Source organism: Emticicia soli (assembly GCF_037860775.1).
Classification (GTDB): Bacteria; Bacteroidota; Bacteroidia; order Cytophagales; family Spirosomataceae; genus Emticicia; species Emticicia soli.
Map to the genome: position 1 here is coordinate 461372 of NZ_JBBEWC010000001.1, position 57671 is coordinate 519042.

45 protein-coding genes (2 of these 45 running past the window's edge) are annotated in these 57671 nt (G+C 38.7%); 25 read left to right on the forward strand and 20 right to left on the reverse strand.

The window, feature by feature from the left end; all coding sequences use genetic code 11:
• On the reverse strand, window positions 1-561 hold the 5' portion of the coding sequence (locus tag WAE64_RS01945; RefSeq protein WP_340233901.1) for a Glu/Leu/Phe/Val family dehydrogenase. It extends 717 nt beyond the left edge of the window; only the first 561 of its 1278 coding nucleotides appear in the window; its start codon is at window positions 559-561; its stop codon lies beyond the left edge, outside the window.
• Between the two features lie 309 nt (window positions 562-870).
• Between WAE64_RS01945 and WAE64_RS01950 the strand changes: the two genes are divergently transcribed.
• Together WAE64_RS01950 and WAE64_RS01955 are read left to right on the forward strand one after the other, a co-directional pair.
• Window positions 871-1260 carry a TraR/DksA family transcriptional regulator gene (locus tag WAE64_RS01950; RefSeq protein WP_340233904.1) on the forward strand — a complete coding sequence of 130 codons (390 nt, stop codon included), beginning with the start codon at window positions 871-873 and terminating at the stop codon, window positions 1258-1260.
• A 182-nt stretch (window positions 1261-1442) separates the two neighbouring features.
• Window positions 1443-3977: a M14 family zinc carboxypeptidase gene (locus WAE64_RS01955; protein ID WP_340233906.1), complete on the forward strand. Its 2535-nt coding sequence runs from the start codon at window positions 1443-1445 to the stop codon at window positions 3975-3977.
• Window positions 3978-4035: 58 nt separating this feature from the next.
• Here WAE64_RS01955 and WAE64_RS01960 read toward each other — a convergent pair whose 3' ends face one another.
• Window positions 4036-5079: a S66 peptidase family protein gene (locus tag WAE64_RS01960; protein WP_340233908.1), complete on the reverse strand. Its 1044-nt coding sequence runs from the start codon at window positions 5077-5079 to the stop codon at window positions 4036-4038.
• A 110-nt stretch (window positions 5080-5189) separates the two neighbouring features.
• Window positions 5190-6344 (reverse strand): 2-isopropylmalate synthase, encoded by a 1155-nt coding sequence (locus tag WAE64_RS01965; protein ID WP_340233910.1) that lies wholly within the window; start codon window positions 6342-6344, stop codon window positions 5190-5192.
• A 531-nt stretch (window positions 6345-6875) separates the two neighbouring features.
• Here WAE64_RS01965 and pyk point away from each other — a divergent pair.
• Window positions 6876-8327 (forward strand): pyruvate kinase, encoded by a 1452-nt coding sequence (gene pyk / locus WAE64_RS01970; RefSeq protein WP_340233914.1) that lies wholly within the window; start codon window positions 6876-6878, stop codon window positions 8325-8327.
• A 68-nt stretch (window positions 8328-8395) separates the two neighbouring features.
• Here pyk and dinB read toward each other — a convergent pair whose 3' ends face one another.
• Window positions 8396-9463: a DNA polymerase IV gene (gene dinB, locus WAE64_RS01975; RefSeq protein WP_340233917.1), complete on the reverse strand. Its 1068-nt coding sequence runs from the start codon at window positions 9461-9463 to the stop codon at window positions 8396-8398.
• Between the two features lie 167 nt (window positions 9464-9630).
• Here dinB and WAE64_RS01980 point away from each other — a divergent pair, with 167 nt between their 5' ends.
• Window positions 9631-10311, forward strand: a complete 681-nt coding sequence (locus WAE64_RS01980; protein ID WP_340233919.1) for a hypothetical protein — start codon at window positions 9631-9633, stop codon at window positions 10309-10311.
• Window positions 10312-10523: 212 nt separating this feature from the next.
• Window positions 10524-11258, forward strand: coding sequence for a glycosyltransferase family 2 protein (locus WAE64_RS01985; protein WP_340233922.1), 735 nt, complete (start codon window positions 10524-10526; stop codon window positions 11256-11258).
• Between the two features lie 53 nt (window positions 11259-11311).
• Here the strand turns inward: WAE64_RS01985 and WAE64_RS01990 are convergent, their stop codons facing one another.
• Complete coding sequence (locus WAE64_RS01990; protein ID WP_340233924.1) at window positions 11312-12925, reverse strand: amidohydrolase family protein; 1614 nt, start codon at window positions 12923-12925, stop codon at window positions 11312-11314.
• 197 nt (window positions 12926-13122) lie between these two features.
• On the opposite strand from WAE64_RS01990, the gene WAE64_RS01995 reads away from it, so the two are divergent.
• From WAE64_RS01995 to WAE64_RS02015, 5 genes are all read left to right on the forward strand, one after another.
• Complete coding sequence (locus WAE64_RS01995) at window positions 13123-13917, forward strand: sulfite exporter TauE/SafE family protein (protein WP_340233926.1); 795 nt, start codon at window positions 13123-13125, stop codon at window positions 13915-13917.
• Window positions 13918-13923: 6 nt separating this feature from the next.
• Window positions 13924-14301, forward strand: a complete 378-nt coding sequence (locus WAE64_RS02000; protein ID WP_340233928.1) for a DUF983 domain-containing protein — start codon at window positions 13924-13926, stop codon at window positions 14299-14301.
• A 191-nt stretch (window positions 14302-14492) separates the two neighbouring features.
• Window positions 14493-16856, forward strand: coding sequence for a TonB-dependent receptor (locus tag WAE64_RS02005; RefSeq protein WP_340233931.1), 2364 nt, complete (start codon window positions 14493-14495; stop codon window positions 16854-16856).
• A 92-nt stretch (window positions 16857-16948) separates the two neighbouring features.
• Window positions 16949-18067: a hypothetical protein gene (locus tag WAE64_RS02010; protein WP_340233933.1), complete on the forward strand. Its 1119-nt coding sequence runs from the start codon at window positions 16949-16951 to the stop codon at window positions 18065-18067.
• A gap of 44 nt (window positions 18068-18111) precedes the next feature.
• Window positions 18112-19311, forward strand: a complete 1200-nt coding sequence (locus tag WAE64_RS02015) for a PepSY-associated TM helix domain-containing protein (protein WP_340233935.1) — start codon at window positions 18112-18114, stop codon at window positions 19309-19311.
• A gap of 30 nt (window positions 19312-19341) precedes the next feature.
• Here WAE64_RS02015 and WAE64_RS02020 read toward each other — a convergent pair whose 3' ends face one another.
• Entirely contained in the window at window positions 19342-20487 is a 1146-nt protein-coding gene (locus WAE64_RS02020) for a nitrilase-related carbon-nitrogen hydrolase (RefSeq protein WP_340233938.1), read from the reverse strand.
• Window positions 20488-20645: 158 nt separating this feature from the next.
• Between WAE64_RS02020 and purQ the strand changes: the two genes are divergently transcribed.
• From purQ to WAE64_RS02055, 7 genes are all read left to right on the forward strand, one after another.
• Entirely contained in the window at window positions 20646-21332 is a 687-nt protein-coding gene (gene purQ / locus WAE64_RS02025; RefSeq protein ID WP_340233940.1) for a phosphoribosylformylglycinamidine synthase subunit PurQ, read from the forward strand.
• Window positions 21333-21334: 2 nt separating this feature from the next.
• Complete coding sequence (udk, locus tag WAE64_RS02030) at window positions 21335-21946, forward strand: uridine kinase (protein ID WP_340233944.1); 612 nt, start codon at window positions 21335-21337, stop codon at window positions 21944-21946.
• Window positions 21947-22071: 125 nt separating this feature from the next.
• Window positions 22072-22884, forward strand: a complete 813-nt coding sequence (locus WAE64_RS02035; protein WP_340233947.1) for a hypothetical protein — start codon at window positions 22072-22074, stop codon at window positions 22882-22884.
• Between the two features lie 149 nt (window positions 22885-23033).
• Window positions 23034-24341 (forward strand): DASH family cryptochrome, encoded by a 1308-nt coding sequence (locus tag WAE64_RS02040; RefSeq protein WP_340233949.1) that lies wholly within the window; start codon window positions 23034-23036, stop codon window positions 24339-24341.
• Between the two features lie 100 nt (window positions 24342-24441).
• Window positions 24442-25023: a LemA family protein gene (locus WAE64_RS02045; RefSeq protein ID WP_340233951.1), complete on the forward strand. Its 582-nt coding sequence runs from the start codon at window positions 24442-24444 to the stop codon at window positions 25021-25023.
• An 86-nt stretch (window positions 25024-25109) separates the two neighbouring features.
• Window positions 25110-25544, forward strand: a complete 435-nt coding sequence (locus WAE64_RS02050) for a TPM domain-containing protein (RefSeq protein WP_340233954.1) — start codon at window positions 25110-25112, stop codon at window positions 25542-25544.
• Window positions 25545-25549: 5 nt separating this feature from the next.
• Complete coding sequence (locus WAE64_RS02055; protein ID WP_340233956.1) at window positions 25550-26302, forward strand: TPM domain-containing protein; 753 nt, start codon at window positions 25550-25552, stop codon at window positions 26300-26302.
• On the opposite strand, the gene WAE64_RS02060 is transcribed toward WAE64_RS02055, so the two are convergent.
• From WAE64_RS02060 to pth, 3 genes are all read right to left on the reverse strand, one after another.
• Window positions 26299-26838 (reverse strand): hypothetical protein, encoded by a 540-nt coding sequence (locus WAE64_RS02060; protein ID WP_340233958.1) that lies wholly within the window; start codon window positions 26836-26838, stop codon window positions 26299-26301. The two genes, WAE64_RS02055 and WAE64_RS02060, sit on opposite strands and share 4 nt — an antisense overlap.
• 191 nt (window positions 26839-27029) lie before the next feature.
• Window positions 27030-27491 (reverse strand): hypothetical protein, encoded by a 462-nt coding sequence (locus tag WAE64_RS02065; RefSeq protein ID WP_340233960.1) that lies wholly within the window; start codon window positions 27489-27491, stop codon window positions 27030-27032.
• A gap of 241 nt (window positions 27492-27732) precedes the next feature.
• Window positions 27733-28293: an aminoacyl-tRNA hydrolase gene (gene pth, locus WAE64_RS02070; protein ID WP_340233962.1), complete on the reverse strand. Its 561-nt coding sequence runs from the start codon at window positions 28291-28293 to the stop codon at window positions 27733-27735.
• A gap of 135 nt (window positions 28294-28428) precedes the next feature.
• Between pth and pyrR the strand changes: the two genes are divergently transcribed.
• Complete coding sequence (gene pyrR, locus WAE64_RS02075) at window positions 28429-28962, forward strand: bifunctional pyr operon transcriptional regulator/uracil phosphoribosyltransferase PyrR (RefSeq protein ID WP_340233964.1); 534 nt, start codon at window positions 28429-28431, stop codon at window positions 28960-28962.
• Here the strand turns inward: pyrR and WAE64_RS02080 are convergent.
• The 3 genes from WAE64_RS02080 to WAE64_RS02090 are packed head-to-tail and all read right to left on the reverse strand — an operon-like array spanning window position 28959 to window position 32213.
• Complete coding sequence (locus tag WAE64_RS02080; RefSeq protein ID WP_340233966.1) at window positions 28959-30035, reverse strand: aminotransferase class I/II-fold pyridoxal phosphate-dependent enzyme; 1077 nt, start codon at window positions 30033-30035, stop codon at window positions 28959-28961. The genes pyrR and WAE64_RS02080 overlap by 4 nt on opposite strands.
• Before the next feature lie 11 nt (window positions 30036-30046).
• A complete protein-coding gene (locus WAE64_RS02085) occupies window positions 30047-31345 on the reverse strand; it encodes a flavin-containing monooxygenase (RefSeq protein ID WP_340233968.1) in 1299 nt (432 codons plus the stop codon).
• A gap of 22 nt (window positions 31346-31367) precedes the next feature.
• Window positions 31368-32213, reverse strand: coding sequence for an SGNH/GDSL hydrolase family protein (locus WAE64_RS02090; protein ID WP_340233970.1), 846 nt, complete (start codon window positions 32211-32213; stop codon window positions 31368-31370).
• Window positions 32214-32366: 153 nt separating this feature from the next.
• Here WAE64_RS02090 and WAE64_RS02095 point away from each other — a divergent pair, with 153 nt between their 5' ends.
• Both WAE64_RS02095 and WAE64_RS02100 read left to right on the forward strand, forming a co-directional pair.
• Window positions 32367-34280 (forward strand): sensor histidine kinase, encoded by a 1914-nt coding sequence (locus WAE64_RS02095; RefSeq protein ID WP_340233972.1) that lies wholly within the window; start codon window positions 32367-32369, stop codon window positions 34278-34280.
• Window positions 34281-34326: 46 nt separating this feature from the next.
• Window positions 34327-35007: a response regulator transcription factor gene (locus WAE64_RS02100; protein ID WP_340233974.1), complete on the forward strand. Its 681-nt coding sequence runs from the start codon at window positions 34327-34329 to the stop codon at window positions 35005-35007.
• A 109-nt stretch (window positions 35008-35116) separates the two neighbouring features.
• Here WAE64_RS02100 and WAE64_RS02105 read toward each other — a convergent pair whose 3' ends face one another.
• From WAE64_RS02105 to WAE64_RS02135, 7 genes are all read right to left on the reverse strand, one after another.
• A complete protein-coding gene (locus tag WAE64_RS02105; protein ID WP_340233976.1) occupies window positions 35117-36766 on the reverse strand; it encodes a dipeptidase in 1650 nt (549 codons plus the stop codon).
• Window positions 36767-36897: 131 nt separating this feature from the next.
• Complete coding sequence (locus WAE64_RS02110) at window positions 36898-38235, reverse strand: phophatidylserine decarboxylase associated domain-containing protein (RefSeq protein ID WP_340233978.1); 1338 nt, start codon at window positions 38233-38235, stop codon at window positions 36898-36900.
• A gap of 305 nt (window positions 38236-38540) precedes the next feature.
• Window positions 38541-40016, reverse strand: a complete 1476-nt coding sequence (rpoN, locus tag WAE64_RS02115) for an RNA polymerase factor sigma-54 (RefSeq protein WP_340233980.1) — start codon at window positions 40014-40016, stop codon at window positions 38541-38543.
• A gap of 307 nt (window positions 40017-40323) precedes the next feature.
• Window positions 40324-43713, reverse strand: a complete 3390-nt coding sequence (locus tag WAE64_RS02120) for an efflux RND transporter permease subunit (RefSeq protein ID WP_340234321.1) — start codon at window positions 43711-43713, stop codon at window positions 40324-40326.
• Between the two features lie 174 nt (window positions 43714-43887).
• Window positions 43888-45060 (reverse strand): efflux RND transporter periplasmic adaptor subunit, encoded by a 1173-nt coding sequence (locus tag WAE64_RS02125; protein WP_340233982.1) that lies wholly within the window; start codon window positions 45058-45060, stop codon window positions 43888-43890.
• A gap of 54 nt (window positions 45061-45114) precedes the next feature.
• Window positions 45115-46443: a TolC family protein gene (locus WAE64_RS02130; RefSeq protein ID WP_340233984.1), complete on the reverse strand. Its 1329-nt coding sequence runs from the start codon at window positions 46441-46443 to the stop codon at window positions 45115-45117.
• A gap of 22 nt (window positions 46444-46465) precedes the next feature.
• Entirely contained in the window at window positions 46466-47086 is a 621-nt protein-coding gene (locus tag WAE64_RS02135; protein ID WP_340233986.1) for a TetR/AcrR family transcriptional regulator, read from the reverse strand.
• A 429-nt stretch (window positions 47087-47515) separates the two neighbouring features.
• On the opposite strand from WAE64_RS02135, the gene WAE64_RS02140 reads away from it, so the two are divergent.
• The 5 genes from WAE64_RS02140 (at window position 47516) to WAE64_RS02160 (ending at window position 57221) form a co-directional block, all read left to right on the forward strand.
• Window positions 47516-48577, forward strand: a complete 1062-nt coding sequence (locus WAE64_RS02140) for a quinone-dependent dihydroorotate dehydrogenase (RefSeq protein WP_340233988.1) — start codon at window positions 47516-47518, stop codon at window positions 48575-48577.
• A gap of 284 nt (window positions 48578-48861) precedes the next feature.
• Window positions 48862-49392, forward strand: coding sequence for a YceI family protein (locus WAE64_RS02145; protein WP_340233990.1), 531 nt, complete (start codon window positions 48862-48864; stop codon window positions 49390-49392).
• A 455-nt stretch (window positions 49393-49847) separates the two neighbouring features.
• Window positions 49848-52253: a TonB-dependent receptor gene (locus WAE64_RS02150; protein ID WP_340233994.1), complete on the forward strand. Its 2406-nt coding sequence runs from the start codon at window positions 49848-49850 to the stop codon at window positions 52251-52253.
• Window positions 52254-52367: 114 nt separating this feature from the next.
• A complete protein-coding gene (locus tag WAE64_RS02155; RefSeq protein WP_340233996.1) occupies window positions 52368-55772 on the forward strand; it encodes a DUF7133 domain-containing protein in 3405 nt (1134 codons plus the stop codon).
• Between the two features lie 102 nt (window positions 55773-55874).
• Window positions 55875-57221, forward strand: coding sequence for a T9SS type B sorting domain-containing protein (locus WAE64_RS02160; RefSeq protein WP_340233998.1), 1347 nt, complete (start codon window positions 55875-55877; stop codon window positions 57219-57221).
• Between the two features lie 29 nt (window positions 57222-57250).
• Here the strand turns inward: WAE64_RS02160 and WAE64_RS02165 are convergent, their stop codons facing one another.
• On the reverse strand, window positions 57251-57671 hold the 3' portion of the coding sequence (locus WAE64_RS02165) for an energy transducer TonB (protein ID WP_340234000.1). Its footprint extends 911 nt past the window's final position; the window shows 421 of its 1332 coding nt (coding positions 912-1332); its start codon lies beyond the right edge, outside the window; it ends in the stop codon at window positions 57251-57253.

Here is a 57671-nt window from a genome sequence, read left to right on the forward strand (position 1 = left end):
CACCAGCGGTTTTCCGGTTACAACGGCGTTTACTGTCATGCCTTTGGCTTTCGAGTATTCGTCCATCAACCAAGCCATCTCACGAGGGCCCGTACCCATATCTGGTGCCGGAATATCTTTATCCGGCCCAAAAATATCAAGCATTGCTATCGTGTAAGCACGCATTAAACGCTCCATTTCTCCTGCCGACATCTCACGTGGGTTGCAGGTTATTCCGCCTTTAGCTCCACCATAAGGTATATCTACTACCGCACATTTCCAGGTCATCCAGGCAGCTAGTGCACGCACTTCGTCAATATTTACGCCTGGGTCAAAACGAATCCCTCCTTTACTTGGCCCTAAAATAGTTGAGTGAATCACTCTGTAACCTTCAAAGACTTTCACTTGCCCGTTGTCCATGGTAACAGGTAAACCAACAGTTACTTGACGCGCAGGCACTTTCAGGATATAATACATTTCTTCGCTTATTCCTAAAATCTTAACTGCGGCATCAAATCTAGACATCATTGACTCCAAGGGATTTTCAGTATCCTTAATCGGAGCCGGTTCTATGTAATTCATAATAGAAAATTCTATTGTTGATGATTATTTTTGGTGCAAACTTAGAAAAAAGAAAGTATTTCTTAAAATTGTGAAATTTTACAATTATTTAACTTTCTATTAATTTTAGTAACTTATACCTAATACTGAACTGACAATCTCTCACTTAGCCAAATAATTTACTGTTTTTGAGTAATTGCCTTTGAATAAATTTTTTTGCCATATTCCCAATATTTTAGTTAAGCGGTTGTATAAACCCTCTAAAAACACTATCTTTGCGGTGTTTTTTTGAATATGTACCCAATTTTAACAATTTACTGCATTACGATTATGGCCGTAGTTGAAGAAAAAACCCGATATTCGGAGGAAGAGTTAAGGGAGTTTGAGGTAATCATTACCAACAAATTGGAAGCAACCAGAAATGAGCTGAACTTTATTAAGGAAACGCTAAGTCGTAAAAATGACAATGGGACTGATTACACATCAAGCAGCACAAAGTTATTGGAAGATGGTGCAGATGTAATTGAAAAAGAACAATTGAGTCAATCGGCTGGACGTTTACAAAAGTTTGCCCAGCAACTGGAAGCTGCGTTAATACGCATAAAGAATGGTACTTATGGTGTTTGCAAAGATACAGGCAAACTAATACCTAAAGAGCGCTTAAGAGCCGTACCACACACGCAGCAAACGATTGAGGCGAAGCTAAGAGCATCAAATTGATTTTTTGAACATAGTATTCATATAAAAGTCCTTAAAAATTGGTAAACGGTGCCAAAAAACCATTTTAACCTGTTTTTTAAGGTTTGTAGACTCTTTGTCTATACAAAAAGCCTCTCTGTCGGAGGCTTTTTGTATTTTTAGGCAAAAACTTGTTTTATTGCTTAACAAACTACACCCAATCAATGCGAAACCTACTACTCTTATTCTTCATCACCTTACAATTTTATACTTTCGGTCAAGTTGCCGATAGCTACTATTTACCTCAGAATGTGAGCTATGACCCGAAAATACCTACACCCAAGCAGTTTTTGGGCTATCAGGTGGGTGAGCAACATGTAACCCCCTACGAGCAATATGCCTACATGAGAGAATTGGCTCGCCTTTCTGACCGATTCAAAGTAGAAGTATATGGCAAAACCTTTGAGAACCGTGAGCTTTTATTGCTGACAGTAACTTCGCCTAAAAATCATGGGCAAATAGAGCAGATAAAAGCAGAACACCAGAAACTGGTTAATCCTTCGCAATCGGGCAGTTTAGATTTAAAGAAAATGCCGATTGTGGTATGGTTGGGTTATTCAGTGCATGGCAATGAGCCCAGCGGAACTAACTCTAACCTGATGTCGGCCTATTATCTGGCAGCGGCACAAGGCGCAGGTATCGACTCATTGTTGAATGAAGCTGTTATCTTGATTGACCCTTGTATCAATGCAGATGGTGGAAACCGTTTTGCAACATGGGTAAATATCAACCGCAGTACAAATCTGGTAAGCGATGTTAACAGCCGTGAATTTAGTGAAACATGGCCGGGTGGGCGTACCAATCACTATTGGTTTGACTTGAACCGTGACTGGCTCTATCAGCAAATGCCTGAAAGCAAAGGTCGATTGGTAAAATTTTATGAGTGGAGACCTAATATATTGACCGACCACCACGAAATGGGTAGCGGCTCTACATTCTTCTTCCAACCTGGTATTCCGGCACGTACGCACCCGCTTACCCCTAAAAGCAATATTGAGTTAACAGCCAAAATAGGTAAATATCACGCAGCAGGGCTTGATAAGATTAATTCGGCTTATTATACCCAAGAAAACTATGATGATTTTTATTATGGCAAAGGTTCTACCCTGCCCGATGTAAATGGTTCTATCGGTATTTTGTTTGAGCAGGCCTCGTCTCGTGGGCATTTACAAGAAACGCAGAATGGATTGCTTAGCTTCCCTTTTACTATCCGTAATCAGGTATCGGCCACCATGTCAACACTTAAAGCTGCTCGTGAAATGCGTGTTGAATTGCTGGAGCACATGCGTAGCTTTTACAAAGAAAGCAATACTGACGGCGTAAAAGCTTATGTTTTTGGTAATAGTAAAGATGCAGCCAAAACCTGGGAAATGGTAAATATGCTGAAACGCAACCAGATTGATGTATATAAGTTGAACAAAGATGAAACTATAGATGGTGTATCTTTTAATAAAACTACTTCTTATGCCGTACCAACTAATCAACCTCAACATAGGCTTATTAAGTCGATGTTTGAGAAACGTACGAAATTTGAAGACAGTCTTTTTTATGATATTTCGGCGTGGTCTTTACAATACTGCATGAACATACCAACGGCCGAAGCCAAAGCATCGGTTTCTTTGGGCGAAAAAGTGGGCGTAAATACGTTTCCTAAAGGAAAAGTGGTTGGTAACAGTACTTATGCTTATTTCTTCGAATGGAATAGCTATTTTGCCCCAAGAGCCGCTTACGAATTGCTGCAAAAAGGCTATACACTAAAAGTTGCTGTTGAGCCACTAACCGCTATTGTTGCGGGCAAAGAGCAGAAGTTTGACTACGGTACAATACAAATTGTTTGCAATGGCAACGACCCACGCGAGTTCTTACAGACACTTGCCGAACGAGACGGTGTTGATTTTTATGCTACTTCTACCGGACTAACGCCACTGGGTATCGATTTAGGAAGTGAGAAGTTCCGTAAGTTAAAACAGCCTAATATCTTGATGATAGGTGGGCCGGGTGTAAGTGCCAACGATGCAGGCGAAGTATGGCATTTGCTCGACCAACGCATTAATATTCCTTTAACAATTGCTGATATTGAGACCGTTAATCGGGTTAATCTTGATAAATACACACACATTGTGCTTTCGGGTGGGAGATACAATAATTTGTCAGACGAAAAAATAAAGCGATTTGTACAAAGTGGTGGCGTATTAGTAGCCTTGACAGACGGTGCTGAGTGGGTGGCGAACAAGAAGTTAGCTTCAGTAACTATAAAACCTCGCCCTAATAATAATGGCAACGAAAAAAGACCGTATGCCTTACAAGAAAAATACAGTGGTGCAATGGAAACAGCAGGGACTATCTTTGAAGCTAAAATAGACCCTACTCACCCTATTGCTTTTGGTTACCAACAAGAAAAAATAGCTTTGTTTAAAGATAACAACATCTTCTTTGAAGACACCAAGAACCCTTATAATACACCGCTTATTTTCACGAGCAATCCGCTGATTGCAGGTTATGTTCACCCGAAAAACGAGGCTTTAATCAAAAACTCGCCTGCGGTTATTACTCAAAACTTAGGTGCTGGAAAAATAATTCTGATGTCTGAAAACCCAAATTTCAGAGCGTTCTGGTATGGTACAAATAAACTATTTCTGAATGCGCTATTCTTTGGCCATACAATTGGCGGAGGAAGATTTGGCGGTGAAGAAGAATAACTGATAGCTATCTATAATAATAAAGCCTTTCTGTTGAGTCAGAAAGGCTTTATTGTTTCTATTTAATTACTGCTGGCTCAGTTAATGTAATTGTGCCCTTTTCGGCATCAATTGTGGCTTCTGCACCAACCGGAACGGTAAACTTATCTTTGATATGTCCAATCATGGAGCCCGAAAAGGCCGGAATTTTGAGAGGCTTAATGTGGTCTTCAAAAATATCTTCCATCGTCAAAGAGCCATAGCCACCTTTTGATGGTGGGCAGTCGGTACATTTACCAAACACAAAGCCAGCCAGTTGGTCGAGTATGCCTGCAATTTTTAGCTGAGTAATCATTCGGTCCATGCGGTACACATCTTCGCCCACATCTTCTAGAAACAAAATACTTCCTTTAAAATCAGGCACATAAGGCGAGCCTAAAATATGGCTTAGTACCGTTAGGTTGCCGCCAATCAATCGGCCCGTGGCTTTACCTGTATTAATTGTATATATTCTGTCTTCCGTTTGCACCAAATTATCACCCTTTTTCACAGGATTCACCATTTGCACGGCATTGCCTTCTATAAGCATATTCTTAAAATTCTCGACCGAGAAATTATTCCATGAAGAGCCACCAACAGGGCCATGAAACGTAACGAGGCCTGTTTTGGCATAAATACCCAACAACAAGGCTGTAATATCGCTATAGCCAATGAATACCTTCGGATTCCGCTCAATAATTTTATAGTCTAGCAATGGCAATATGCGGGCGCAGCCCCAGCCGCCATGCATAGCCATAATGCCATTTACGTTTTTATCGGCAAACATTTTATTAATATCAGCGGCTCTATCTTTATCTGTTCCTGCCAGATAGCCATAGCGGTCGAACATGTGCTCGCCTTTTTTCACTTTAAATCCTAAAACCTCAAGGCTCTCAACGGCTATCTGCACATCTTCTTTTATAAAGGCTGAGTAAGCAGGGCAAACCAGCCCGATAGTATCGCCTTTTTTCAAAGCGGCAGGTTTTATGGCTTTAGGATTTGTATCTTGAAACGTAAAATTCATATTAGCCAAGCCTAAGCTTGCCAATAAAGAAGTACCAATAAAATGTCGACGGTCAGGCATTTGTTTAGATGAAGTATGGGTTGGTAAAACAATTTATATATGCAAAGTAAACAAAAAAAGGGAGTTAATGCATGTATCATTAACTCCCCGTAGGTATTTTGTTTTACTGTTTATGCAGTAACTGTTTCTTTCATTAACAATACCAGGTCTTTATCGTTTACTTCTTTGATTCTATCGGCCAAATCAAGGAAACGGCTATAGATGTGATCTAACTCGGCCTTTTCGAACTTATAACCCAATTTTTCGAGGCGGTGCTTTAGGGCATGGCGGCCACTTCTGGCTGTCAACACTATTAAAGATTTATCTACACCAACTTCTTGCGGGCTTATAATCTCATAGTTTTCGGTATGTTTCAAGAAACCATCCTGATGAATACCCGACGAGTGCGCAAATGCATTGCTACCGACAATAGCTTTATTTGCTTGCACAGGCATTCTCATGGTTGATGAAACCAGATTACTTATAGGTGCCAACATTGTGCTTTCGATATTGGTATGATACCCTAGTGTTTTATGCACTTTCAGAATCATAGCAATCTCTTCCAAAGAGGTATTTCCTGCACGCTCACCGATACCATTGATAGTTACCTCTACTTGTCTTGCTCCGGCCTGAATACCCGCAATGGTATTGGCAGTAGCTAAACCCAAATCGTTATGATTGTGCATCGAGATAATGGCTTTATCGATATTAGGCACATTATTCATGATGTAAGAGATACGCTCAAACATTTCGTTAGGCAAAACGTATCCTGTTGTATCTGGCAGGTTTACAACAGTTGCACCTGCTTTAATTACGGCATCGGTAAGCCTTGCTAAAAATTCAAGGTCGGCTCTACCCGAGTCTTCGGCGTAGAACTCAACGTCTTCTACATATTTTTTAGCGTGTTTTACTGCGGCAACACCCTGCTCAATAATTTGGTCACGAGTGCTATTAAATTTATGTTTAATGTGGATATCTGACGCTCCGATTCCTGTATGAATACGAGGACGCTTAGCAAATTTCAGTGCTTCTGCGGCAGCGTCAATATCACCTTTTACGGCTCTTGACAATGCACATACAGTTGGCTCTGTTACGGCTTTTGATACTTCAACAACTGACCTGAAATCACCCGGGCTTGAAATAGGGAACCCTGCTTCAATAATATCGACACCGAGTTTTTCGAGTTCTTTGGCTATCATTACCTTTTCATCGGTTGTTAACTGACAACCGGGAACTTGTTCTCCATCTCGTAAGGTGGTGTCGAAAACATAAATCTTTTGGCTCATCGCTCAATGAGGTGTTTAGTTATTTTTTACTACTTCTTATTACTCGCAAAAAAGCCCTTTCTTACTCAGTGCAAGAAAGGGCTTTTGATATATACAAAGTCTCCGTTTCTCACACTGTAAAGTCGAGTAGAAGGAGAAGTGAAATTGCGATTACTGTTTGTTTCAATTATTTTTGAATTTTCCAAGGACACAAATTTAGTATAATATTTTTTTAAGCCAAAAACTTATATACATTTTTTTCAAACGCAAAGTACTTGCTAAAAACGTTTTAAAAACTATACTGTTTTATTACTCAATTAATACTAGCAAGCAAAAACTAAAGGCTATTGTAATTATTTAATACAACAAAAAACGTTTCTTCATTATAATTTAATAAACCTTTAAATATCTGACTATAAATAGGTTAAGACCCCTCTTTTTTTTCTTTTATTAAAGTAAATTATAGAATTCAAAATACTTTATTCGGTAATTCTCATAAATAGTTATTATTTTTGCGATATTCTCAATGTGAAGAAATATTTTATTTTAAATATGCATAGAAAAACCAAAATTGTAGCTACAGTAGGCCCATCTTCTGAAAGTGAAGAAATGTTATTGGAACTAGCCCAAGCTGGCGTAAATGTTTTCCGTTTAAATTTTTCACATGGAACACACGAAGACCACCAGATGCGTATCAACCGCATTCGTAAAATAAATGCAGAGCATGGTTTTCAATGTGCCATTTTACAAGACTTGCAAGGGCCAAAAATCAGAATTGGTTTGATGGAAAAAGGTAATGAGGGGGTTGAGATTTTTGCAGGTGATAAACTGACATTTACAAATGAGGATATAGTAGGCAATGCCCAACGTGTAAGTACACCCTATAAAGGTATGTACCAGGACGTGAAACTGGGCGAAAGAATTCTGATGGACGATGGTAAACTGGAAGTAAAAGTAATAGGTGTTGATGGCATGGACGTAATTACGGAAGTAGTTTACGGCGGCCTGTTGAAACAAAAGAAAGGTGTAAACCTACCTAATACCAATATTTCTCAACCATCGGTTACAGACAAAGACTGGGCAGACTTAAAATTTGGCTTAGCTAACGATGTTGATTGGATAGCTCTATCTTTTGTAAGAACTGCAGAAGAAATAAAGGAGATTCAGCAATATATTAAAGACCAAGGCAGAGAAGCTAAAGTTGTTGCCAAAATCGAAAAGCCAGAGGCTGTTGCAAATATGGTGTCGATTGTGGAAGCAACTGACGCCATTATGGTAGCACGCGGCGACTTGGGTGTTGAGATTCCATCAGAAGATGTGCCGATGATTCAGAAACGCCTTGTTGAGGTATCTAACCTAGCCGCTAAGCCTGTTATTGTAGCTACACAAATGCTTGAAAGCATGATTGATAGCCCACGCCCAACACGTGCAGAGGTTGGCGACGTAGCGAATGCTGTATTAGATGGTGCTGATGCCGTAATGCTAAGTGCCGAAAGTGCTTCGGGTAAATATCCGATATTGGCAGTGCAGACGATGGTTAACACTATTCTGAAAGTAGAGCAAGAGGCTGATGAGAAAAAACTTTATTATCGCCATCATACACGTGTAACCGAAAGCGATTATAAATCAGACGAAAAAGAAAACGATAACGTAGTAATGACTGCGTGTAGATTAGCCCGTGACTTAAGAGTAAAAGCTATTATTGGCATTACTACTTCGGGTTATACTGCTGTTCGTTTATCGCATCACCGTCCAAAAGCTAATACCTTTATTTTTACAGGTAACGAAAAGCTTCTTACGCAATTAAGCCTTTATGCTGGTATTACTGCCTTTAGATATAACGACCTGAAAGACAGAACTGTTGAGCAGGTAGTTGATGAAACCTGTAATGTATTGGTAGAAAAAGGTGAACTAGAAAAAGGTGATTTGTTTATTAATACCTTAAGTATGCCTTTACAGGAAAACAACCGTACGAATACTGTAAAGCTAAGCAGAGTAGAATAATACTAATCTGAATCAATATAAAAAGGGCTCATCTTAACCGATGGGCTTTTTTATTGCTTTTTGCGCTGTTAAAAATTTAGTGTTAGCTGCCTACCTATCATTTCGTCTTCAAAGGCAAGGTTCGATAGAGAAACACCCATTAAACGCACACCCTTGGGCATTGGCAGCAATGCGTGTAGCATTTCATAAGAGATTTTTGCTAGCAATTGAGCTTCAAGAATAGGCAATTGGGAAGTTCGGCTGCGGGTAATGCTTTCGAAGTCGGCGAATTTAATTTTTAGCGTAATGGTTTTGCCATAGGCTTTTACTCTTGCCATGCGTTTCCAAAGCTGTTCAAGTATATCGTCTATTTCTCGGTAAAGGTCGTCAGGCTCCGTAAAATCCCTATCAAAGGTATTCTCTACGCCTATCGATTTTCTGATGCTATCAGGGTTTACCTGTCGGTTATCTATTCCTTGTGCTATATCGTAATAATATCGGCCAACTTTCCCAAAATGATTTACCATGAAATCTATGTTTTTGGCTTTCAAATCTTTTCCTGTAAAAATGCCCATTTTATGCATACGTTCGGCAGTTACCCTACCAATGCCATGAAATTTACTGATTTCGAGTTCTTCCACAAATTGCTCAGCTTGCGAGGGTTTTATTACAAATAGGCCATCTGGTTTTCGGTAGTCTGAGGCTATTTTAGCCAGAAACTTATTTACCGACACTCCAGCCGAAGCCGTTAAGCCAGTTTTTTCTTTAATTCGTGCCTTTATCTCCTGTGCAATCTGGGTAGCCGTTTCAACGCCTTTCAGATTTTCGGTTACGTCAAGATAAGCTTCGTCTAAAGACAGAGGTTCAACCAGTGGCGTATATTCCAGAAATATTTCTCTGATTTCGTGCGACACTTGTCTGTAAACCTCAAAACGAGGTTTTACAAAAATTAATTGCGGACACTTTTGTTTAGCAATACGTGACGATATAGCCGAACGAACCCCAAACTTACGAGCCTCGTAACTGGCGGCAGCCACTACCCCCCGTTCGCTGCTTCCGCCTACGGCAATGGGTTTGCCTCGCAATTCGGCAAAATCCCGCTGCTCTACTGAGGCGTAGAAAGCGTCCATGTCGATATGTATAATTTTGCGATTCAATTAATGGCTGTGGATTTGGGGAGATTACCGAAAAATAATATTCTGCTGTATTTATTACATTCTTACAAAAGTTTAATGCTTATTTGCATAACTCAAAGAGAAAAGACTGCTGGGCTTTATTCTTCTAAAATTGGCACTTATATTGTAAATTTCAAACATATTTATTCATGAAAAAAGTTTTACTATCTATTGTAATAATAGGTATATCACTCTGTCAAATTAGCTGTGGTACAACTGTTCCTCTTTTATCAAACCGAAAACCTTATGAAGTCGATACGGCTTTTGTTCTTCATTTGCCTAGTCAAATTGCGTCCATCGCAAAAGGCAACAAACAAGAGATTAACGAGCTCTATTCCGATTCTACATTTAACATAAGAAACAAAGTTTTTAATGACCACCTTCTGAAATATATAACTCCGGTACCTCTTGAATTTGAAGACTCATATGAACAAAATTCTATGATTAGGAGCTTTTTGGAAATAATAAGTACTGTAGAAGATACAAAGTCCATTAAAGATATAACCCTGTATGATACTATGGTGAGGTTTTTAGAGCGTAAAAATATTAAGTACATGATTCTTACCTTTCATGCGGGTTTTACAAGAGAACAGGGTAATTATCTCGGACAATTAGCAGTAGGAGCCGGCATTAGATTTCTTACTCCAAGTTTTATTGTTCCTATGCCTGTTAAGGCTAGATCTACTATGGTTTGCTGTATTCTGGACACAGAAAACAGAAACATTGCATTTTATAGAAAACGGACAGCCGAAGTTGAACCGATTAGTGAAAAAGTAATCAACCGCCAGTTAAAACTTATTATGGATAGCTGGCTTACTGCAAGCCGTTAAGCGTTTTATATTTATATTGAATCTTCAATAAAGGCTATAGATTTTCCTATGACCTATTTTTGTATACAAAGTAGCTGCATTTTTATGCCCCCATTTTGATTTTAACCTTAGTTTTCAGACCTTTGCGTTTTATTCTGTATATAATCGAACCATATCCGAGGTCTGTTGCCTGTTATAGACTTTGGCCCATACCATATCCAAAAAAGAAAGTAATGAAACTAAGCGTTGTTATCCCTGCTTATAACGAACAAGAGAGTATTCCTGAAACACTTCGTACTTTATACGCTACTTTAAAAAAATACGATATTCCGCACGAAATATGGGTAACTAACGATAACTCAAAAGACCAGACACTCAATGTTTTATATGAACTTTCGAGGGAGATTCCGACCTTAGTTTTTGAAACCAACAAAGGGCCAAATGGTTTTGGTTATGCAGTGCGTTATGGCTTAGAGCGTTTTTCAGGAGATTGTGTAGCAGTTTTTATGGCTGATATGTCTGACGATCCGGAAGATTTAGTAAAATACTACCAAACCATGCTAAGCCAGAATGTTGATGCCGTGTATGGTAGCCGTTGGGTAAAGGGTGGAAAAGTTATTGATTATCCGCCATTGAAGAAGTTTATTAACCGTATTGCCAATTTCATTATTAAAAGCATGATGGGTATTAAATACAACGATACCACCAATGCTTTTAAACTATATAAAAGAGAAACCATTGAGGGCATTAAGCCGTTTTTATCTCCGCACTTCAACCTGACAGTTGAACTTCCGCTAAAGGCTATTGTAAGAGGCTACACCTTTGCAGTTGTACCTAATAGCTGGACAAACCGCAAATACGGTGAGTCTAAACTGAAGATTAAAGAAATGGGGAGCCGCTACTTCTTTATTCTGATGTACTGCTGGATAGAGAAACACTTCTCTCGTGGAGATTATAAGAAGAAATAAACAATAAGGGCTGTTAGCGAAAACTAACAGCCCTTATTGTTAACTATTTTATGTCAGTTTTTATCTGAACTTTGTACTTTCGAAGCGCTCTTCTGAGGTACACCCGGTTGGGTAATCTCAAAGCCTTCTTTGGCTTTAGTGTCTGCTACAATTTTGCGTACATCGGCCAATAATTTTTTGGCATCATATACAATCCCGTCTTTTACGGTATACTTTACCCCTCCTACTCTTACTACCTCGTTTTTATCGTTTACTTTGATAGCCCCAGTACCATATAAGGTTTTCAGATTAGCAAGCGGATTCTCTTCTGTAATTACAAAATCTGCGAGTTTGCCCACTTCTACTGACCCTATCTGGTCGGCCATGCCTAAAGCTTCTGCTCCTTTCAATGTGGCAGCTCTGATAACTTCGAGCGGATGGAATCCTGCTTCACGCAACAATTCTAACTCTCTGATATAAGCAAAGCCATATAACTGATAAATAAATCCTGAATCGGAGCCTGTTGTTACTCTACCGCCACGGTTTTTGTATTCGTTCACAAAGCGCATCCAGATACGATAGTTCTCTTTCCAGGCCACTTCCTGCTCTGTTCCCCAGTCAAGCCAATACGAACCGTGCGAAATGCGGCTAGGGCCATAAAAACGCCATACCGAAGGCAAAGTATATTCATCATGCCATTCTGCTCGGCGGGCTAGCATTAGTTCACGGTTAGCTTCGTAGATATTAAAAGTTGGGTCTAGCGTGAAATCAAGCTTCAACAATTCGTCCATTACCTGATACCATTTGGCCGAGCCAGGTTCTGCCCCTTGTTTCCAGAGTTTCCCTGCCTCTTCAAAGCGGTGTTGCTCGTTGTTATAATTATAATCAGGCGGATAATTTTGCAGCGTTCTTTCATCAAAAAGGGCTTCTGGCAAGCCATACCAGTGTTCCATCGTTGTTAGACCCGCTTTGGCCGTAGCCAGCACATTCATTCGGCCTACTTCTAATTGTGCATGGTGACACGCCGAACGCAAACCTATTTTTTTGTTTTCTTCAAGTGCTGCACGAAAAACATCGGGCGATGCACCAAAGAACTTAATTCCGTCAGCTCCCTTGGCAGCGTTACTACGCACCCATTGGCGAGCTTCTTCAGGTGTGTTGATAGGTTTATCTGAACCCATACCAAAAGCTGTATAAGCCTTAATGCGTGGAGCTGTTATCTCATTGTTTTCACTTTTCTTCTTTTGGTCAAGGGTCCAGTCTAAGCCATTCCCGGCTGATGGGTCACGGATAGTAGTAATACCATGCCCTAACCACAATTTAAAGACGTATTCAGCCGGAGTGCCCTGTGCTTTGCCTCCAATATGCCCGTGCATATCTACAAAACCCGGCATTAGGTACATGCCTGTACAATCAAGTTCTTTATCTCCCTGGTTTAGTTTTGGTCGTCTGTTTTCTTCAATTGGTACACCGGGATACCCCACTTGGCGAATCTGGGCTATTTTGTTTTTTTCTACCACAATATCAACCGGGCCAACAGGTGGTGCTCCTGTGCTGTTGATGAGAGTAACGCCTCTGATGATTAAACGATTGGCGGATTCGCCTTCGGTTCTTGGTGGTGCTTTTTCTATTTGAGCCACTAAAGTAGTGGTAACAAAGCTAAGAAGAAGTGTAATTTTTTTATACATAGTATGTTTAGCGTTTTTAACAAAAATAGGTAGGTTTTGATACAATTCTATTGCAATCTGAAAAATAATACGATTAAAGACCACTTGTATTCGAAAAATACAATATTATTTCGGCTTTTATGTTGAGTTTCTTTAAATTGCAACATTTCTTCATGGCCTGAACGCTTAGAAGAAAAGAATTTCTGTCATTAAAATCTATGGAAATAATAGGCTTTGCCCTAGCTTTTCTAATTGGAATTACGCTAGGATTGATTGGTGCCGGAGGGTCTATTCTGACCGTAACTGTGCTTGTGTATGTAATGGGCATAAGCCCTACCAGTGCCACTACGTACTCGCTTTTTATTGTAGGTATAGGCTCATTGGTGGGTGCTATTGATTATTTAAGAAAGGGCCTGATAGATGTGCGGAAAGGATTGTTTTTTTCTTTTCCGGCCTTTATTATGGTATTTATTATGCGCAAATTTGTGATGCAGCAAATACCCGAAATAATCTATCAGTCAGAAACCTTTACTTTTACCAAAAACCTGATGGTAATGCTGCTTTTTGGTATTCTGATGATAGGGGCATCATACTCAATCATTAAAAGCCGAAAAGAAGCTAATGCGCTGATTAAGCCAAAGGTTAGTTATTGGATAATATTCTTGGAGGGTATTCTGGTAGGCGCTTTAACTGGATTTGTAGGAGCCGGAGGCGGCTTTATGATTATTCCGGCATTGGTTATTTTTGCGCAATTACCCATGAAAGAGGCAGTAGGAACATCGCTACTAATTATTACTATCAACTCTCTTTTCGGCGCCATTGGCGATTTTTCGGCAGGTGTTGTCTTAGATTGGAGCTTTCTATTGAAATTTCTTGCCTACACGGTTAGTGGGGTATTAGTGGGCGGATATTTATCTAAAAGAATAGATGGAGAGAAACTAAAACCCGCTTTTGGTTGGTTTATCTTGGTAATGGGCTGTTGGATTATTATAAAAGAAACACTATTAAAGTAAAATACAATGAACAAGTTAGAAGCCACATTAAAGATGAAGTGCCCTCGCTGTCATGAGGGTGAGGTTTTTGAAGAATCAAACCCGTACAACTTGAAAAAAATGACGGCTATGCACAAGCATTGCCCTAAATGCGGCTTGAAGTACGAAAAAGAAATTGGTTTCTTCTATGGTGCTATGTATGTAAGCTATATGTTTAACATTGCACTTTTTGTAGTTGCTACGGTTGCATATTACGTATATTTCGAAGAGCGTGTAGACTGGTTATGGTATATTCTGGCTTATCTGGCGCTTACTTTTCTATTGTTTCCGCTTATTTACCGATTATCGCGCTCTATCTGGTTACAGGCTTTTAATAAATATGAGCCAGATAAAGCTGCATCATGATGTAATATTAAGTTTTTGCAATCAAAAGTAATCTACAAGTTACTAGAGCATTGATAATCAACCTATAAAAACAGGTTTTCAATACTCAAAAACCCCTCTGTTATTTAAAATAATTCTAAATAGTTATTGCAGATTAAAATTTCGTATTTAGTTTTGCATTTATTTAGAATTAGTCCAAAAACGAATAACGCATGCGCAACCTTTATGTTTTTTCTTTCTTACTACTCTTATCTATCAATTCATTTGCACAAAGCAGTAAATTAATCGGCCAGGTCGTTAGTGCCAATGGTCAAGAAGTAAGCTTTGCCAGTATAGCTGTAAAAAAAACTAAACTAGGCGTTGTTGCCGATGAAAAAGGAAAATTTACTTTAAATAATATTTCTCCTGGCAAACATACATTATTAGTTACAATGGTTGGTTACGAATCTACTACCAAAGAAGTAGAAGTTTCGGGATCAACAACCACCGAAATCAAAATTCAATTAAAAGAAACAGACAATACACTGCAAGAAGTAAATGTGGTTGGTAACATTGGTATTACTAAAGTAAAACCGCAGACAATTCAATACGCAAGTAAAGATTTGATTTCGCAGAACGGTGGCACAGCAGGCGATATTTTGAAAGCAATGCCAAGTGTAGCTATGGGTGGTAGCCCAAATCATAATAGAGATATAAGATTCAGAGGCTTAGGCAACGGGTACACACAAGTTCTCATTAACGGCCAACCTACCGGAGTAAGTGGCAACAATAGAGAAACTGTATTAGACTTGATTCCGGCCAATCAGATAGAACGTATTGAGATATTAGCCAACCCAACTGCCGATGTTGTATCGTCTGGTGTAAACGGTGTTGTGAATATAATACTAAAAAAAGGAGTACCTTCTACAAAACTATATGACGCAATAGGGAAAGCTAACTTTACGGCCGACCACCTTGGTGGCTATAATGGAGGAGTTGCGCTTAATGGAAGAGCCAAAAACCTTACAATTGGTGGAAGTTTTGACAGACTCTACAGGATTGTTGAAAACAATAGCAATGGTGAGATTTTTAAATTCAATAGCGCAGGCGAGCGAACAGAAAACCAGTTTCAGGATAAAAAAGAATCTAAAAACTTTACAAACAATACAGCCAACGGATTTTTAGGATATAATACAAAAGGCTGGGACTTTTATACTGAATACCTATTTGGAGACCAAACAGAAGACAAACAAAAAACTGAAACTACTACTGTATTTGATGCTGCAAATAAATTTAAAAGCGGTAAACACGTGGTAGCACCAGAGTCTAAACATGTGTACTTCCACAATCCTTCAGCTAGACTTACAAAGAATCTGGGTAAACATGAATTTCAACTAAGCTATAATTATAATCGCTCAGGTGAAGACAAAACCCAAAATCAAAAAGAATATGGCGCTTTAGAAACCAATGAGCCTGTGCTTAATAAAGTCCCTAAGATGCAACGGGTAGATGATCGTATAACGCTAAATACACATTTACCAAGTTTTTACTGGTCGTCTACTGTACTTAAAAACTCAGTTGTAAAAGTTGGTTATCAAGGTTTTTATACGTCTCGTAATATTGTACGTAATACCGAGGCCTATGATGAAAAAACAAATGCATGGAACCCTAAAGATGAAAACAAAAATAACTTTGAAGCAAACGAATCGGTGAATGCCTATTTTGCTACATTTCAGTGGAACACAGAAAAATTAAAGACAAATTTTGGGTACCGCCATGAGATTGCTGATATAAAAACCAAAGCGAGCTCACAAAACGACTATAGCAAAGGGCATTATTCAACAGGGTTGCCATCGGTGCATTTGCAGTATTTTCTTACTTCAAAAACTTATCTGGCCTCTTCGGTAGGTCGTAGAATCCGCCGTCCGGGTTTCAATGATCTAAATCCATTTGTTGAAATTAAAAGCAGTACCGAGCAAAAAATAGGAAATCCGGACTTAAGACCAGAACGTGCATGGGCCTATGAACTAGGAGTATTTACACAAGTGAATGCATTCAATATCGGAGCCAATTTGTTTATGCGTGATATACGTGACTTAATTCAAAAAAATATCACTGACGAAAATGGTGTGTTTGTTGAAAAGCTCATTAATATTCACGGGGCCAGAACCAGTGGTGTAGAATTAGTTTCAGCTGCTAAACTGGGCAGTTGGTTTAATATCAATGGTAACTATTCGAAATTCTGGTCGAAAATCAGTTCTAAAGACATTAACAATGGCGACCAATTAAAAGACCAATTTTCGTGGACAGCCAAAGTTCTTGCCGATTTCAGTTTACCGCATAAAATCAATGCACAGATTATAAGCAACTGGGTAGGGCCAAAAAATACGATTCAAGAAGGCGAAGGAAAGGTACACTTTGTAGATATTGGTATCCAGAAAACATTGGGCAAAGGCAATGCCCTGTTTTTACGTGCCACTGATATTTTTGATACGCTCAAAAAACACAAGTATACCAACACAGCATCTCAAGTATCGAGCACTTATGAGCAAACACAAGGCAGAATTTTCAGCGTAGGTGCGTCGGTAAACTTCTGATTATCTTAATAACATATTCTTAGAATCCTATTATCAGAAACGGGTTAAGTCTGAATTTTACCTAAACCATTTCTAAATTCCATAAATTAACTATGAAAAACGTATTATTAACTCTGATTGGGTTATTGTTTATAACTAAAGTATTGGCACATCGCACAGCCGTAGATATAATGGATACCGAGGCGGCTAAAGTAATGGCCTTAATAAAAATTGGTGGTGAAACGGGCAAATACATTAATCTTCAGGAAGGGCTGAAGCTCTTGGAAGAAGCTGCAGTTTCGGCAAAAAAAATCAAAAACAAGCATTATAGAGAAGTAGCGCAAGCCAGCCTAGCAGTTGAATATGCTGCTCTTGATAAAGTAGATGAAGCTTTAAAGATTACTTTAAGCCTTAAAGACGAACATCTGTACAGTACAAACCTGGGCAAAATTGCATCAAAACTAACACAGTCTAATCCGAAAGAGGCTGATAGGCTTCTGTTATTAGCTATCGATAAAATAATGAGCAATAAGCACAAGAACGAAATTCCACCTGTATTTGCCGAGTTATCGGGTAAGTATGTGAAACTAAAAAATCTAGAAAAGGCGAATGAATTACTCAATAAAGCACTTAAACGTGTGGAATTATTAAACAAAATTCCTTTAATAGAAAAACTTCAGATTTATGCCGAAATAGGTGCAAACCTAATTGCAGCAAACAGAAAAGAAGAGGCGTTTGCTTTGTTCAAAAAAAGTCATCAACTATCTTCTAAACTCGAAAACCCTTTCGAAAAAGCTGCAATTTTGGTTATGATTGGTGGAGAATTAGCTGAAAAAGGAGAGCCAACCTACGCCCTTGAAATCTTGCAAGAGGCATATACTACTGCTAAAGAGATTAAGTTTATAAAGCAAAAAAATGATGTAATAAGCGAGATTGCTCGCAATTTCAGCCAAGCCAAAGATTACGAAAGGGCTTCTGCTATTGCACTTGAAATTTCTGACAGCTATTATGTAGTAGAGGGGCTGATACGTACAGCAAAGAATCAGATAAAAGTGAAACAATACAATGCCGCATTTGATTTACTGCAAATATGCATTAATAAAACCAATGAAATTACAGATAAGCAACGTAAGGCCCTGGTAATTGCAAAAATAGCAGCCGAACTTGCTACTATCGACAAGCAAGTACAATCAGCCCAACTGCTTAAAGACGCCTACAAAGTTTTAGGTTAAACAATCATCTATCAACATTGTATTAAAAAAACCAGAATTATTCTATGGCAAAGAAAAACAATAGTATAAAATATTGGCTGGGGCAAGCCCATCTTTGGGGCGGTTTAGTGAGCGGCATTGTCGTATTTATTGTATCTATTACCGGCTGTTTGTTTGTTTTTGAAGAAGAAATCAGAAACCTTACACAGCAACACTACCGATTTGTGGAGCCACAAAAAACAACAAGAGTAAAAATAGCAACTATTAAGGAGGTTGTTGAGAAAGAGTTTCCGGGCAAACAAATAGAACAGATAAGGGTATTTGCCGATGCTTCTCGCTCAACAATTGTAAAGCTTATTGATGCAAAGGCTAAACCACAAAAAGGCGATAAAGAAAAAGAATATAAAAAAGAGGCTTATGCTTTTAATCCTTACACAGGGGCTTTGCTGGGAAGATATAACCTGGAGCATGATTTTATGCACATAGTTGAAGATATGCATAAGTCTTTGCTACTTGGTGAAGTAGGCAAATGGATTATTAAAGTAAACATTGTGGTATTTTTTGTGATGCTTCTCTCTGGTCTATACTTATGGTGGCCAAGGAAGAAAAATCAACGAAAATTTGCCTTTACTATCAACGTTAAAAGTAAATTCCAGGTACTCAACTACAGCTTTCATAATGTGCTGGGCTTTTATTTCCTGTTACCTTTATTACTCATTACCCTTACCGGTATCTGGTGGGCCATTAAACCCGTTCAAAAACTGACTTATACCGCTTTAGGAGAAAAACTCAAAGAAGAAAAAAAGCTAAGTTCTACTTATCAGGAAGGTAAAATATTCAGCTCTGATATGGCATTTGCAAAAGTCTCGGAGCAATATGGCGGCTGGCAGGAAGCACATATTAATGTAGCTAAAAATAAAAAAGAACCTGTAAAAGTAAACTTGAAATACCCATATCAGATTTATAAGAAAAGTAATGTTTTTGAGTTTGACCAATACTCTGGCGAAATTCTGAAAGCTGAACTTTATAATGATTATAAAATTGCCGATAAAATAAAGCATTCAAACAGAGATTTACATACCGGGCAAAACTTTGGTATTCTGGGTAAACTTCTGGCTTTCTTTTCAAGTCTTTTTTCTGCTACGTTGCCAATAACAGGTTTTCTTATCTGGTATCAGCGTAAATACAAAAAAGCTCCAAAAAAAGCTTTAATACCTCGAAAAGCCGCAATAAGTATTGCAAGGGTAAATCAGGTACTGCAATAAAATGTAATAAATAGGCAGGTTTTTGCCTGCCTAGAACCATAAATTAATCAATGCCGATTTGCCGATATAAGGGGTTGCTCGTGCCGAATCGCTCAATATAATAGTTGAGCCGTCGGCACCTAAATCCCATAGCTTTCCTTGCAGAAAAACATTGATTCCTTTATTTACACCTGCTTCTTGCTTGGCCCGTGTACCCATAGCATATTTTACCCAAGCTTCGCCTAACGAGATTTTGCCAACATCGGCCTTGGCATCTTCTGGCGTTTCTGCGCCCGAATAACCACTCCAGGGCTTTTGCCAGTAGCCAATGCCAGTAGAATACGAGGGAGTTATCACAAAATCAACACCTTTGTTTTTCAAAACTTTATAGGCATCAGAAAACCATGCATCGGCGCAAATCAGTACGCCCATTCTGCCAACAGAAGTTTCAAAAACAGGAATATCGGCTGGTTTTATCGGGCAAATAAACCCTAGTTCGTCGGCTGTTGGGAATGCTTTCTTAATCAGACTAGGGTTTATCTGACCATTTGGCTCAAAAACTACCGACGTATTGTACAATTGTCCTTTTCCTGTTTTCAATACGCCATTCTCAACACTTGGCTCGGGCAATAAAACAGAACCTGCTACAATTGTTACCTGATATTCTTTTGCCAAGCCCGAAAAAACCTGTTGATAGGCTTTTGCAATAGCAGGGGCTTTCATGGCAAAAACACTGTATTTTACTATATCTTTCACTTCGTCTGGGGCGCTTACATAGGTTTTCAGAAACTTACCTGCATTTCGTAGCACCATTGTTTGTAAACCCTCTTCTATTTTCGGCGTATTATAGATACTTTCTTTTTCGTGTAGCGTTACCAACCACGTACCCAGATATTCGGGGAATACAACGATTGTTTTGTTCGGAATCAGCCAGTTCTTCTTCTTGGTTTCTTCCAGATAGAAGCGCATTTTTTTAGCAAAATTATCTTCCGAAGCATAGTCAATTGGTTCCATAAATGCTTGTATACCTATCACATTGCCCTTATCTGTAGAATCTCCATAGGCTTCGGTTATATCTACTCTAAAGGTTTGAGGTGCATCAGAACCAATGCCAATATTAGACCACAAAAAATAAATAGTGATACACAAAAATACAATTGTAGCTAAGGCTATAGATATTTTTTTGGCAGTTTTCATCGTTTAGTAATGCGTAGGGGTAAAACAGAAGAATATTTGAAAGCAATTTCTAAAAAATATTAGGCTAAATCCTATAGATTTTTCGTAATTTTGTGTAAAATTTCTTAATCATTCAAATTCAAATCAATCCTACGGATTCTTCTCTAGGATTCTAGCTTATGAAATTCGGCGTAGTAGTTTTTCCTGGTTCTAACTGTGAAGACGATACAGTTTTTACACTCCGACACAATCTCGGACAAGAAATAGTTAAAATTTGGCACAAAGACCACGACCTGCAAGGTTGTGATTTTATCATATTACCGGGTGGATTCTCTTACGGAGATTACCTGCGTTCGGGAGCTATTGCCCGTTTTTCTCCTGTAATGAATGAAGTTATAGCCCATGCCAACAAAGGCGGGTATGTAATGGGTATATGTAATGGTTTCCAGATTCTGGCAGAAGCCGGATTGGTACCGGGTGTTTTATTAAAAAACATTGAGCGTAAATATATCTGCCGCAATGTTTACTTAAAACCACAAAGTAGCTCGGCATTGCTTACTGCAGGTTTAGACCAAAGAGCCTACAAAATACCGATTGCGCATGGCGATGGTCGTTATTTTGCCGATGAAGATACTTTGAAACAAATCAACGATAATAATCAGGTTTTGTTCCGCTATTGCGACGAAGCCGGCAATATTGTTGCTGAGGCTAACCCAAATGGTAGTATCGAAAACATTGCTGGTGTAACCAATGCCGGAAAAAATGTATTCGGTATGATGCCTCACCCTGAGCGTGCATCTGACGAAGCATTGGGCAATATTGATGGACGATTTATCTTAGAACAAGTTACACAAGTTTTAGCGTAAGTATGAAGCCATACATTGTCGGAATTACGGGCGGGAGTGCGTCAGGAAAAACATACTTTTTGCATCAGCTATTAAGTTCTTTTTCTGCTGACGAAACCTGCCTTATTTCTCAAGATAACTATTACCGTCCGAGGGCATTAGTGCCTAAAGACACTAATAATATTGAGAACTACGATTTACCGGAAGCCATAGATTTTGAACTATATGCCCGGCATGTAGAAGATTTAAAAAACGGAAAAGTTGTAGAGCAGAAAGAATATACATTCAATAATCCGAGCGTTGTTCCGAAGATTCTTACGTTTAACCCTGCTCCTATTATAGTGGTTGAAGGTATTTTTGTTTTCCATTCGCCAGAGGTCTCTCGTTTGCTTGATTTAAAAGTATTTATTGATGCCCGTGAACACGTGAAAATTAAACGCCGCATTATAAGAGACGGAAACGAAAGAGGATACGACCTCACCGATGTGTTGTATCGTTGGGAAAACCACGTGGCACCAACCTACGAAAAATTCATTGAGCCTACAAAATATGATGCCGACATCATCATTAACAATAATACTCACTTTGAAAAGGGCCTCGAGATACTCACAGCCTTCTTAAAAGCCAAATTATAAGCCACTTAGCCCTCTAATAAGAGGGCTTTTTTGTGTATTTCAGCCCCGTAATTTCTACTAAAACAGGCACGTTTTTTGCTATATTTTAAGTAAATGCTATTGAAAGAATTCGATACTATAAACTTATGAAACGTTTTGCCTTTATCTTATCTGTAAGCCTTGTGGGCTTTATAGCTTCTTGTACGCACGTAAGCGACGACGACATTGACCCCGATGCAGTATCTAAACTAGCTAAATGTCCGCTCCGAAGTATTTCTTCGCCCACTGGTGCTCCGTTTTATTCTTTTGAATATACCCTAAAACGCATCAAGAGAATTGTTACGCACGAGTCAGGTGAAGTTGCCACTACCTTTAATTATGATTCGAAAGACAGAATTGAAGAAATGCTAATTAAAGTAGCCGACAATTCAGTAGAATACACTGTACTTTTTGACTATAACAACTCTGGCCAAATTAATAAATCAAGGACTTTTATACGGGATTTTCAATTTATGACTAATGAGTTTACTTACAGCGGTGACCATATCAGCAATGTAAGTACACAATTTGATATTTTTGGCAGCACCGTAAAAGGTAAAACAAGAGTAGAATATCAAGGCGACAATGTATCAAAAGTATTTACACAGATAGATGGTTTTCCAGAATTACTTACATTTGAAGGCATAAGTTATGATAATAAACCTCAGTTTCTGCCCACAGGTTACCGCACAATGGCTTTAGGTTTTATAGGCATTGCTAATAATTTCTTTGCTGCTTTTGGCAAAAATAACCCTACACAAGTAAAGGTTTATGACGATAACGGTAAACTGTTTGAAACCACCCAGACAAGTTATGAGTACGATAAAAATGGTATTGTAACAAGTGCCGAACAAACCCTTACCAATGCCGATAATGTAGCAACAGTTCGTAAGATTATATTCGAATTTGTGTGTCTGTAAGCCCTTTTCTTTTATTTCTGCTAATTAAGGTTTGAAAAGTGTATATACTGGCGGATATTTGCACCATAAATATTTGTCAGCGACTATTGCTTGGCGTATAACAAGCGCTCAGAAGCAATAAAATACTATCATTTATCTTAATTACACTCATGCAAAATATAATTTTCTGGTTCAGAAACGACTTACGACTACACGATAATGAAGCTTTTGTAGAAGCATCAAAGGCAGGAAATGTAATTCCGGTTTATGTGTTTGATGTCCGTTATTTTGAAAAAAACTTCCTGGGCTTTAAAAGAACAGGAGCTTTCAGAACAAAGTTCTTATTAGAGGCTGTTGAAGACCTTAGAAAAAATCTACAAGCAAAAGGCTCTGATTTAATTGTGAGAGTTGGCCGTGCAGAAGAAATAATAGCCCAGATAGCCGAAGATTTGGAAGCCACTGCCGTTTATGCCAGCAAAGAAGTAACACAAGACGAAACAACCATTGAGGCCTCACTCTCTAAGAAGTTAAAACCCCTGAATATAGAAATTGAACTTATCTGGACAGCCACGCTTTTCCATGCCCGTGACCTGACTTTTCAGATTAATTTCTTACCTAGTGTTTTTACTGATTTCCGTAAAAAAATTGAGTTGGCTACCAAAGTTCGTAAAACCATTGATACGCCCGGACAATTAAATAAAGTAGAAAACATTGAAGCAGGTAATATTCCTACTTTTCAGGTTTTAGGATTTGATACCGAACCTGTTATTGATGAGCGTACTGCATTTAACTATAAAGGGGGCGAAACAACAGGGCTCGCAAGATTACAAGAGTACTTGTGGGATAAAAACCTGCTTAAGACCTACAAAGAAACCCGAAACGGAATGATTGGTGCCGACTATTCGTCTAAGCTATCGCCCTGGCTGAGTTTCGGCTGTATTTCGCCTCGTAAAGTATATGAAGAAGTAAAAAGATACGAAACTGAGGTAGTAGCCAATGAGTCGACCTACTGGCTTATTTTTGAACTTATATGGCGTGATTTCTTCTATTTTACTGCGCTCAAGTTTGGTACACGTATGTTTAAAGCCAGCGGTATTAAAAATGACCTCCTGCGGCAGTGGAGTCGTCAACGAGCTGTTTTTGACACTTGGGTAAAAGGCGAAACAGGCATACCTTTTATTGATGCCAATATGCGTGAAATTCAATTGACGGGTTATATGTCGAACCGAGGCAGACAAAACGTGGCTAGTTATCTGGCTAAAGAGTTGGGTATAGACTGGACCTGGGGCGCAGCCTACTTTGAAAGCGCATTGATTGATTACGACGTTTGTATTAACTGGGGCAACTGGAATTATGTGGCCGGTGTCGGCAACGACCCCCAAGCCAACCGTACATTTATAATTGAGCAACAAGCTAACTTATATGACCCAGAGCAGGCCTATGTAAAATTGTGGCTAGGCGAAAATACCCATTCATAGCGATTTTTGCCCACTTATAACTATGTACTTCTTGCATATTATTTTCTAATTATTACATTTGAATAAAAATTATTGGTTTAAACACAAAACTCTGTTAAAAATGAAAAAAAGCACCTTGATTATAATTGGTATTGCATTAATTTTCTGTGTATATGGTTGTTCTTCTTACAATGGTTTGGTTGGTAAAGACCAGGATGTAAAAGGGAAATGGGCAAATGTACAGACACAATATCAACGTCGTTCAGACCTTATTCCAAACTTAGTAAATACAGTAAAAGGTGCAGCCGATTTTGAAAAAAGCACATTGACCCAAGTAATTGAAGCCCGTGCAAAAGCTACATCTATGCAAATTAGCCCCGATAACCTTACCCCTGAAAACATTCAGAAGTTTCAGGCTGCTCAAGACCAGTTAAGTGGTGCTTTGAGCCGTTTATTGGTATCAGTAGAGCAATATCCGCAATTAAAAGCTAATCAGAACTTCCTTGAGTTGCAATCTCAGCTAGAAGGCACCGAAAACCGTATCGGCGTAGCTCGTAACGATTTTAATGCTTCGGTTCAGACCTATAACTCGTCTGCATTAAGCTTTCCGACGGTGATATTTGCGAAAATATTCGGATTCAACGAGAAAGGGTTCTTCCAGGCTTCAGATGCTGCACAGTCAGCACCAACGGTTAAGTTTTAATCTCGCAAGCATATTATATGCACTTACAGGGCTTTATAATCCTGTAAGTGCTATTTATTTTTCAGAAAATCTTATCTCTTACAATCATGTTTCTGACAGAGACCGCTAAAGAAAGGATAGTAAAGGCTATTAAAGATGCAGAACTCAATACTTCAGGAGAAATAAAGGTTCATGTAGAAGACATCTGCCCTACCGACGATGCAGTTGCCCGTGCCAAACAGGTGTTTCAGTACCTATGCCTTGATAGAACAGCCCAACGCAATGGCGTGTTGTTTTATCTGGCTTACGAGAGCCATAAATTTGCTATACTAGGCGATATGGGTATCGATAAAGTTGTACCTATCAATTTCTGGGAAGGAATCAGAGACAGTATGAGACAGTATTTTTTGCAGGAAGACTTTGCAGGAGGCTTGCAAATGGGTATTCGTGAAGCAGGCAACCAGCTAAAGAAATTTTTTCCGTATCATCAGGACGACATCAATGAGATTTCTGATGATATTTCAACAGACCCTATACCTTAGCCGTAATGTTAAAAAAACTTTTCATATTACTACTCTTAGTCAGAGGCGTTGTCTTTGCACAGGATATTCCCGAAAAACCGAATCCTGCCCGCTTTGTCAACGACTTTGTAGGTGGCCTTTTGAGCCAGAGCGAAACAAATCAACTGGAAACGAAGCTCAAGGCTTATTATGACACTACCTCTACGCAAATTGCTATTGTTATTGTTAAAAGCGTTCAGCCTTACGATATCAGCGAGTATGCCTTTAAACTAGGGCGAGCATGGGGCGTAGGCGAAAAAGGCAAAAACAACGGTGTTATCATACTGTGGGCACCCGGCGACAGAAAGGTGTTTATTGCCACCGGATATGGCATGGAGGGTGCTCTTACTGATGCATACAGCAAGCGTATCATAGAACAAGACATAAAGCCGAATTTTAAAGAACTACGGTATTACGAAGGACTGAATGCGGCTGTAGATAAAATTATTAATTATGCCAAAGGCGAGTACCAAGCAGATGCTGACGACGAAGACGGTGGCGGCTGGTTTTTTATCGTGCTTGTTATCATCATCATCTTTATAGTTCTTGCTTTTTTAGGCAGAGGTAAAGGTGGCAATAATAGCAATCGTGGCGGTGGAGGCTGGATTCCTTACACTACTTACACAGGCTGGGGAAGTTCTTCTGGTGGCTGGTCGAGTGGTGGTGGCGGAGGAGGCGGTGGAGGCTTCGATTTTGGCGGAGGAGATTTTGGTGGCGGTGGCGCCGGAGGGGACTATTAGTCCCCTTTTATTTTGCCTTCAACACTAAAGGGCTTCTTCTCGCCTATAAATAATTGCTGATAACCCTCTATTTTATAATTCTTCAATTTATTATCCGCAAAGTCTGCACTAAGTTTTTTATCTGATTCATACAGATAATTATTGGTATTCATGCTGGCCTCTATATGCTTTGGCAAATCGTTGGCATCAAATTCTATTGTTAGCTGCTTTACAGGCATTTTCTCGCCCTCTTTTAGCTGATAAGTAAGCTTTTTATCTTTTGTGTCAACTAGGTAGGCCGATTGATACGATTGCTTGTTGAGGTCGGCTTGCAGAAACAGCTCCAGTTCTTTGTTCCAGTCAATATCTTTGGTCTCGATACGCTCATTTTTATCTTTAACAGCTAGTGTTTTTTCAACCATAGGCTTTTTGGCCGACAACTCGGTAATTTGCTGATTCAGCAGTCCGGCAAGGTCATAATAAGTTTTTGAGTGTATTTTGTTTTCGCTATTGGTACAGGCAGCTAAAAAAATGAACAGAATTAGTAATATGCGCATCTGGATTAGAAAAGAGATAAAGTTTTGTGTATAACGCAATTTGTGGGTGTAGACGTTCCTGAATAGATTAGATACCCCTATAAAAAAACTTGACCCCACCGCCAGAAGCAGTGGGGTAAGCGTCCATCTATTCAACCCTAACCTATTAAACTATGAAAAACTTAATATTTTATTCTTTGCTAAGTTGAGCCTTAGCGACCTAACATTTCAACCACAACCGGGCTTACTGTGTTTTCTGGTTCAACTGGCCCAACATTCGATTGGTAATTCCACAGCACATTGATGATTTTTGTTGTAGCTACTACTTTGTTTCTCCAAGCCTTTGCCTCATCGCCACGTAAATCTGCTACTTTTTCTTCAATTCTGCTTGCTGCTTCGTTAAATGCTGCTTTTTGTGTTGAGCTCAATGCCATAAATTTGGCTGGTGAGTTATTATACAATTTCACAACATTTACAAATATAACCCAATCTTCGGTCTTTACAAATTTTTTCGCCTTTTTCGACATGAAGTTAGCGAAATTTACTTCAGCTCCTTTAACCAACATCACTTCTCCTTTAGCTGAATCTCGGTCATTTGCATTTATGATATTTGCAGAAAATAATAATGACCCAAATGTAACTGCAAATATAACTGATTTAACTGAAATTTTCATTGTTTTGTTCTATTTTTATATCGTGGATGATGATGCAAAACTACAGCGAAAATTAATATAATCCAAATGCCGTTCTCATTCAAACACCAAACATTGTTCTAATTTTATTTGTCATAGACACTTAAAATCAGAATATTAGACAATTAACAGAAATTACAACAAAATTTTATTCGCATTAGAAAAGTACAACTTATATATTATTCTAATTTTGGCCAACATAAAAATTCTTTAAAAAATACAATCATTCGTTGAAAAAATTCATTGTTCGCTCTACCCCAATCGTACAAAAACTGGTAATTATGTCGTCCGCTCGGTCTAATCTTGCGACCAATTGGCTCATTTCGTCTTCGTTGAAAGCTTCTAAAACGTAATTTACTTGCCTTCCGGCATGGAAATTACTGCCTATGCCGAAGCGTAGCCGATTATAATTTTGTGTACCCAGTTTTTCTTCAATATTTCGTAAACCGTTCTGCCCACCATGCGAACCTTTGGTCTTTAGGCGTAGTTTGCCAAAGGGTAGCGCAAGGTCGTCGCATATTACTAAAAGGTTTTCAACGGGTATCTTCAAGGCCTGTAACCAATAGTTTACAGCATTGCCGCTTAGATTCATATAAGTAGTAGGCTTTATGCAATGTATTTGCTTGCCTTTATATTTAAACTCGGCCGTATAGGCGAGCCTTTCCATTTTAAAAGAAAAGTCATTTTGCGCAGCCAGACGGTCAAGCACCATAAAACCCACATTGTGACGAGTAAAAGCATATTCAGGACCAATGTTTCCGAGCCCGGCAATGAGATATTTCATTTTTTTTAATGAGTGAATTAGTGAATGATAAAATGAGTCAATAAATTTGTTGGCAAAGTTCCGAAAATTTAACGAGAATCTTTTAGCTATCAAATCAATCACACAAGTACAATTGTATCATTTATCATTTTTTGTATGAAACGACTTATTTTAACCAATCCGCTTCTTGACATCACCCTGAATCGCCTTTGTCAACAACTGATTGAGAACCATAAAGATTTTTCAAATTCTGTTATTTTAGGCTTACAGCCCCGTGGTGTAATTCTGGCTGAACGTATTGCACAGAAATTACAGGAAGCAACAGGTATTTCTATCAAACTAGGGTATCTTGATGCTACTTTCTACCGTGACGATTTCCGCCGGAGAGATACACCTCTAAAACCCAACGAAAACAAAGTACCTTTTGTAATTGAAGGCAAAAATGTAATATTAATAGATGATGTATTGGCAACCGGAAGAATGGTGCGTGCCGCCATTGATGCTATGCAAGCTTTTGGAAGACCCGAAAAAATAGAATTACTCTGCCTTATTAATCGACGCTATGTGAGAGACCTGCCTATTCAGCCAGACTATACAGGCATGAAGGTAAATACCCTCGACAGCCAACGTGTATTGGTTGAATGGAAAGAACAAGGCCACGAAGAAGACAAAATCTGGTTAATAGGCTAAGTTAGCTGCTTTGCAAATTCGTTACACTTTTCAGCTAGTAAATCAATTTGCTCATTGTCGTGCCAGGCGCTTATTACTATTCTTGTATTAGGCTTACCTGTTTTAATCGGATACGCAAAGCTATAAATGAAAATATCGTTGCTAAAAAGATATTTGTAAAGCTCATCGTAAGGTGTATAAAAAACCGGATACAAGGGCTGCGAATTAAATAAACTTTGAGCACTCTGCAAATGGCCTGAAAAACGCCCTACATTAGCCAGCAAGCGTTTCAGGTTATTAGCGTATATAGTATCTGCACGCAAATACGCATACAGATACGCCGGAGCAATAGGTGAACAAGAAGCAAAAAAAGCGGTATGTCTTAGTTTTTCAATTGTTTCGGCATCACTAAAAACTACTCCCCCGGGCAGCCCCATTGCTTTGTGTAAAGACGAAACTACTATAAACCGTATATTAGGCTTTACTGAAATGCTTCGAAAAACCCCTGCGCCATTTGCACCCGTAATACCTAAACCGTGCGAATCGTCAATGATAAGCGTAATATTCTGCTCAGTCGGCAAATCATTTATCCAGTCAAAATCATAGGCAGAAGCCCGAAGTCCATCGGTTGAATTACATACAATAACCGAATGCAGGGCATTCAGTTCTTTTACCTGCAAAGCTATTTGTTCTGACCACTCCTGAAAACTTATGGCAGGTATTTGTACAAAAGGCTCATGAAAATTAGCCGAGTGGCTTTGGGGTGCATAGAAATAGCTTGAGTTTTGCGTTTTAAGGTATTGCGCTACCACCTGCCCTGACAACATACCCGACGACAAGGTAAGCGCTTTTTGTGCACCAACCCATGCCGCCATTTTGTCTTCGGCCGCTTCATAAATAGCCAATTGCAGATTACCATTCCGAGAGCTACCGAACGACATACCATATTGATGTAGCCCTTCTATCAGCAATTCTCTAAAATCAGCATCCTGATTGATTCCTAAATAAGAAGTACCACTAAAAAAATGATAGTCTTTTGCTCCTAAGCTGATTTTTTTTGCTGCCTGTTGCTGTATAGTAAAGGTGTTGTGCATATAATATAATTTTACTTAACCAATCGCTTCATTTCTTTTTTGATACTATCTCTGTAATGGAAAAAGTCCACTTCTAATGTATGGCGAGGAGATTCATCAAAACGCTTGGCTAGCTTTTTAGCATCTTTTTCTATTGATTGAAACATTTCATCTTTCGAAGGCAGTTTACACTCTCCAGCCACAATTTTGGCTATCCATTTGGCTTGTAGTTCGGCCAAGGGCATAATAGCACCTAAAGGCTGTAAAAGCGCCACAAAAAACAAGTTCGGGAAATCAGGATGAATAACTCTCTTGTAAAGCCTGAGCTTATTAGACTCTTCAACATCAAATTCAAGGTAATGCTTCAGGAATGGAAAACAGATTTTATAACCTGTCGAATAAATGACAATATCAAAATCCTGGCGACTGCCATCTTCAAAAATTACTGTTTTACCTTCAAATTCTTTGATATTAGGTTTAAAACCAATTAAACCTCTACCTGACAAATACAATAAATCTTGTGATAGCGTTGGGTGTTCGCTCAACAAAGGGCGTTTGGGCTTAGGTACACCAAAGTCTTCCTGTTTTCCCCGAGCCAACCACAGTACAATGCTTAATACAAATCTTTGCACACGCAAAGGCAGTTTTGAGGTAAAAGCATTGGCCAGATTATCGAAAGGCATACTCCATAACCAGTTAGGCGTAATATGCGCCCCACTCCGTGTCGAAATAACAACTTTACCGGTATGCATTCTTGCGGCTTCGGCAGCTATATCAACAGCAGAGTTCCCTATGCCCACAATGAGTAAATCTTTGTCTTTTACTTGCTCAGCTTCTTTATAATCATGCGAATGAATAATTTCGCCTGTGAAACTCCCTTTAAAAGCAGGTGTAGGAAAGCGAGGCATCCAATGATGCCCATTAGCTACAATTACATACTGATAAGCGTGTTGATGACCATTATCAAGTGTAACCGTAAAAGTATTATCAGTTTGTTGGCTTACTGCTGTAACTGTGGTATTGAACGTAATATGGCTACGAAGCCCGAAATGCGCAACGTAATCTTCAAAATATTTAATGATATGGCTATGGTGCGGATACATCGGGTAATGCTCGGGCATTGGGTAATCGGCAAAAGCCATTGCTTTCTTGTTGGTATTAATGTGTAAAGACCTATAAGCCGACGAAACGCCATTATCATTGTTAAAACGCCAGTTTCCGCCTATATCAGAGCCTTTCTCAAAACAATCAAAGCTAATACCTTTTTCTTTCATAGCCTTAACGGCTACTATACCCGAAGAGCCAGCTCCGATGATACAAACCTGTTTCATAAATTTATAACATGAATAAACTTTATTGGGGTACTTTAATAAAATCTCTTACCAAATCCCGAATCATTCGTCCTGATACTGAGTTCTGATGAAGATTGTCTGGCGTAAGCTGGTAGCCGTGTCGTTTGCTGCTATAATCCCAGTCTTTACCTAATATATAATGGTTGATAACCGAGAAAATCAACAGTTTAAAGGTTTCATCAAAGGTATGTTTCAAGGGCTTTGGGTTTACCAGTAAAAAATCTTTCTGCTTTTCTCTCAAAGGTAAATAAGTTAGTTTTTGCTTTTGAGCCAATTCGCTGATATACTCGCTATATTTATCTGCTTTCTTATTTGCTTCATATGTTAGGTCTTCGCTCATAACAGGCAAAGACATTACGCCGATTTTAGCTTTAGTTTCTTGTTTAAGGCGATTAATAATTTCCTGATAGTATTTTTTGAATAAAGCAAAATCAGGCACCATATCTTGTGGAATTTTACCTGTTTGTTTATAGCTATTCTCCAATTCTTTGGTCATTGTCGCATTCACATCGTTGGTTCCTACCAGAATAGTCACGAAATCGGGTTTACAAGCAATCACATCATCAATTCGTTGAAGAAGCGAATAAGCCAGGTCAGAGTTTAGTCCGGCATTCAGTACCTGTATATCCGGAAAATCCTTTGCTACATCGCTTACCCAGTTGTAACTAACGTTACCGTGTGTATTGCTATCGCCAAAACACACAAGTGTTTTCTTTGAAGCATCTAACTGTTGCCTGTTTTGTGGTGTGGGGTAGCTTTTAGGTTTATCTTTAGTAATTTTTTGCCATAGCCAAGCATAACTAAGTACTAGCAAAATCAGAAGGCTAATTAATAAAAACCAAAACATTAAGATATAGATAAGGATTAAAAGTGTAAACCTAAATATAATATTTGATGTTAAAAAGTGTTAAATACGACAAATTTTTGTTTGATTGGCGTTAATTTCGTAAAAGAACTTTGTTTCATTATAAAGAGTAGATTCAGGTAAAAAATCAGGTACATGAACTTCAGGAATATTATCATATTTATGCTTTTGGCCATGATAGGTTTAATAACCTTTCAGTGGTACTGGGTTGAGAATGCGATTTCGGTAAGGCAAGAGCAATTCGACCGCAATGTAAACGACGCATTGCAAGAAACGGTCAAGAAAATCGAGAAGCAAGAGATTATTTTTCTGGCCAACCAGAAACTAAAACTGGAAGAGCAAAAGAAACTGCTGGCTATTACACAGCAAAAGGAAGAAAAAAGGCGAGTATCCAAACCTCAGAGACCAGAGCAATACGAAGCTTTTGGTGCAGTTGCAGAACCCGCTGCTCCGCAATATCCTAATCAGCCGCAGGGTTTTAATGTGTATTATGATCACCCAAGTGCTACCGAGCCTTTGGCAAAAGTGCGTAAGCGTGGCAGTAATACAGTAGCGGCTACCGATGTTTTTGGCGGAACGCCTTTATTTGAAATCCCTGTTCGGCAGATGGATTTAATAAAAGAGATGCTGGAAGAACAGAACATGATAATCGGGAATCTGAGCCAACCTTTGCATAATAATCAGATGCGACAAAAAACTGCCGAAGATTTAATCAGAGAATTCAACAGGCAGGTGATGATTCTCAACAAGAATGCAAACGAAGGGCACCAGGTCTTAAGCATTGGTTCAGATAGCCGTGATGGCGTTTTTAGCTTCGACTATTCGATTTCGGGCCCTATGCTAGACAGTACCCAGATAGCATACATAAAGCCTAAAAAGCGTAAGGTGGTTGAAAAACCTAGAGTAGAAGAAATAACAAAGCAAGAAAACATTGAGCGTACCAAAACCAAAGCGGAACTGGTAAAAGATGTACTGACTGATGTAATTCATGGCTCACGTGATATTCACGAACGCCTCGACCGTATATCATTAGATACTCTTCTGAAAAAAGAACTGAAAAGCCGTGGGGTTACTATTCCTTATCAATACATTGTTAAGAATAGCAGTAACATGATATTTGCTTCTTTTGCCGAAAACGCAACTCCTAACTTTACGAGAGACTCTTATAAAGCCCAGCTTTTCCCGAGCGATTTACAACCACAGAATCATTTTCTGTATGTTTATTTTCCAGATACTCAAGGATTTATCCTGCGCAATATGTGGACGGTTTTTGCGAGTTGTGTGTTGTTGATTCTGATGATTGGCGGGGTTTTCTACACATCGGTTAATACGATGTTGAAACAGAAAAAACTAGCTACTATTAAAAACGATTTCATCAATAACATGACTCACGAGTTTAAAACGCCTATTTCTACTATTTCGCTGGCTGTGGAAGTGATGAAAGATAATGAAGTGAAGAAAGATGGCAACAAGATGAATCGTTACCTTAATATTATTCAGGATGAAAATCGCCGATTAGGTACACAGGTAGAAAAAGTGCTGCAAATGGCCTTATTAGATAAAGGTGACGTAAAACTGAAACTAGAACGGGTGAATATACACGAAACTATTGAGCAGGTACTCACAAACCTAAGTGTGCAGATTGAACAGAAAAACGGAACAGTAAACCTGGAACTTGATGCCGACAATGCCGAAATTGACGCCGACGAAGTACATTTAACTAATATTATCTTTAACTTGCTTGATAATGCCAATAAATATTCGCCTGAAAATCCTGAGATTACTATTAAAACCGAAAATACAGAGGGCTTTTTGAAAATAACAATAGCCGACAAAGGCATAGGAATGACCAAAGAACAGGTAGGTAAAATATTTGAGCGTTTTTATAGAGTACCAACCGGAAACCGACACGATGTAAAAGGCTTTGGCCTAGGACTAAGCTATGTAAAAAAGATGGTAGAATCGCATCAAGGTATTATACAAGTTGAAAGTAAATTGGGCGAAGGTAGTAGTTTTGAAGTATATCTGCCATTAACCAGAAAAGCATAATTCACACTTCATTCCAACAGATTTAAACTCCCTTTCGGGCTAAGATATGAAAGTTTTATTGACAGAAGATGACCCAAATTTAGGAATGCTCTTGCAAGAGTATCTGAATGCCAAAGGTTTTGAGACAGATTTAGCAAAAAACGGTGAAGAAGGTATTAAAATGTTTCTTGAAAAGGGTAATTATGATATGTGTATCTGCGATGTGATGATGCCAAAAAAAGATGGTTTCTCACTAGCAAAAGAGATACGTATGAAAGACAAAGAAGTGCCGATTATCTTCCTAACAGCCAAATCGATGAAAGAAGATACGATTCAGGGCTTTAAAGTAGGTGCCGACGATTATATTACGAAGCCTTTTAGTATGGAAGAACTACTGATGCGAATGAAAGCTATTTTCCGCCGTATCAATAAACAGGAGTCAGATATTCCAAATAACGTTTTTCAGATAGGAGAATATGCTTTTGATGCCCAGACAAATACGCTGGCGCACAATGGCACTCAGAATAAACTCACCACAAAAGAATCAGAATTGTTGAAATTACTTTGTCAGAACAAGAATCAATCAGTGAGCAGAAGCTTTGCCTTAAAACTCATCTGGGGCGACGATAGCTATTTCAATGCCCGTAGTATGGATGTTTATATCACAAAGCTCCGCAAACACCTGAAAGATGATACGTCAATACAAATCATGAATATGCATGGCGAGGGCTTTAAGTTAATTGTTTAGAACAAGCCTTTTATTCATAAAACACAATAAAATAGCAAAGAGCCAATTGGTAGATGTTTAGTTACCAATTGGCTCTTTGCTAAAATACACAATTTATTGAAAGCTACACTTAGAGTTGCATATCGTAACTGATTGGTCCGTTTTTATAATTTGTCAGCCTTAACCAATCTGAAGAATACCCAATACCAATAGCCATTGTATTTTGCGGTCGGCTTGGTTTTGGGTTAATATAACCATCCGAATATTTTGCAATCAGCCTGTCTGCTAACTCCCACCAAACCTTAACTACTGCATCGGCATTTGTATTACACAATGCAGTAAGTTCGTCTCGTGAGCAGCCTTGGCTAACTTTTAGGTCCCACTCTTCAATAAGCTTTGTCTGTGCTTCTTCCAAACTTAACTGTAATGGTTGTATATCAGTTTTGCATATCCGTTGAAAATTAAGTCGAGCCCAGTTTGCCACGAAGTCAAACGCCCACCAGGCAGCATCTCTGCTAAATTTCTGAGGGTCACCAATCTGGTAGGTTTTACTCAATTGCTCAGCTTTTGCCAGAAACGGCACAAAACAAGTGGTATATGATACATCTGGCCCATACCAACACACACCTTTGGTCAGTTCAGGTGCTTTTGGTCGGGTTTGTAGTACATAAGTATATCCTTGATAAAAAACTGATACAGGTCTTTCCCATGCACCATAGAGTTTATGTTCTGACACATCATAACTTGCCCCATCGTAGCTTCCATAAAAACGTGTAGGGTCGCCATAGGGTCCGGCTGCTATCCCTTTAGTCATATCAAACTGTGTACCTTCATAGTGGTCTCTGTAAAGAGCAAATATATCCTTTACTTCCAGTTTATCTTTTGGAGATATAGAAAATGCATAGTCTGTAGTAAAGCCATCTGTTACCCAAGGACTTAAGCCAAGGTCAGGATTAACCCTGTCAAAAACTCGCCATACCCTTCTTAATGAGTAATAAGGATGGTTATACTCACCCTCACTAATGGCAGAAAGCCAGTCTACAGGGCCTTCTGTTGGTAACCAACCCAATTTTTTAAGACCGGAAAGCAGCAAACTTGAAAAAATCTGGTCTTCGCTATTTGGCGTTATTTCACGAATCCGAAACTCATTGGCCGCAACGAAAACAGTACCATCAGGCACACGTTGGGCAATCCAAGCCGAATGATATTCAGTGTCAGGTAGTGCACACATTTCAAATACCCAAGCCTCTTTTTCGTCTGCCACAAGCAAGGTTTCACCAGTAGAAAAATATCCATATTCATCAATCAGCGCTCCCATTAACTCTACTGCATCACGTGCAAACTTACAACGTTCTAGCGCTATTCGTGATAGTTCAGCACTGTAAAACAATCGGCAGTGTTGTCCGGTTTTTTCCGCTTGCTCTTGAGTTACAGGGTTCTGCGGCATATATTTGGCTCCATTGGTACATTCGCCAAACATCAGGTTATGCTCATTCATAATACCGTAGCTTCCGTCAAAATAAGCATAAGTATGAGCAACTTGAGGTATTTCACCGATAGGCGGGGTTTCTGGCCAACCCTCTGTGTCATAACCTGGGCCGCGGTCTTTACTTACGAGGCGAGGGTAGCCATCGTTAATACCGGCAACTATTTTACGCATACTGCCGGGTGAATGGTCTTGTGCCGGAACGAATATTAAACGCTGGTCAGAAAGTTCGTTATCATCTGAATGGGTAACAATCATGGAGCCATCTTTGGTGGCGCCACAAGTGATTATCATTGTTGTACACATATTTTAGGGTATGTTTGTAGAATTTTTAAAATTATACTGTACTATCTTTTATGTTCTTCTTACAAGAAGCATTCATGCCAACATAGTATTATATCGGGACACCCTAATTACTTAAACTTTTAACACTTACAATACCATTGGCCGATTTGCGAGCCAATATTGGTACCATAATTACTTGCGCCTGCACTACTGCCTGGTGGTGGTGGTTGCTGAGGATAAGCAACGCCTGCTTCATTCATAAATATCAATTGTTTGTCTGGCAGATTTTGGTAAATAACTACAAATGAAGAGCCGCCATAATGAAACATCCCCATTTCATCGCCTTTTTTAACCTGTGCACCCTGTACCATACCGCTGTCGAATTGAACAGTAGACACCTCACTCATGCCCAATGGAAGGCAACAGATATAGCCATAATCTTCGGTTTTAATAAGAATGAGGCCGCGTGCATTTACTTCAGCCAAATATGGAGTAGAAGCTGTGGTTGCCCCTCCATAATCAGGTAATACCAGCTTACTAAAGAAACAGCCCGGAATTACCAGTGGGTCAAAAACAACTTCGCCATTTACAGGCACCCACCAACGATGAAAATTGTAAGGGTTGAGATAGGTCTGAAATACATACCCTCCATCGAATATGTCAGCCAAACCCAGACTTTTAATATAAGCATCTTGCGTAGGGTCAGGCGAACTAAAAATATCGTCTAATGAATACGGCATACCCTTTAGCCAGAAAACATCTTTGCGTTTGACCTGAGGCTGCCAGCAGAAAAGTGAACCATCATTAGGGCAGATAACAATCTGATTAGTATCTGGCCCAGCAATTGGGCGTTCTTTTGCAGGATCCTTAAATACTCTTGTAAAGAAAGAATCCCACGAGTTCCAGTAAGGGAGAGACTCGTTATCTTTTTTCCAAAGATCAAATTGATATTGCTTTTTGGCTGTGTAAGAGAGCCACTGCTCGCCTTCAACTGAAAATCCCGAGTTTGATGCTGTTGAATCCAGAAATATAGACCATTCGTTCAGAATAGCTCCCATTTTATCATTGAACATTGGCAGGCGGAACAGTGTGCTGCCGCCAAGCGTAGCATCAATGCCCACCACAAGTGCTGAAAACGGCAAGCCAACCAAATCATTATTTATGAATTGCGGTGCCATATTAAGAATCGTGTTGAATCCATTCAGAAGCGTATCTAAATCGGGAATTCTTGGAATAGGAGCTTCTTTAGTTGATTGATTAGAATCTACAATATTGCCATTTTGCTGAAACGCATTATTAGCTAAATACGTAAGCACATCGTTACTTAATATCAGGTCTCGTAGTGCCTGAATGCTAGGAGAAAGCTCTGTAGGCTCTGTGTTAAGAATCATTTCGAAGAAAAGCCGAAAAGATTCTCTGCTTGGGTTGGGTATCCAACCACTTTGCATGTTAAATGGTATGAGTTGATGCTGTAGCATTTTGCGTATTTTTTAAGGTGTTTTAATTTTTTAGATTTTCGCGTGCAGTTTGTTTTTAAGTGGGTTCCGGCGCCCGCTTTTCAAAAATTTTTGATGATGTGAATTTAAAAAGACCGAATAACAAAAAAACGAGTAAAAATACCTCTTTTTGAAAAAGGGGATTTTTACTCGTTTCTAATAAAAAAATAGATTTAGCTATTGCCTTAGCACAAAGTTCTAAAGTAATTACAGGGCTTTAGAATTTGCTCGGTTTACTATTATAGACCTTACTTTTAGATGAAAACTAGTATATACTTTTACTATTATTATAACTGCTTGCGTAGGCGAGCTACAGGAATATTTAATTGTTCACGATATTTGGCTACTGTGCGGCGTGCAATGTTATAACCACGCTTATTGAGCATTTTTTCGAGTTTATCGTCTGAAAGTGGCGAGTTCTTTGGTTCGTTTTCTATCAGTTCTTTCAAAATGTTTTTTACTTCACGGCTAGAGGCATCTTCGCCCGAATCTGTTGCAATACCCTCAGAAAAGAAGTATTTGAGCGGATAGATACCAAAATCGGTCTGAACTGCTTTGCTATTTGCTACACGTGAAACAGTTGAGATGTCCATTTCAATCCGGTTTGCAATATCTTTCAGAATCATCGGTCGTAGCTTTGATTCATCACCATCGAGAAAGAAATCTCTCTGGTATTCAACAATCGCTTTCATGGTTTTCAGAAGCGTTTGCTGGCGTTGCTTAATGGCATCAATAAACCACTTGGCAGCATCTAGTTTCTGCTTCACAAAAGTTACCGTTTCTTTAATGCTTTTATGCTGAGCCGAACCATTTTTGTCGGTTTTATCATAAGTATCAAGCATTTCGGCAAAAGAGCGGCTTACTCTTAACTCTGGTGCATTTTTAGAATTGAGTATTACATCGAGCTTGCCATTGCTGTTGGTTACAATAAAGTCAGCCATCAAATACGCCGCAGTACTATCACCATTACCTGTATTACCGGGCTTAGGGTTCAGGCGGGTAATAATTCGTATAGCTTCTTTCATTGTTTCATCGTCAATGTCGATGCGCCGCTGAATTTTTTCGTAATGTTTTTTAGTAAACTCGTCGAAGTGGTCAGTTATAATTTTAACGGCTACTTCTACCTCAATATCTTCCTGGTCTTTTCTTTCCAATTGAAGCAAAAGGCACTCTCTCAGGTCTCTGGCACCAATACCGGCTGGCTCAAAAGTCTGTACTTTTTTAAGGATAACCGCAAGTTCGTCTTCAGTAGTATAAATATTTTGCGTAAAAGCTAAATCATTACAGATAGAACGCAGCGGCCGGCGGATGTAACCATCTTCTTCAATACTGCCAATGAGTTGCATCCCTATGGCTTCTTGTCTTGTATCTAAGCGTAAGTAACCCAATTGTTGAACAAGCGATTCGGCAAGTGTATTTGTAGCAATTACAGGCATTGCATCTCTGTCTTCGTCTCCCCAGCCATCGCCATACATTTTATATCCGGCGTAATCGTCCTGGTCTAAGTATTGTTTTACATCTAACCCCTCGTAGCGCTCATATTCTCCGTATTCGTCATAGTCGTCTCCATAATCATCGTCTTCATAATCGTCTTTCACACGCTCATCCATGTCCATACCCTCTTCTAAAGCCGGATTTATCTCAAGTTCTTCTTCTATTCTTTGTTCTAATTCAGCTGTGGGGATTTGCAACAGCTTGATGAACTGTATCTGCTGAGGAGACAGCCGCTGCTGAAGCGATTGATTGAGGCTTAGTTTTTGCATGGGATACGTAGAATTTTTTCATTTATAAATTGGCCTTTTAAAGACCCTCTCCACATTTTTCGTGCCAAAGTACATGGGTCAATAATTAAAGAAATATAATTTTTAATTACTGAACAAGTTTTTGTTGAAAAAAATTATAATTTTCAACAAAAAAACTCATAAAATACTCAAAATCAATTAAATGTGAAGCAATATTTTTATATAAAGAAAAAATATTTTTTTTAAGAAAAAACCGAAAGCAATAAAAACAAACCCCTACAAGACGTATATCCTGTAGGGGTTTGAAGACCTTTTTTAAGGGTATTTTTTAAGCAACAGCTCCTTTGGTTTCGCTAGATTTTTGCTTGTTTTTACGGAAGTATTTATCTCTTACTCTCTCGTTGATGTAATACATGCAGGGCACTATTACAAGCGTAAGAACAGTAGAAAATGTTAGACCAAAAATAATTGTCCAGGCCAGAATACCCCAGAATACTGCACTATCACCACCGATAAAGATATGCGGGTTAAATTCAGTAAATAAAGTAACAAAGTCCATACTTAAACCTAGTGCAAGCGGCACAAGACCAAGAACGGCTGCCGAGGCCGTAAGAAGAACAGGCGTAAGACGTACACCACCTGCTTCAACAATTGCTTGTTTTAGCGGATATCCCCTCTCTCTTAATTCATCGGTAAACTCTATCAGCAAGATCCCGTTCTTTACAACTATACCAGCCAAAGCAATAATACCCACACCTGACATAATAACTGAGAAGGTCATACCAAAGACCATGAATCCTAAAAATACCCCAATGAACGAAAGCAAAATTGTTACAAAGATGATAATCGGTTTTACTACAGAGTTAAACTGCGTTGCCAGAATCAGGTAGATAAGTAAGACTGCTGCCCCCAGTGCTCCCATCAAGAACATCATTGATTCCATTTGCTCTTCTTGTTCTCCACCCATTTTTACAGAGTATCCGCTCGGAACTTCCATTCTATTAATAACCTTGCTTTGTATCTCGGCTACAATTTCGTTGGCATTGTAACCATTTAGTACTTCTGAGCCAAGGGTAATGATTCTGGATTGGTCTTTACGGTTAATCTGGCTAAAGGTTGTTGAGTAACTAATGTTTGCTATTGAGTTCAATGGCACTTGGCGCAAAACACCGCCCATGTTCATATCACGATAGGTGATATTCATGCTCAATAGTTTTTCAATCTGGTTACGGTCATCAGCTTTCAAACGCAACTGAATCGGGTATTCATCTTTGTCATCTCTGAATTTTGATATTTCGGCACCAAACAAGGCGGTACGAACAGCCATAGCTACCTGCGACGTACTGATACCTTCACGTTGGGCTTTTACCTTATCTACATCAATGATAATTTCAGGCTTATTGGTAATCAGGTCAGACTTTAACTCTTCAATACCTTTGATATTCTCTTTTTCGATATTCTTGCGAACTTCTTTTTCGAGTTTAATCAAAGTATTAAAGTCATCACCCACAATTTCAATCGAAATTGGTTTACCTGTTGGCGGGCCATTATTTTCACGTTGTACCGAAATCTCAGTTCCCGGAATCCCCTTAATCTCGTTTCTCATTTCATCAAGCAACTTAGCTGATGAAATATCGCCACGCTCTTCTTTCTTCACAAAGGCTATTGTTACTTTAGATTTATGCGGCGTAGCCGAACGGTCAGGGTTAAAGGGGTCTCCGGCATTTTTACCTACGTTTGATATAACCGAGTTAATAGCTTCTTGTGCCTTATTTTTATTGATAACCCCAAAAACTTTTTTCTCAATTACCTTCGTAACTGAGTCGGTTACTCTGGCATCGGTACCTACCGGCATTACATTATATACATATATATAGTCAGGCTCACCACTTGGGAAGAAAATAACCTTTGGCTGAACCACACCTAACATCACAAAAGTAAATATCAACAAGCCAAACATGGCTACGACAGCAAATACCGGACGGTAGCCTGTGATAATCCATGAGATAAGTTTTCTATAAGCATTTTTGAAACGAGGCAAGGCATTATCCTGAAAAGGAAGAATCACTTTTGGTGTCAGCACAAAATGATTGAATACATATAGTATAGCAATCAACACGATGAAGTTACCGATACCAACGTTAATCAAATAAGCAGGTAAGGCCACAATTGCCATGATAATGAGTGGGCGACGAATAGACTTAAAGCTTGTATCTTCGTGTTGCTCGTCTTCGTGGCGTCTCATGAATGAAATGGCAAATACAGGGTTTATCACATACGCCACAATCAACGAAGCAAGTAGTGTATAGATAAGTGTAATAGGTAAGAATTTCATAAACTCACCTACAATACCCGGCCAGAATAAAAGCGGGAAGAATGGCGCAATGGTAGTTAATGTTCCTGATAATACAGGCAGGAACACTTCTGACGCTGCCAGACTCACGGCTTCTTTAATACTCAAATTCTTGAATCTGTTAAATAATCGGTGGGCATTCTCGATAACCACAATGGCATCGTCAACCACAATACCCAAACCTAACAGAAAGGCAAATAACACGATAGTGTTCAGCGTAAAGCCTGAAAACCATAGCGGAATAAAGGCAATCAATGCCGAAAGCGGTACTGATAAGGCTACAAAGATGGCATCTCGCACACCCATAAAGAACATCAATACAATTACCACGAAAATAAAACCAAGTACAACTGTATTAATCAAGTCGGCAATTTCGCTTTTTACACGCTCCGATGTATCGGCTGTAACTCTTGCTTCTAATCCTTTAGGAAAACGTTCGTTACGATATTTCTCCAATAAAACCTCAATACGCTCTGATACATCAATAACACTTGCACCTGCTCTTTTAATGATGTTAAGCGTTACAACTCGTTTATTATCTAAACGGGCAAAATCTTGTTGCTCTTCGCTGCTGTCAACAACTTCTGCTACATCGCCTAGTCTTACAGTAGCGCCTGTTGAGCTGCGTATCTGTACATCTTGTATCTGATATACATCTTTAAACTCGCCTTTTACACGAATCGTACGGCGTACGTTATCAACATTAAGCTCACCACCTGATATATTGATGTTTTCACCTTGAATTGCGGTTTGAATATCGTAGAATGTCAAACCTGTTGACTGCATCTTGTAAAGGTCAAGATTAATCTGAATTTCTCTTTTGAGTGTACCAACAATATCAACCTTTGTGATCTCTGGGTACGACTCTATATCATCTTGTAGTTCTTCTGCATAATCTTTTAATTTTTCTAATGGAAAATTACCTGCCAGGTTGATATTCATGATTGGAAACTCCGAAAAGTTTACATCTTGTGCTGTTGGGCCACTATCGACTTTTTGAGGCAAATCTCTTCTTGCTTTATCAATGGCATCACGCACACGTTGCAAAGCTGCTTCAATTTGTACATCCGGGTTAAATTCAACCAGAATAACCGAAACATCTTGCAAGGCATTTGATTTAATACGCTTTACGCCGGTGATAGTTTTTAACTGTTTCTCGATTGGCTTATTGATTACGTTTTCTATATCTGATGGCGTAGTACCAAAATAGATAGTCTGAACGTAAATCTGAGGCACTTTAATATCAGGGAACTGTTCTTTCGGAAGGTTGAAGTAAATACCCAAACCTGCCATAAATAGCATCACCGTAAAAATATAGACCGTGGTTTGGTTGTTTCCTAACCACCTAACCATATTGTAGATCATTCCACTACCATGTGGAAGGTCCTGATCTTGTAAATCTTGGAATTTATCTTTGTCCATAATCTAAAACCTCTGAAAGGCTTTTATGATTGTTTAAATGATTTTGATATGAAGACACAGAAAAGTATTATGCTAGCAAACTAAGTTTGTTTTCTCTAGCATATTTTCTGTTTCTAATTAGAAACTTACTGCCTGGCCATCTACTAAGTCCTGATAGCCTTGGGTAATTAACAAATCTCCTGCTTGTAAGCCTGATACAATTTCAATATCGCCACCATAGGTGAGGCCGGTCGTAATTTTACGGCTACGTGCTACTTTCTTACCGCCTTCGGTTACTGCTACATATACAATATTACCTTGTTCGTCTTGTTGAATCAGGTTTCTGTTTATGATAATAGCCTCGCTTTTCGACTGGTCGTTTACATTCATTACGGCAGTCATGTTAGGTTTCAATTGAGGGTCAATTTTAGGAATTGATGCTTCAATAGTAAACGTGCGTGAAGCCTGATTAACCGTTTGGCTCACAAAAGTTAACTTCGCTGTTGTTTCTTTGCCTAAATCCGGAAACTTAATCGTTACCAGGTCACCTTGTTTGATTGTTCCGGCATAAGTATCGGCTGCTTGTGCCACTACTTTCAGGTTATCTGAATTTACGATTCTGACAATACCCAAACCCGGAGAAGCCAACTCACCTGCACGTAGACGAATCTCGTCGATGAAACCATTCATAGGAGCTGTTACTTTGGTCATTGCCAATTGGCTTTGCGCAGTAGCCAGACGTTTTTCAAGCGACTCTACATTACTTTTTGCCTGAATGTATTGTATCTCGGTGCCTATTTTCTGATCCCAAAGGTTCTTTTGTTTTTCGTAAAATACCTTTGCCGTTTGTAGCTGTACTTCAATTTCCTGAATTGACTGCTTCATAACAGAGTTATCAATAGTTGCCAGTACTTGCCCTTGCTTTACGTAGTCGCCTTCTTTTACGTTAAGGCTTGTAATTGCACCACCTACTTGTGGAGAAACAAAGATGTTGTTTTTGGCATCTAACCTGCCTTGAAACTCAACAAAGTGTTTAAAGTTCTGTGAAGCAACAGGCGAAGTAGTTACGCTGATAACTTTTTCTTCTTCTTTATTTGGGTCAAGAATATTTAATTCAGCCTGTAGTTTCTGGATTTTCTCTGAAATGGCACTTTCTTCGGCTTGTAGCTTAGCCAACTCTTCTTTCTTTTGGCTTACTTTATCACCACCACCTTTTGAGCAAGACGCAACCAATACGATAAATGCTAAGGCAAAAGCTATTTGTGAAAATCTTGTTTTAGCCCCTTGATAAATAAGAGATATATTTTTCATACTAAATGTGTTTTATTAATGCTTGTAATCGTGAACTGTTGTGATTTTATAGGTTTACTCAACCAATAATTTACCCTGCGCTTTGTCTAAATCTACTTTTGCGATGAGCACATCATATAAAGCAGCAAAATAGTTGGTTTGTGCTTCTTTGAGTGCCGACTCAGCATTGACAACCTCTATGTTGCTACCAGTACCAGACTGATACTTTATTTTAGTAACTCTGATTACCTCAGTTGCCAAATCTAGGTTTCTTTGTTGTACATTAAGGGTCTCTAAACCATTTTTCAGGTTCAAGCTAGCATTTTGAGACTCCAGGTCGAAAGACTCTCTTAATAACAAAGCGCTTTGGTCAAGTTTGGTTAGAGCCAGGCGTTGTTGTTGTAACTGGATTTTTCTTAAACCACTATCATAAATCGGTATCTGAATAACTAAGCTTAAAGCCGAAGACCCAAACCAACGCTCAAACGGATTAAATCTGGTGTTACTATGCCCTGCACCAAAAGTACCATTGAAAGAAAACTTTGGTATTGCGCCTTTTTGCGTACGTTCGATGTCTAATGTTGATAATTGGCGTTGAACCATTAATGTAGAGTACTCAATGCGGTTAGTATAATCTACCGATTGTGCTTCAAGCATGGTAAGCGGTTTAGTATCAACATCTTCTAGCTTATCTGTTAGTGTTATTGGCTCATCTAACTTCATACCCATCTGGAATTTTAATAAGCTTCTGCTTAACACAATCAGGTTTTTCACTTTTTGTGTTTCTGTAACCAGATTGTTGCGTTGCACTTCCAAGCGGTCGAGGTCAATTTTCTCAATAAAACCTTGCTGATTCATTACTTTCATTTCTCTGATTGTTGAATCAATGCGGGCAATGTTTAAATCAAGAATTTTGCTTCTTTCTTCAGCTACCAAAACAGAGAAATAGGCCTTAGTTACATTTTCGGCTATTGTAATCTTTGTGTTGGTTACAGCTTTCTTTGCCAGCTCACGGTAAACCGGAGCAGCCTTAAGGCCAACCAACCAAGTAGCATCAAAAATCAACTGGTTAAGGCTTACGCCTGTTTGTCCTGCCCAAGGTACACCAAACTTAAATTTGGTTACGGCACCATCTGGTGCGTTGGGGTCAAAGTTTTTAGCATCTAATAATTGCGTTGGAATGATTGCATTATAGGTATATTGAAACGACCCGTTTATCTGCGGCAAACCAGAGGCTTTGATTTGCTTGATTGTCAGCTCGGCTCCTATAATGTCTAACTCGGCATTTTTTGCGGATAGGTGGTTTTTTAATCCGTACTGTACAGCCTGCTGCAAAGTAAAAGCTTGCTGTGCTTGTGCGGAAATACCACAGATTAGGAAAAAAATCAGGTACTTTATTCTCATATAGTTGATTGTTTAATTAAAATTAAATTTGCTCCGATTCAGCGTCTTTTTTACATTTTTCATAAAAATCAAGCCCTTTTTGGGTCATGATTCCTCTTAAATAATGGTCTATAAATGTAGTGTGTACTTCTGTCTGGTTAAATTTCTCTGGCGGAAACACATCTCGGTTAAATGCACACTCTACTTCTTCTAATCGTAGGCGGGCAAGTATCTCTATGTCTATTTCTGCTCTGTAAAATCCTTGCTCGATTCCCTCTCTGAGATTATTTTTTACTATCTCTAAAAAATTAACTTTGTTATACTCCTGAAACAATTGCCAGGTTTTAGGATGGTATTTTTTCAAATCATAAAATACCGCAGGATTAATCGTTGAAGCTTGTTTACGAAGCAATGTTGCTTCTCTAAAGACCTGTTCGATAGGGTTTGCCGATTCTTTGTGTATCCGTTCTGACTCTTCAATATCGCACATCATGTTCAGACGTGCTATTTCATGAACGATAGAATCTTTGTCTTCAAAGTTCTGATAAATCGTCTTTTTTGAAATCCCTAATTCGGACGCTATCTCGTCCATCGTTACACTCCTGATTCCAAACTTGCGGAAGAGTGCTTCGGCGGTCTGTAAAATTCTTTCTCTGATTTCCATTTACACTTTCTAAGTCGTTTTATTATACCATTATAGTAAGGTTATTTGAGTTAGAAACTATGGAAACTTTTAAAAGGTTCAAAGTTTTTTATAATTTTTTTTAGAACCGTTTTGATAAAGCAAAATTGGGTATGCCGAAGATAAAAGCCTATAAAATTGTGATGAAGCGTAAAAATTTGAGGATGAGTTTTGTTTATATGAGCATAAAACTGCTTTAGTGAAAAATAGGCTACAAAAGCAATATTTATTTACAAATAAAAAATTGAATTTTTTTAATATTACTTACCCCAAACAAATCTAATAATTGAAAAATCAAGGATATTTTGCAGTAAATCGTAATTTTGTAGAGAGTTCCTGTTATCTCCTACTACAGATATATAATATTTTATTTTACGTACAACAATGCCCCACCGGGCTACCTGATTTTTAATGAGTTTTTATAAGAAATTTGTCTTCCCATACCTTACTCGCTACGATGCCGAGAAGATTCATTATGTAGTAATGGACGTGCTGAAATTTGCATGTAAGATTCCATTTATGCCATCTATCCTAAGAATGATTTACGAAAAAGACGATAAACGTCTGGAGCGCAATGTATTTGGGCTTCGTTTCAAAAATCCGGTGGGTTTGGCAGCAGGTTTCGATAAAAATGGCCTCTGGACAGACGAATTATCAAACCTTGGTTTCGGATTTATTGAAATTGGTACTGTTACGCCACGTGCACAAGTGGGTAATGATAAACCTCGGCTTTTCAGATTGAAACAAGATGAAGCTCTTATAAACCGCATGGGGTTTAATAACGAAGGCTCTGGGGCAGCAGCTAACGCCTTGCGTAATCGAAAAAAGAAAATCATTGTTGGCGGCAATATCGGCAAAAACAAAATCACTAAAAACGATGATGCCGTTTACGACTATCTGAAATCGTTTAATGATTTATATCCTTATGTTGATTACTTTGTTATAAACGTAAGTTCGCCCAATACGCCGGGGCTTCGTGCCTTGCAAGAAAAAGAGCCGTTGAAATTCTTGCTGAAAACACTTGAACGAGACAACGGGCGTAAATCGAAGCCAAAACCTATATTGTTGAAAATTGCACCTGATTTGACCGACGAGCAATTAGATGATATTATAGAGATTGTAAAAGAAACACGCATTGCGGGGGTAATTGCCTCAAATACAACCATCAGCCGTGAAGGTTTACAAACCGAGCAAGCAGAAATAGATAACATAGGTGCAGGTGGTTTGAGTGGTAAACCTTTGGGTACACGCTCTACCGAGGTAATCAGGTATTTATCTGAAAAATCTAAAAGAGCATTTCCGATTATTGGTGTTGGAGGTATTCATTCGGCCGACGATGCCATTGAAAAACTTAAAGCCGGTGCATCGCTTATTCAGGTATATTCAGGATTTATTTACGAAGGCCCCGGTATTGTGAAAGATATTTGTGAGGGGATACTGAAAGCAAATCTTGTTGAGGTTAAAAAGAAATAAGCAATTTAAATCGTAGTAAACAAAATATATATCTAAAGCCTGAGCAGTAGTGCTTGGGCTTTTTTTATTTTCAAAATTTTAAACGCTAAATAGAGTGTATTTTATCTGATAATATAGCTTAAAACAATTTCTTAATAAACCGGGTTTAAAAATCATGTAATACGTTGAGTGATTTTTTTTTAAAACTTTGGAAACTATTTTAAAGTGTTTTTGTTTTTATATGTATATACATACAATGTAAAAACACGATTATTCAATTTATTAATAATAAAACATTTACAACAATGGCAAAATGGACTATTGACGCTTCTCACTCAGAAGTACAGTTTAAAGTAAAACACTTAATGATTTCTACTGTAACCGGAACTTTCGGTTCTTATGAAGGTACTGTAGAAACAACTAACGATGACGATTTTGAAGGTGCAACTGTGAATTTCTCAGCTGATATCGATAGTATTTCAACCGGACAAGAGCAAAGAGACGGTCATTTGAAATCTGGTGATTTCTTTGATGCAGCTAATTTCCCGAAACTTACTTTTGTTTCAACTTCTTTCGAAAAATCAGGAGATGATACTTATACTGTAAAAGGTGATTTAACAATGAGAGGCGTAACTAAGCCTGTAACATTGAAAGCTGAGTTTGGTGGTATAATGACCGATTTTTATGGACAAACAAAAGCCGGATTTGACTTACAAGGTAAAGTTAATCGTCAGGATTTTGGTTTAGCCTGGAGCGCAGTGACAGAAGCGGGTGGTGTAGTGGTAAGCGACGAAGTGAAATTGGTGATGAACATTCAGGTAGTAAAAGGCCAATAAGCTTTTTTATTAAACCAAAGTCAATAAAGAAACCTCTGCCTGATGGTAGAGGTTTTCTGTTTTAGAAGATACCTTCTTAATGAATTTCGCTTTTGGCTCAGATTGAAAAAGAAACTCCTACTTTTAGGGCAGGAGTTTTCTTCGCCAAAAATTATGATTTAGTTTAGGTTTATTGCTTGTTTTATGAAATGACAATTCAAATATATCGCTTTTTTATGAAATACAATATAATTATTAAAATTTTTTATTTTCATGTTCGTTAATAATTGGGCTGTTTTCGTCTTAATCTTCCGATAAACTACTTCTAAAGCTATATTTATTTTGTCTTTATTTATTACAATTTTTTATTTAATTATTTCAAAACAATACATACTTCGTAAGCTTTTATGTTTTTTTAATTAATAGGCCCTGTTTTTTGACTTAATTTTGTAAAAAATACATTGATACTGCTTTCTATGAAAAAAGTTATTTTACTTTCTTATTTTACGTTTTGTTTTTCTTTTCTTTCTTTTTCTCAGGTTTTACCTATTAGTATCCAACTGACAGAAAATAACCAGTCTCCTATTATTGGTGCTACTATCAGAATCGTTAACCGTGCTGATAGTACCAAGGTTCTTAGCAACACTACCGATACGCTCGGCATAGCCCGCTTTAATCTTGTACTTAATCAACAATATAATATATATGCTACTTCGATAGGCTATAAGCCTATTGTAAAAGGAATCCGTGCTACAGAGAAGCAACCCTTATTAAAATTTGTGATGGAAGCCGACAACCAATTGCTTGGCGATGTGGTTGTAACAGCCCGCAAGCCTTTAATACAACAAGAAGACGACAAAACCATTGTAGACCCTGAGCCCATAGCCAACACAAGTACGAGTGCCTATGAGGTAATGGAGAAAATTCCGGGGTTGTTTGTTGACCAGGATGGTAACATTTATTTAAGTAATTCAACACCTGCCACAATTTATATTAACGGCCGTGAACAAAAAATGAGTACTGCCGATATTGCAGCTATCTTAAAAAGTTTACCACCAAATAGTATCGAAAAAGTAGAAATCTTACGCACGCCCTCGGCCAAGTATGATGCCAGCGGAAGTGGCGGTGTAGTAAATGTGATTTTGAAGAAAGGTGTAAAAATTGGGCTTACGGGTAGTATAAGTGCTGGAGCAAACCAAGGTAGATACGGGAACCAGTTTATCGGGCTCAGTCTCAATAATAGTAGCGGTAAGCTGACTTCTTTTCTGAACCTCAATTATTCGCACCGCAATAGTTTTGAAGAAATACAAACAACCCGTCGGTTTTCGGCTGATAGAGAAATATTTCAAAATGCCTATACTACTTTTCCGGGCAATATGGCTTACGCAGGTTTTGGTATAGGCTACGAGTTAAATAAAAAATGGGAGCTAAACTACGATGGACGCTTGAGTTATAATCAGAATAATTCATCGGCCAATAACGAAAGTATCATCAGAAACTTGAGTTCGGCAGAAGTTTTAACAAATAACATAAACACTACCAATAACCGAGGTAATAATTATGGAATCAATCAGGGTATAAACGCTAAATACAAAATAGATAGCCTTGGCTCTGAATGGACAACCGATATAGCATATAATTACTTTAATAACCAAACCGATCAGGTTTTCAATACAGCTTATGTTCTTCCTGCTAATACCGATTTAGGCGGCACCGGTGATATTGGCAATAAACGAACCTTTATTTCGGCACAAACAGATGTAAAATATAAATTACCTTATAAAATTACGCTGGAGTCTGGGCTTAAAGCTACTTATCAGGCATTTAAGAATACTACTAATTATTATACCAAAATTGGTGAGCAACAAAGTATTGATATGTCAAGAACTGCTCAGTTCGACTACAACGAAAGTATTTATGCGGCCTACGTGCAAATTTCAAAGAGTTTTGGCGAGTTTATTCTGAAAGTAGGTACACGTCTCGAAAATACAAATATGGATGGGCAGCAGCGTGTACCTACCGATACATCATTTAAAATAAACCGAACTGATTTGTTTCCTTATGTGTATCTGAGCCGCAAAGTTGCCAAGATTGCAGGCTATGAACTGCGGGCCTATCTGGTACACCGCAGGTCTATTACCCGCCCCGTTTACGAATACCTTAATCCTTCCCCTCGCTTTATTGACCAATACCTGTATGAAGCAGGAAATCCGACTTTAAGGCCACAATTCACCCAAAACTTTGAGGCAAATATCAGCATAGAAGACCGCCCGATATTTGCTATTGGCCGTAACTATACTCAAGATATTTTTACGAACGTAATTTATCAGAACCCTACCAATCCAAGTATCGCTTACCGAACTTACGATAACTTAGGAAAAAATCAGGAAACTTATTTTAGGTTATTAGGTGCGGTGCCTCCTGTTAACAGATATTTCTTTGTGGCTGGCGCACAATTTAATTATAACGATTACAATGGTTTGTACGAAAACGCGCCACTATCGTTCCAACGAGGTAGCTGGTCTTTCTTTACGTTTCATCAATTCAAAGTAGATAAAGTTACTAATATCAGCCTTAATGGGTTCTTCCGTCTGAAAGGCCAATTACAGTTTTATGAGTTGAGCAACTTCGGAAATCTGAACCTGAATGTAAACCGCCAGTTCTTCAACAAGAAGCTGACAGTTACGTTAAGTATGAACGATGTGTTCTATACCAATAAAAACAACTTCACTATCAATCAGGGTAGTATTTCTGCTTTTGGATTCCGCCGAGCAGATACTCGTCGGGTTGGTCTTAACCTTCGCTATAACTTCGGATTCCGTAAAAAAGAAGAGAGCGGTAATCCACTCAATTTTGATACTCTGGAAAGAAGTAGTAACTAATAGCGCCATATACCATAGAAAATTTGCTAAAAACGCTTTAGCAATAGCCTTAATGTAAGAGAAATTTGCTAATTTTCGGTTCTATTACAATTTCTAATCATTTTATTAAACCTCATGACCTTCAAAAACCTCTTTAAAAGCAAGGTTCCGCTTTTGCTTTTATCAATCGGTTTGGTTGTTTCGTGTATGCGAACTTCAACAACCAACAAACCCATTGTAGTTACCGAAGACCCCGTTCAAGCAGTTGCTAAAGCCAAAGAAATTCGTGAAAAAACAGCAGCTAAGCTGGCTGACGGACTACAAATGACACTTTGGGCTTCTGACTCCCTTGCTCCTGACCCTGTTGCCATGTCGATTGATGACTGGGGGCGTGTATTTCTTACAAGAACAAATAGACAAAAAAACTCGGAGTTTGATATTCGTGGACACCGTGATTGGATGACACCTTCGATTGGCTTACAAACAGTAGAAGACCGCCGTGCATTTTTAAGAAGCACTTTTGCTCCTGAAAAAAGCAACGAAAACTCATGGTTGAAAGACCTTAACGAAGATGGCTCGCATGACTGGAAAGACTTAGCCGTTGAAAAAGATGAAATCTGGCGTTTAGAAGACAAAAACGGTGATGGTCTTGCCGATGTTTCAACCCGTATTCTGAACGATTTTCATGACGAAATTACTGACGTAGCAGGTGGCATATTGGCTCGTGAAGATGATATGTTTGTTGGTATAGCTCCTGACGTGTGGCGCTTAAAAGACACCAACGGCGATGGTATCATTGATTCAAAAACATCTATCAGTCACGGTTATGGTGTACATATTGGTTTCAGTGGCCACGGTATGTCTGGTTTGATTGAAGGCCCAGATGGCCGAATCTACTGGAATATCGGTGATATTGGTGCCAACATCACAACCAAAGATGGTAAGAAACATGAGCATCCTAACTCAGGTATTATTGCACGCTCGAACCCTGATGGTAGCGATTTTGAAATTTTTGCGGCCGGACTTAGAAACACCCACGAGTTTGTTTTTGACGAATATGGTAACCTCATTTCGTCAGACAACGATGGTGACCACCCAGGTGAAAGCGAAAGATTGGTACACGTAGTTGAAGGTTCTGACGCCGGATGGCGTTCAAACTGGCAATATGGTAAATACACCGACCCTAAAAACAACAAATACAAAGTTTGGATGGACGAAGGTTTATCAAAACCACGTTGGGACGGACAAGCGGCTTATATTATTCCGCCAATCAGAAATTACCACAATGGCCCAACCGGTATGGTTTACAACCCAGGTACGGCACTAGGTAAAGAGTGGAAAAACAAATTCTTCCTTGTTGAATTTGTGGGTGCGCCTAACCGCTCGCACATCTGGTCGTTTGGCCTTAAGCCAAAAGGCGCTTCTTTTGATTTTGAGAGCGAAAAAGACGTAGTAAGCGGTATTTTGCCAACTGGTATCCGTTTCGGCCCAGATGGTGCACTATATGTTGCTGACTGGATTAATGGTTGGGGTACTAAAAACTACGGTAGAGTTTGGAAAATTGACGTAGCGGCCGACAAAAACGACCTGAAAGCACAAAGAGAAGAAACCAAACGACTGATACAATTAAAATACCCTGCGCAAACCGACGATATGTTGTATTCTTTGTTGATGAACGTAGATATGCGTATCAGACAAAAAGCACAATTTGAGTTAGCGAAAAGAGATAAAAGAGGCTTTGTAGTATTTAATAAAGCAATTGCCCAAAGAGAAAACCAATTGGCTCGTGTGCATGCTATCTGGGGTATTGGCCAGCTAACGCGCATGAATGCCTCTTATGCTACACCACTAGCAGAATTGTTGACAGATAAAGATGAAGAAATTATAGCGCAGGCAGCCAAAATCATTGGCGATGCCCGTGTTAAATCTCTAAGCTCACAATTGATACCATTGCTTAAAAGCTCAAATCCTCGTGTAAGATTCTTTGCTGCAGAGGCACTGGGCAGAACTGCAAATCAAGATGCAGTACAACCGTTGATAGACTTATTGAAAGCAAATAACGATGAAGACGTGTATATCAGACACGCTGCCGTTTTGGCTCTATCAAGAATTGGTAAAGCTGAACCTATTATCGCATTATCGAGCAACCCAAGCAAGGCATTAAGAACTGCAGCAGTTTTGGTGTTAAGAAAACTGAAAGACCCTAAAATCAGTGTTTTCTTGAATGACTCTGACGAATACATTGTAGCAGAAGCGGCAAGAGCTATCAACGACGATTTATCTATCGTACCAGCTTTACCTGCATTAGCAGCTACTTTGAAAGAAACCCGTTTTAAATCGGAGGTTATTCTCAGAAGAGCTATTAATGCTGCACTTAGAGTAGGCGGTGCACAAGAATTAGATATGTTGATTGCCTTTGCAAAAAGAACTGATATTAAAGATGAAATAAAAGCAGAAGCTTTGGCTACATTAGGTTCTTGGGCAAGTCCATCGGTACTTGACCGTGTAGATGGCCGTTACCGTGGTAAGTTAGAGAGAGATGGCGCATTAGCTAAAAGTAAATTGCAACCACATATCGCAGAATTTTTGAAAGAGAAAAATCCTGAAACTCAGATTGCGATTGCAGGTTTATTGGCTGATTTGAATATTACTGATGCTAACAGCCAATTAGTAGCTATTTATAATGCCAGCACCGATACAAAAGTAAAAACTGCTGTGCTTGCTGCCTTAAATACCTTGAAGTATCCTGAAATGGATACAATCATGAAAAAAGGTATGGACGATAAAGACGAAAACGTAAGAACTGCAGCTTTAGGTTTACTAAACAACTCGAATGTAACGAAAGAATCTCTTCCAACAATTGTTAATTCTATCTTCAGCAAAGGAAGTATCAAAGAACAACAACAAATGTTGGTTGTATTAGCTAAGATGGATGCAGATAAAACACAGGTAATCTTAGATAATTTGGTTACACAATTAATCGATAAAAAATTATCGCCAAATATTGCACTAGAGTTAAAAGAAGCTGTTGACGCAACAGGTTCTGAAACGCTGAAAGCTAAATTGGCTGCCAATAGTGCCAACAATTCACCAATGGACGAGTTTAAAGATGCTTTGTTCGGTGGGAATCGTTTTGCAGGTCGCCAGTATTTCAACACTAACTCTACGGGGCAGTGTGTGAGATGTCACTCTCTTGGTGGTAATGGTGGCACTGTTGGGCCTCCGTTAACACACATTGGCGATGTTTTGAGCCGTGAGCAAATCTTACAAGCACTAATTGAGCCAAGTGCCAGAATCTCACCAGGTTTTGGAGCCGTAACGATTAAACTGAAAGACGGGCAAGAAGTAACCGGAACATTGGCAAAAGAAACAGAAACAGAATTGACTATTAATACGTCTGATGCTGAGCCGCTGGTTATTCCGGTAGCAAGAATCGCCAAAAGAGAAAACATGCCATCGGCAATGCCTCCAATGGGAATGTTGATGTCGAAGCGTGAAATCAGAGATATGGTAGAATTTTTGTCTAATCTGAAAAAGTAATTAGCTTTATATCCTGAAAAGGCTTTCTAAGTTCGAAATGCTTAGAAAGCCTTTTTTGTTTATGAGTATACTTTAACAACCTATGAAACCTTGAAAGGTATTTTGCATACCGTCCTGTTTACAATCTTATCTATATCGCTGGCTTTCGGCCAGAACGACCAGTGTATTGGTCCCAATATAGGTACAGGTGCTTTGTACACCCAACGCACTGTTGGTTGTGTACCCTTTACTGTACAGATTGAAAAAACAGACGAGAACTCTACCGACAATCAGTATATTTTTAAATACACAGGCGGCCCGCCTGTGAATGCCGTAACACAAAGAACTTACACTTATACACAGCCGGGGGCTTATAAGCTCATGCAGATTTCTTACAGAAAAGATACAAAACAAGAGCTACGCATTTGTACTATTATTACTGTATTAGATACCGCACATATTGAAATTAACCCCAAAATATGTGATAATACAATTAGCTTAAATCTGAACGACGAAAGAAAAAACGGAACAATTCCGTATGATTTCTGCTATATCAATTGGGGTGATGGTTCAACTTCAGAAAAAGTAAACTTACCCTCGGTATCAATTACTCATATTTATACCGACAAATCAGCCAGAAAAATTAATGTGAAAGGTGGCTATATTGTAGATAACTGCGGAGGTACCAGTAGCATAAACTTACAATTTCCTACCATAAGCGAACCTAAAATACAAGAACTTGTTAAAACAGGAGAAAATAAGTTTACCCTCAGTTTTAATAACGAAACGGGAGACGATTATACAGTTTTGGCTGATGGAAATGTGCTCCTGACCCAAAAAGGAAAATTAGGACAAGAACGGGTTTCATTTGAACACAATAATATAAATGCGTGCTATCGTGTTCAATTACAAAATTCATGTTTTACCAATACAATATCAAAAGAGGTTTGTGATATTGGTTTTAGCGTAAAATCTATAATTGATGGCAATGAGCTTATGTGGAGTAATCCCTCACGTATGCCTATCAAAGACTTTATACTTACTAAAAACAATACTATTGATATTCCACTTAGTGGGACTTCCTATCCGGATAACGAAGTAGACTGTAATGAAGAAGTTTGTTATCAGGTGCGTTTTAAAACTAATGAAAGTGTTTTTATTGGCGAGAAGCTATGCATTAAAAATACAATGATTCCATGTGGAACACTTAAGCCTATCCACATTCCATCAGCATTTAGCCCCAATAACGATGGCATTAATGATAAATTATTCCTGTTTGGTGATTTAGAGAAGTTCATTAGCCTGAAAATTTTTAATCGGCGAGGGCACGTAGTAAAGCAAATTGATTATCCTTACGAAGCCTGGAACGGCGACGACCTCCCTGCAGGTATTTATGAATATCTCTTAAAATTCAAGACTACATCTAAGCAAGAAAACACATTGCAGGGAACAATTACATTATTGAAATAAAACAAATTTTAATTTTCTTGTAATGGTTCTTACTGAAACTTAACTACCACCTGCATAGACTTCGATACTGGTTTATCGTCGTTAGTAGCCGGAAACCATTTAGGCCCGTTCTTTATAATTCTAATAGCCTCTTCATCACAACCAAAGCCCAGGCTTCTTATAATAGTAAAGTCTGATAATTCACTTTTTTCGTTTACAACAAAACTTACTATTACTCGCCCTTTAACATTATACTGCCTTGCTCTTGGTGGCAGTTTGGTGTTTTCTTTCAGGTAAACTTCGTATGCTTCCCAGCCAAATTCGGGCTTGGCATTAGTAGCTGTTTTTTCGAACATCACTTCATTAGGGCTAGTAACCGAAACTTTTGGTTTGCTTGGCATATAAAAACTGCGCTCACTATACACAATTTTGCCCGGCAGGTTATTCTTTAATGGCACTTCCATCTGCGGC

What these genes read in the sequence shown, in the direction of transcription:
- WAE64_RS01950 (WP_340233904.1), top strand. Translation starts at nt 871, where the DNA reads ATGGCCGTAGTTGAAGAAAAAACCCGATATTCGGAGGAAGAGTTAAGG.
- WAE64_RS01955 (WP_340233906.1), top strand. Translation starts at nt 1,443, where the DNA reads ATGCGAAACCTACTACTCTTATTCTTCATCACCTTACAATTTTATACT.
- WAE64_RS01960 (WP_340233908.1), bottom strand. Translation starts at nt 5,079, where the DNA reads ATGCCTGACCGTCGACATTTTATTGGTACTTCTTTATTGGCAAGCTTA.
- WAE64_RS01965 (WP_340233910.1), bottom strand. Translation starts at nt 6,344, where the DNA reads ATGAGCCAAAAGATTTATGTTTTCGACACCACCTTACGAGATGGAGAA.
- pyk (WP_340233914.1), top strand. Translation starts at nt 6,876, where the DNA reads ATGCATAGAAAAACCAAAATTGTAGCTACAGTAGGCCCATCTTCTGAA.
- WAE64_RS01980 (WP_340233919.1), top strand. Translation starts at nt 9,631, where the DNA reads ATGAAAAAAGTTTTACTATCTATTGTAATAATAGGTATATCACTCTGT.
- WAE64_RS01985 (WP_340233922.1), top strand. Translation starts at nt 10,524, where the DNA reads ATGAAACTAAGCGTTGTTATCCCTGCTTATAACGAACAAGAGAGTATT.
- WAE64_RS01990 (WP_340233924.1), bottom strand. Translation starts at nt 12,925, where the DNA reads ATGTATAAAAAAATTACACTTCTTCTTAGCTTTGTTACCACTACTTTA.
- WAE64_RS01995 (WP_340233926.1), top strand. Translation starts at nt 13,123, where the DNA reads ATGGAAATAATAGGCTTTGCCCTAGCTTTTCTAATTGGAATTACGCTA.
- WAE64_RS02000 (WP_340233928.1), top strand. Translation starts at nt 13,924, where the DNA reads ATGAACAAGTTAGAAGCCACATTAAAGATGAAGTGCCCTCGCTGTCAT.
- WAE64_RS02005 (WP_340233931.1), top strand. Translation starts at nt 14,493, where the DNA reads ATGCGCAACCTTTATGTTTTTTCTTTCTTACTACTCTTATCTATCAAT.
- WAE64_RS02010 (WP_340233933.1), top strand. Translation starts at nt 16,949, where the DNA reads ATGAAAAACGTATTATTAACTCTGATTGGGTTATTGTTTATAACTAAA.
- WAE64_RS02015 (WP_340233935.1), top strand. Translation starts at nt 18,112, where the DNA reads ATGGCAAAGAAAAACAATAGTATAAAATATTGGCTGGGGCAAGCCCAT.
- WAE64_RS02020 (WP_340233938.1), bottom strand. Translation starts at nt 20,487, where the DNA reads ATGAAAACTGCCAAAAAAATATCTATAGCCTTAGCTACAATTGTATTT.
- purQ (WP_340233940.1), top strand. Translation starts at nt 20,646, where the DNA reads ATGAAATTCGGCGTAGTAGTTTTTCCTGGTTCTAACTGTGAAGACGAT.
- udk (WP_340233944.1), top strand. Translation starts at nt 21,335, where the DNA reads ATGAAGCCATACATTGTCGGAATTACGGGCGGGAGTGCGTCAGGAAAA.
- WAE64_RS02035 (WP_340233947.1), top strand. Translation starts at nt 22,072, where the DNA reads ATGAAACGTTTTGCCTTTATCTTATCTGTAAGCCTTGTGGGCTTTATA.
- WAE64_RS02040 (WP_340233949.1), top strand. Translation starts at nt 23,034, where the DNA reads ATGCAAAATATAATTTTCTGGTTCAGAAACGACTTACGACTACACGAT.
- WAE64_RS02045 (WP_340233951.1), top strand. Translation starts at nt 24,442, where the DNA reads ATGAAAAAAAGCACCTTGATTATAATTGGTATTGCATTAATTTTCTGT.
- WAE64_RS02050 (WP_340233954.1), top strand. Translation starts at nt 25,110, where the DNA reads ATGTTTCTGACAGAGACCGCTAAAGAAAGGATAGTAAAGGCTATTAAA.
- WAE64_RS02055 (WP_340233956.1), top strand. Translation starts at nt 25,550, where the DNA reads ATGTTAAAAAAACTTTTCATATTACTACTCTTAGTCAGAGGCGTTGTC.
- WAE64_RS02060 (WP_340233958.1), bottom strand. Translation starts at nt 26,838, where the DNA reads ATGCGCATATTACTAATTCTGTTCATTTTTTTAGCTGCCTGTACCAAT.
- WAE64_RS02065 (WP_340233960.1), bottom strand. Translation starts at nt 27,491, where the DNA reads ATGAAAATTTCAGTTAAATCAGTTATATTTGCAGTTACATTTGGGTCA.
- pth (WP_340233962.1), bottom strand. Translation starts at nt 28,293, where the DNA reads ATGAAATATCTCATTGCCGGGCTCGGAAACATTGGTCCTGAATATGCT.
- pyrR (WP_340233964.1), top strand. Translation starts at nt 28,429, where the DNA reads ATGAAACGACTTATTTTAACCAATCCGCTTCTTGACATCACCCTGAAT.
- WAE64_RS02080 (WP_340233966.1), bottom strand. Translation starts at nt 30,035, where the DNA reads ATGCACAACACCTTTACTATACAGCAACAGGCAGCAAAAAAAATCAGC.
- WAE64_RS02085 (WP_340233968.1), bottom strand. Translation starts at nt 31,345, where the DNA reads ATGAAACAGGTTTGTATCATCGGAGCTGGCTCTTCGGGTATAGTAGCC.
- WAE64_RS02090 (WP_340233970.1), bottom strand. Translation starts at nt 32,213, where the DNA reads ATGTTTTGGTTTTTATTAATTAGCCTTCTGATTTTGCTAGTACTTAGT.
- WAE64_RS02095 (WP_340233972.1), top strand. Translation starts at nt 32,367, where the DNA reads ATGAACTTCAGGAATATTATCATATTTATGCTTTTGGCCATGATAGGT.
- WAE64_RS02100 (WP_340233974.1), top strand. Translation starts at nt 34,327, where the DNA reads ATGAAAGTTTTATTGACAGAAGATGACCCAAATTTAGGAATGCTCTTG.
- WAE64_RS02105 (WP_340233976.1), bottom strand. Translation starts at nt 36,766, where the DNA reads ATGATAATCACTTGTGGCGCCACCAAAGATGGCTCCATGATTGTTACC.
- WAE64_RS02110 (WP_340233978.1), bottom strand. Translation starts at nt 38,235, where the DNA reads ATGCTACAGCATCAACTCATACCATTTAACATGCAAAGTGGTTGGATA.
- rpoN (WP_340233980.1), bottom strand. Translation starts at nt 40,016, where the DNA reads ATGCAAAAACTAAGCCTCAATCAATCGCTTCAGCAGCGGCTGTCTCCT.
- WAE64_RS02120 (WP_340234321.1), bottom strand. Translation starts at nt 43,713, where the DNA reads ATGATCTACAATATGGTTAGGTGGTTAGGAAACAACCAAACCACGGTC.
- WAE64_RS02125 (WP_340233982.1), bottom strand. Translation starts at nt 45,060, where the DNA reads ATGAAAAATATATCTCTTATTTATCAAGGGGCTAAAACAAGATTTTCA.
- WAE64_RS02130 (WP_340233984.1), bottom strand. Translation starts at nt 46,443, where the DNA reads ATGAGAATAAAGTACCTGATTTTTTTCCTAATCTGTGGTATTTCCGCA.
- WAE64_RS02135 (WP_340233986.1), bottom strand. Translation starts at nt 47,086, where the DNA reads ATGGAAATCAGAGAAAGAATTTTACAGACCGCCGAAGCACTCTTCCGC.
- WAE64_RS02140 (WP_340233988.1), top strand. Translation starts at nt 47,516, where the DNA reads ATGAGTTTTTATAAGAAATTTGTCTTCCCATACCTTACTCGCTACGAT.
- WAE64_RS02145 (WP_340233990.1), top strand. Translation starts at nt 48,862, where the DNA reads ATGGCAAAATGGACTATTGACGCTTCTCACTCAGAAGTACAGTTTAAA.
- WAE64_RS02150 (WP_340233994.1), top strand. Translation starts at nt 49,848, where the DNA reads ATGAAAAAAGTTATTTTACTTTCTTATTTTACGTTTTGTTTTTCTTTT.
- WAE64_RS02155 (WP_340233996.1), top strand. Translation starts at nt 52,368, where the DNA reads ATGACCTTCAAAAACCTCTTTAAAAGCAAGGTTCCGCTTTTGCTTTTA.